The organism is Sphingomonas adhaesiva (genome assembly GCF_036946305.1).
Taxonomy (GTDB): Bacteria; Pseudomonadota; Alphaproteobacteria; order Sphingomonadales; family Sphingomonadaceae; genus Sphingomonas; species Sphingomonas adhaesiva_B.
In genome coordinates, this window is record NZ_JAQIJJ010000004.1 from 347,672 (window position 1) to 404,096 (window position 56,425).

Here is a 56,425-nt window from a genome sequence, read left to right on the forward strand (position 1 = left end):
AACTGTCGCGCGTCGCCTGGCTCGCATCCTTGCCGACCAGCGCATCGAGCAGCCGGTCCATTGCCGCGGCCTCCGCCTTGTCCTTCACCGCGGCGCGACGGCGCTCCTTCTCCAGCCGCACCGCTTCCTCGACCAGATCGCGCGCGATCTGCTCCACGTCGCGTCCGACATAGCCGACCTCGGTGAACTTGGTCGCCTCCACCTTCACGAAGGGCGCATCGGCCAGCTTGGCGAGGCGGCGGCTGATCTCGGTCTTGCCGCACCCGGTCGGGCCGATCATCAGGATGTTCTTGGGCGTCACCTCGTCACGCAGGTCGCCCGACAGCTGCTGCCGCCGCCAGCGGTTGCGCAGCGCCACCGCCACCGCCCGCTTCGCGTCCCGCTGCCCGATGATATGCGCGTCCAGCGCCGCCACGATCGCCTTGGGGGTAAGATTGTCGTTCATTCTTCTCTACTTCTTGGAAAAGCCCCTCCCCTTCAGGGGAGGGGTTGGGGTGGCGCAGTCACACGTCACAGAAGCTGGTCTCGGTGAGACCTCCCCCACCCCCTACCCCTCCCCTGAAGGGGAGGGGCTAGTTGCTCTCCAGCGTCTCCACGGTCAGCCGATCGTTGGTATAGACGCACACCTCCGCCGCGATCCCCATCGCCTTGCGGCAGATCGTCTCGGCATCCTGCTCATAGTCCACCAGCGCGCGCGCCGCGGCGAGCGCGTAATTGCCGCCCGATCCGATCGCCGCGACGCCGGCCTCCGGCTCCAGCACGTCGCCGTTGCCGGTCAGGATCAGCGTCGTCTCGCGGTCGGCGACGATCATCATCGCCTCCAGGTTGCGCAGATATTTGTCGGTGCGCCAGTCCTTGGCCAGCTCCACCGCGGCGCGCATCAGGTGCCCGCCATGCCGCTCCAGCTTCGCTTCCAGCCGCTCGAACAGCGTGAAGGCGTCCGCGGTCGCGCCCGCAAAACCGCCGATCACCTTGCCGTCGGCACCCAGCCGACGGACCTTCCTCGCATTGGGCTTCATCACGATCTGGCCCATGGAAACCTGGCCGTCGCCCGCGACGACCACCTTGCCGCCGCGTCGTACCGAAAGGATGGTGGTGCCATGCCAGACCGGCATGGAATGTGGATCGTTCCCGCTCATGCCGCGCGATATGGGGCGTGCCCCCTCGGTCCGGCAAGCCCATCGCATGCTGCGCCGCACCTGACGCAAACTTATGACGCAGACGATGGAACTCTTAACGCTCCCGCGTCATAGGGGCGTTGGAGAGTGAGTGGCGTAGATGATTACCGACAAGGACCGTCTGTATTTCCAGTTTCGCGCCGAAGCGGAACTGAAGCTGGCCGCCGAGGCGGAGGACCCCGCGGTCTGCCGCGCGCATTACGAGATGGCGACGCAATATCTGGACGCCGCACATGGCGCCCATATGCGCGTGCCGCCCGATCCCCAGCGGCTGACGCGACACGGCTAAACGGGCTCCCTCTCCCCTCCGGGGAGAGGGCTGGGGTGAGGGGCAGGTGTCTCACCGAGACGAACCTCTCTGCGAGACCCCAACCCCTCACCCAACCCTCTCCCCAAAGGGGAGAGGGCCAGAAGCCTAGCGTCCCTTCGCCTTCCCCCACTCCCTCGCCACCGTGTACCCCAGATACCCCGTCCCAAAGAGCGCGTAGAGCGGCTCCGGTATCCCCGCCAGGTACGCGTTCATTCCCCGCCCGATCGCCAGCGCCATCTCCGGCTGCACCGCGGCGATCAGCCCCATCGGGATGCTCCACAGCAGCAGCGCGTACATGACATAGAGGAAGCTCGGCCGCGCCCGGCTGGTCCACGGATCGGTCGACCCCGCCTCCGCCAGCACCGCCGCCATCTGCGTGCGCACGCGCTCCATCTCCTGCGTCCCCTCCAGTCGCAGCAGTTCCAGCTTCGCCGCCTCGCGCGCCTTGGGGTCGGGGATGATCTTGTCGAGCAGCCCCGCGATCGGCCCGACGATCCCGTCGATCAATGCCATCGTCCGCCCTCCCCTCAGCCGACCCGGCCGGCGAGCCAGCCGTACAGGAACGCCTCGTTGGCGGGCCGCTGTTCGGCGAGCGTCAGATAGCGTTCGCCCTGCAACGCCTCGACCGCCTTCAGCAGCACCTCCTCCCCCGCTTCACCGCGCGTCGCCAGGAAGCGGTCGAGCGCGGCCAGCGTCTGCATGCCGATGCGCCCGTCGAGCACCACGTCGGCGTAATCCCGCGCGCCGCGGTTCAGCGCGTTGAGCGCACGTTGCAGGAACCCCGCCGCCACCGCCGGCCCCATGTTCACCCCGGTATCGAACAATTCGGCGGCGAGTCGCGGCGCGCGCTCCGCCACCCGGTCCCATCCCGGCCGCACCCAATAGACGCGGCGATAGATCGCCACCGCCGCCGGCCGTGCGAACAGCCGCATGTCGCCGTGATAGCCGTTGGCGCGCGCCACCGCCTCGGTGATGCCGAACCGCGTCGCGCCCCCGCGGTCGGCGGGATGGTGGACATAGCCGCCCTCGCGGTCGATCACCGCATCGATCAGATCGTCGATCATGTTCCCTCCATTGGATTGGAGCGGAACATAGGCAGAACATCAACGTGTAGGACAGCGCTCCCGAACGATTTCGCACCCGACGGCGGCATCCGGGAAGATGTCCGGCTTGGCCGAGCGCACCCGTACCCGGGCGACTCGCGCATCCGCGAGGCACAAGGCGGCAATCGCCTCCACCAGCGTCTCCTGCAATGCGAAACCCTCGGCGGCCAGTGCCAGGATGCCGTCGCGCACCCCGTCGTAATCCAGCACTTCGTCGATCGAATCGGCCGCGGGCGGCCGCGCATAATCGACCGTCATCCAGACGGACACCAGCACCCGCTGCGGCACCGCCTCATGCGGGTGGATGCCCAGCCGCATCGACACCGACAGATCTTTCAGGATGATCGTGAATTCAGCCATCGTCGCGCCCGTCGAACATCACGTCGCGGTCGCTCTTCACGAAGCGCTGCCCGCAATCGACGAACAGATTCTGCCCCGTCACGCTGCGCGCCTCCAGCAGATAGACGACCGCCTGCGCCACCGCCGCCGCGCCGACCGGTCGCTCCAGCAAATTCATACGGCCCGTCCGCGCGAACTCGTCGTCGCTCTGGTCCCCGCTCGGCAGCGTCAGCCCCGGCGACACCGCGTTGACGCGCACCCGCGGCGCGAACGCCTGCGCCATCAGCACCGTCGCCGTCTCCAGCGCCGCCTTGCTGAGCGTATAGGAGAAGAAGTCGGGATTGGGGTTCGCCAGCTTCTGGTCGAGCAGGTTGACCACCGCCCCCTCGCCGCCCTGCGCCGCCAGCGCCGCGGTCAGCAGCGCGGGCGCCACCGTATTCACCGCATGCAGCCGCGCCGCCAGCGCCGGGTCGATCGCGCCGGGACGGTCGAACGCGAACAGCGACGCGCTGTTGACCAGCCCCTCCACCGCCCCGTCCGCCCGCGCCGCCGCGAACAGAGCGCGCACCGCCTCCGCATCGGACAGGTCGCCCTGTACCACCGACCCGCCGACCTCGCGCGCCAGCGCCTCCGCTTCCGCGCGCGAGCGACCGCAATGGATCACCGGCATGTGTCCCGCCGCGGCGACCGCGCGCACGATCGCCGCGCCCAGCCGCTTCGCGCCTCCCGTCACCAGCACGCGCATCACGGCTACCCCTTGTTGCCCAGCCCCATCAGCGACAGCACTTCCTTGCGGCTGCGATCGTCGTCGCGGAACACGCCCATCATGCGGCTGGTCACCATGCCGACGCCGGGTGTGCGCACGCCGCGCGCGGTCATGCACGCGTGGCTCGCCTCGATCACCACTGCGACGCCCTGCGGCTTCAACCCGTGCCAGATGCAATCGGCCACCTCCGCGGTCAGCCGCTCCTGCACCTGCAACCGCCGCGCATAGGCGTGGAGCACGCGCGCCAGCTTGGAGATGCCGACGACATGGTCCTTGGGCAGATAGGCGATGTGCGCCTTGCCGATGATCGGCGCCATGTGATGTTCGCAATGCGACTGGAACGGAATGTCCTTCAGCAGCACGATCTCGTCATAGCCGCCGACCTCCTCGAACACGCGCGACAGATGATGCGACGGATCGTCGGCATAGCCCACGCAATATTCCCGCCACGCCCGCGCCACGCGCTTGGGCGTGTCGAGCAGCCCCTCGCGCGTCGGATCGTCGCCGGCCCAGCGGATCAGCGTGCGGACGGCGTCGGCCACCTCGTCGGGCACCGCGACCTTGCCCTGCTCCGCCACCAGATCGCCGTCCTCCGGCGTGTGTCCCGTCAATTCCGTCATCGTGTCCCCACCTTGCGATCCTGCCGCAGCGCAGCATGACCGATGTTCGATTCCGAATATGGTGCAATTGTGCCACTAACCGCACCCACCGCACAAAAGCTGCGCAAAATCGTTTGACGAACGAAATTTTCGGTCGCTACCTTCCATACCGCATCATCAAACGCCGACAGACCGACGACAGATCGGATGCGGCTTGCGGAGGGGATGTCCATGAAGAAGTTCGACCTGTTGTGCGCGTCCGCCATCAGCCTGCTGGCGGCCGCGCCCGCCGCCGCCCAGACCCGGGCCACCACCAGCGCGCCGGCGAGTGCCCCGGCGCAGGGCGTATCGAGCAATGACACGTCTGGCTACGCCCCGGATATCGTCATCACCGCCCAGCGCCAGTCCCAGACGCTGCAGGAGGTGCCGATCGCGGTCAGCGCCTTCTCGGCCGCGGCGCTGGAAAGCCAGCAGATCGACAACGCTTCGGACCTTCAGCTCACCCTTCCTAACATCACGTTTTCGAAGGGGAATTTCACGGGGGCCAGCTTTACGATCCGCGGCATCGGCGACCTGTGCGTCGGCATCTCGTGCGATGCCGCCACCGCGATCCACACCAACGGCTCGCCGCTGGTTGCGACCCGCATCTTCGAAACGGAATATTTCGATCTGGAGCGCGTCGAGGTGCTGCGCGGTCCGCAGGGCACGCTGTTCGGCCGCAGTGCGACCTCGGGCGTCATCAACGTCATCACCGCCAAGGCACAGACTGACGCGATCCATGCATCCGGCGAGGCCGAATACGGCAATTACGACTCGATCCGCCTGAAGGGCATGCTCAACCTGCCGATCACGGAAACGCTCGCGGTTCGCGTCGCCGGCTTCTACCTCAACCGCGACGGCTATACGAAGAACGTTTACAACAACACGCGCATCGACGGGCGCAACATGTATGCCATTCGCGGCTCGCTGCGGTGGGAGCCGTCGCTCGACACCACCGTCGACATCATGGGCTATTACTTCAAGGAGGACGACGATCGCCTCCGCATCCAGAAGCAACAGTGCCAGACCGACTCGACCGGCGTCCTGGGCTGCTTGAACCAGCGTCGCGACAATGGCCGCACGAACACCAATTCCACCTTCTCCAGCACGCTGAGCAGCCGCGAGTTCCTCGCGATCAACACGAAGAGCGCCGCCGTGGGTGGCCTGCTCGGGCTCGGCAGCCTGTATGGGCCGGACGTCTATGCGGGATCGCCGATCCTGAACGATCCGCGCGAGGTCAGCACCGCCTTCACCCCGACCTACAAGACCGACGAATTGCAGATACAGGGGCGCATCGAGCACAATTTCGGCTCGATCAAGGCGCAGCTGACCGGCATCTATCAGGAGAATTCGGTCGATTCGTCGCAGGACTATAACCTGGGCGTCCAGAATCGCGCGATCATCCAGCCCGGCCTGAACGGCCTCGCCGCGGCCGCCGCGGGCCTCGTCCCCGGCCTGCCGGCCTCCTATTTCGCACCGATCGCCGCGGCGGTGATCCCCAACGGCCCGACCGGCGACATCTGCACCTCGTTGCCCGAGCAGAGTGGCCTGGGCTCCTATGGCGGCTTCAAGCGGTGCGGTCCGGTCCCGGCCGCGTTCGACCGATCGGTGCAGAAGGTGAAGTCGTGGTCGGCCGAGGCGATCGTATCGTCCGACTTCGACGGTCCGTTCAACTTCCTGCTCGGCGGCATCTATCTCGACGCCCGCGTGCGAGACGGCGATTATTACGTCAACGCATCGTCGATCGACTATCTCGTCGGGGTGCTGGGAAGCTTCACCGCACTGGGCAACCCCGCGTCCCAAGGCGGGCCGCTGCCCCCCTCCTTCCTGGGAACGCCGTTCTTCCGGAATGCGACGCCCTATTTCGGCCTGAAATCCTACGGCATCTTCGGCGAGACGTATTTCGACTTCAACGACAAGCTCAAGCTGACGCTTGGTCTGCGCTACAACAATGACAAGAAGTCGTTGCAGGCACGCTCCACCCTTGCCAGCTTCCTGGTGCCCTATACCCAGACGGGCAGTGCCTTCTCGTCGCCCTATGTCGGAAGCTACGATGCCGATCCGGCCACGGCAGGCGTGCAGAGCTTCGCCTTCCGCAATCGGACGTTCGACGCGCTGACCGGGCGTGCGGTACTCGACTTCAAGATCGACGATGACCACCTGCTCTACGCGTCCTATTCGCGCGGCTACAAGTCCGGCGGCTTCAATCCGCCGCTCCAGGTGCCGGGGCTGACCGTTCCCGATTCCTTCGTTCCCGAGAAGATCGACGCGTTCGAGATCGGATCGAAGAACACCTTCGACAATGGTCGCTTCACGCTGAACCTCACGGGCTTCTATTATAAGTACAAGGGGCTTCAGCTCAGCCGCATCGTGGCGCGCACGTCGATCAACGACAATATCGATGCCGATATCTGGGGTGTCGAAGCGGAATCGGTCTTCCGGCCGGGCCAGGGCGTCGCCGTCAACATGGGCGCCAGCTATCTGCACACGAAGGTGACGTCCAACACGCTGTTCATCAATCAGCGCGATCCGTCGGGCGGCAACCCCAATACCGTCATCATCAAGGACATCACCAACGCCTCCAACTGCGTCGTTCGCGCCAACGCTGGCGGCGCTGCGGTCGCGCAGGCATTCGTCTCGGCGGTGAACAACGGCATCAACGCATCGGCCGGGCTGGATGCCACCAACGGCCTGCGCGGCCCGACCGCCTTCTCCAGCGATGCCAATCTCGGCGCCTCGTCCGGCGCGTTCAGCATCTGCTCGGCGCTCACCGCCGCCGCCGCGAACACCGCCCTCGTTCCCGCTGGGGCGATCTCGGTCGTGGAAGGCATTGGCGTCAGCCTGGCCGGCAACCAGCTGCCGCAGGCACCGGTTGTCAAATTCTCCGCCGGCATCCAGAAGACGATCGACTTCTCGAACGGCATGTCGCTCGTCCCGCGCTTCGACGTGACCTACACCGGCGAAAGCTACGGCAACATCTTCAACGGACCGATCAACAAGGTTCAGGGGTATGAAGTCGTCAACGCGCAGCTCCAGTTCAATGGAGCGCAGGATCGCTGGTTCGTGCGCGGCTTCGTCCAGAATTTGTTCGACAACAACGCCACCACCGGCCTGTACCTGACCGATCAGTCGTCGGGCCTGTTCACCAACATCTTCACGCTGGAACCCCGCCGCTACGGCATCGCCGCCGGGTTCAAGTTCTGACGCGCTGAGGCAACCATTCGCCGCTCCCGCCGATTGATCGGGCTCGATCTTTCGCAAAGGAGCGGCGACATGGCAGGCGATCTGAAGAAGGGTGACGAGGTGACGTGGAAGTCGCATGGCGGCACTGCCCACGGCACCGTGGAGAAGAAGCTGACCGGCGACACCACGATCAAGGGGCACAAGGTGCGGGCGTCGAAGGACGATCCGCAATTTCTGGTAGAGAGTGACAACGGCGGAAAGGCGGCGCACAAGCGCACTGCGCTCAAGAAGGCGTGATTCCGTGAGGAGCCGGCCCGTCGGTCGGCGCAACAGGAAGGAATGCAATGGCTACCAAGACCAAGGCCGACGCGGCTGCCCCCAAGACCGGTGGCATCCACGCCCCCGTTCAGCCCTCGGCTGAGCTGGGTGCGGTCGTCGGCAACGAGAAGCTGCCGCGCAGCCAGGTCATCAGCAAGGTGTGGGACTATATCAAGTCGAACAACCTGCAGAACCCGGAGAACAAGCGCGAGATCCTCGCCGACGACAAGCTGAAGAAGGTCTTCGGCAAGGACAAGGTCACGATGTTCGAGATGAACAAGTACATTTCGCAGCACGTCAAGGCCTGACGATATTCGCCGATCCGCCTGCGACCGTCACCGGGCGCGGCGGATCGGCCGCCGGGCGGTGCGCGACATCTCGCGCACCGCTCCGCGTCGCCGATGCCACCGGCGGCCGACGACGACCGGCCTTGCCGATTGATTCGCGCCGGCGCACCCTCTACGCACCGCTCGCGTGCCCCCGTAGCTCAGCAGGATAGAGCGACGGTTTCCTAAACCGCAGGTCGTGAGTTCGAATCTCGCCGGGGGCACCAGCTTCCCCGCGGTTTACACGCCGTCGTCGCGCGGGTCATTCGCCGACCGCGATAATCGATCAGAATGCGGTCTGCCCCACCACATTGCCGGGCGGCAGATAGCGGCACACCAGGAAGTCGTCCTCGCGCCCGCTCGCGGTCGCGCAGCCGACCCGCTTCGTGTCGCGCCATACAATCTGGACATAATGCGCCACGCCGCCCCAATCGCGCGACCGCGACGATCCGGGCACCGCGCGGTTCACGAAATCGCGCTGCTCGTCGACCCACAATTGCACCATCTCGTCATAGCGATAGGCGCCGCGCGTGCCGGTGAAGAGATTCTCTCCCTCGCGTCCCGGTCCCTGCGGTTGTTCGGCATGCGCGAACCGCCCGGTTTGCGCCATTTCGCGCGCATACTCCTGTGCCGAGGCCGCCAGCGCATCGTCCCATACCAGCGGCGGCACGCCCACCGCCGCCCGCGCGCGGTTGTGGCCATCCAGCATCGCAGCGCGCAGCAGCGCCTCGCCGCGCGCCGCCGGTGCGGCGTCGACCCGCGGCTCCACCACCCGCGGCGGGCCGGCATCGACGGAACATGCCCCGAGGAGGAGCGCGAGGGCGGCGGCGACGGCATGGCGTTTCGGGCGCATCGCCGCCATATCGGCGCGGCGATGCCCGCCGACAATATCCCCCCCGCCCCGTCCGACGAACCGCTGGCACTCTACGTCCACTGGCCGTTCTGCGTGTCCAAATGCCCCTATTGCGACTTCAACAGCCATGTTCGCGAGCAGGTCGACCAGCAGCGCTGGCGCGACGCGCTCCTTGCCGATCTCGCGCATGAAGCCGCCTTGCTGCCCGGGCGCCGGCTGGGGTCGATCTTCTTCGGCGGCGGCACGCCCTCGCTGATGCCGCCCGCCACCGTCGCCGCGATCATCGACGCGGCGACCGCCGCCTGGACCCCCGACGGCGATGTCGAGATCACGCTGGAGGCCAATCCGTCCTCGGTCGAGGCGGCGCGCTTCGCCGACATCGCCGCCGCCGGGGTCAATCGCGTGTCGCTCGGGTTGCAGGCGCTGGACGACGCCGCGCTCCATTTCCTCGGCCGCGCGCATGACGTGCGCGAAGGGCTCGGCGCGCTCGACGTTGCGCAAGGCGCGTTCGCGCGCGTCAGCATTGACCTGATCTACGCACGCCCCGGCCAGTCGCCGGCGGCGTGGCAGGCCGAACTGGCGCGCGCGCTCGCCCTCGGCACCGAGCATCTGTCGCTGTACCAGCTGACGATCGAGCCGGGCACGCGCTTCGCGACCGAGGCGGCGGCGGGGCGGCTGACGATCCCGGACGGCGATGCCGCCGCCGACCTGTTCGACCTCACCCGCACGATGACCGCGGCGGCGGATCGCCCGGCCTATGAAATTTCCAACCACGCCCGCCCCGGCGCGGAGAGCCGCCACAATCTCGCTTACTGGCGCTACCGCGACTATGCCGGGATCGGTCCGGGCGCGCACGGCCGCCGCCACGCACTCGCCAGCGTCCGCCGCCGCAAGCCGGAGAACTGGCTCGCCGCGGTCGACCGCAACGCGCACGGCATCGAGAGCGAGGAACCGCTCGCGCCGCAGACGCGCGCCGCGGAGGCGTTGCTGATGGGGCTGCGGCTGGCGGAGGGCGTCGACCTGACGCGCATCGCCGCGCGTACCGGCCTGCCGGTCGACGAACTGGTGGATGAGCGGGCGATCGCCGCGCTGCCCGGGCTGATCGCACGCGACGGCGACCGGCTGTGCGTCAGCGAGGCGGGGATGATCCTGCTCGACGCGATCCTGCCGCGTGTGGTGAAGGTGGGGTGACGATTGACAAAGCCCCCTCCCCTCCGGGGAAAGGGTTTGGGGGAGGGGTGCGTGCTCGTCATACGGGTACGGCTCGCGCAACCGCAGCCGTACACCCGGACGCTGCCCCTCCCCCCACCCCCTCCCCGATGGGGAGGGGGCTTCGCCAATGATCTACCGCCGGAACTCGCTCGGCGCGGGCGACACCGTCACCGTCGTGTTGCCGCGCACCTCCTGCACTTCCAGCATCCGCTCCGCGACGCCGTCACGGCCGAAGCGGAACGCGCCGTCGATGCCGGCGAACCCGTCCGCATCGCGCAGCTTGCTCTCCGGGAAGGCGCTTCCCGGCCGCCAGTCGCGCGCGATCCGCACCACCAGCAGCACCGAATCGTACCCCAGGCTCGACAGCCGATAGGGCGACGCGCCGAAACGCGTGCGGTAATTGCGCGCATATTGGCGGTACAGGTTGTTGGGCACGCTCGCGAACCACGCGCCGTTCAGCGCCGCGGCGCCCGCGACATTGTTGTCGGAGTTCCACAATTCGGTGCCCAGCACCTGCGTCGAGGGCGACGCACGACGCAGCAGCGGCACCGCCGCATTGGCGGGCGTCGCGCCGTCCGCGATCAGCACCGCGCCGAACGGCGCATCCTTCGCCATCCGCTGCACCGCGCCCGCGATCGCCCCGCTGCCACGGTCGTAGGTCTGGAGCGAGACGACGCGCCCGCCCGTCTGCTCGACCGCGCGCAGGAAGGCGGTCGACGCGCGGCTGCCGTACAGCGCATTGGGCACCAGCCCGCCGAAATTGCTGATCCCCTTGCCCGCGGCATAGCTCACCACGCGCTCGATCGCCTGCGCGGGCGCATAGCCCAGCACATAGGCGCCGTTCCCCGCCACGCTGACGTCGTTGGAGAAGGACAGCACCGGCACGTTCGCGGCGCGCGCAATCGGCGCCACCGCGCGCACGTCGTCCGCCAGCAGCGGTCCCAGGATCAGTTGCGCCCCCTCCGCCAGCGCCTTGCGCGCCGCCGCCGCGGCGCCCGTGGCGGTATCGTAATTGGTGACGCGCACCTGCTGGTTCTTCGTATCCAGCAGCGCCAGCTGCGTCGCATTGGCCAGGCTGCGCCCGACACCCGCGTTGCTGCCCGACAGCGGCACCAGCAGCGCGACGCGGTTGCGTGCGACGTCGCGCGGCAGCCCCTGCGCCACGTCGGGCGTCGTCACCCGCGGCGGCGGCGGTGCCCGGTCGACGCTCTGCTGCACCGGCCCGCGCGGGACCACCGTCGAACACGCCGCCAGCAACATCGCCCCCGCCAGCGTGACCAGCCGGGAAATGACCCGTTGCGGCCGTGCGTTCGCCTCTGCCATGACACCTCCCGTGAACTCTCTTGCCCCCGGCCTCTATATCGTCGCCACCCCGATCGGCAATCTCGGCGACCTGTCGCCGCGTGCCGCCGAGATATTGGCGCAAGCCGATGTTATCGCGGTGGAAGATACCCGCGTTACCGCCGGCCTGCTACGCCATATCGGCGTCAAGCGCCCGATGACGCCGTATCACGACCACAATGCCGCGCACGTCCGCCCGCAATTGATCGCGCGCATGGCGGGCGAGGCGGTGGCGCTGGTCAGCGACGCCGGCACGCCGCTGATCTCCGACCCGGGCTTCAAGCTGGTGCGCGAGGCGCGCGCGGCGGGCCATGCGGTGGTGACGATCCCCGGCCCGTGCGCGGCGGGTGGCGGCGCTGACGCTCGCCGGGCTGCCGACCGATCGCTTCCTGTTCATGGGCTTCCTGCCGTCGAAGGAACACGCCCGGGCCGAGGTGATCGCGGAGGTCGCCGCGGTGCGCGCCACGCTGGTCTTCTACGAATCCGGTCCCCGCCTCGCCGCCTGCCTGTCCGCCCTCGCCACCGGCCTGGGCGATCGCGAGGCGGCGGTCACGCGCGAGATCACCAAGAAGTTCGAGGAAGCGGTGACCGGCACCCTCTCCTCGCTCGCAGCCCGCTATGCCGAGGCACCGCCCAAGGGCGAGATCGTCGTGGTGGTCGCACCCCCTGATCCCCCCGCCCCCGCGAGCGAGGCGGATGCCGACACCGCGCTGCGCGAGGCGCTGACCCGCCTCCCCGCGTCCAAGGCGGCCGGCGAGGTGGCCAGGGCGCTCGGCCTCGACCGCAAGGCGCTCTATGCGCGGGCGCTGGAGATGAAGGGCTGAACGGCCCCACAACACCAAACGGCAACAAAACCTCCGCCGCGCTGACACGAAACACCGCCATGGCGACCGCGACTTCGTTGGGAAGGGGACCCGATGTTTCGCCGCTCGCTTCGCCCGGTGCTGATCGCGCTGCTGTTCCTGCTGCCGGACTTCTCGACCGCCGCCTCCTCCGCGCGCCCGGACGGGATCGAGGCGGCGCGCCTGCTCGACACGCTGCACCTCGATGGCGAGCTGTTCCATGTCCAGGGGCTGGCGATGACCGCCACGCGCATCTGGGTGACCTCGGTCGATCGCGGTAGTAGGCGCGGCTATCTGCATGAATTCGAGCGATCGACCGGACGCTTCCTGCGCCGGCTGGAGCTGACCGATGGCGCGCGATACCACCCCGGCGGGATCTCCGTTGCCGGCGGATCGATCTGGATCCCGGTCGCGGAGATGCGGCCGGACAGTTCCGCCGATCTGGTCCAGATCGATGCCGACACGTTCCGCATCCGCCGCCGCGTGTCCTTCCCCGATCACCTCGGCTGCGTCGCGATCGCGGGCGATCGGCTGATCGCGGGAAACTGGGACAGCCGGCTGTTCTACGTCTTCGACCTGACGGGGCAACAACGCACCCGCGTCGTCCGCAACCCGTCGGCCACCCATTATCAGGACATGAAGTTCGTCGACGGCGTGCTGGTCGCCGGGGGCGATCGCGGCCTGTTCAGCGGCACCGTCGACTGGATCGACTGGCCGTCGATGACGGTCGCGCGCACGCTGCGCGCCGGTGCGATCGGGCCGGTGCGCCCCTTCGGCCGCGGCGGCCCCTATACCGGAGAGGGCATGACGATCGAGGGACGCGACCTGTACGTCGTGCCCGAAGACGGGCCGAGCCGCGTGTTCCGCTTCCGACTGGATGCGTGACGCGGCCTTGCCCCGCGCTGCGGGTGCCGCCATCCTCGCGGCGATGCGTCCCCCCGCTCCCCGCCCCGCCGCCGCCCGCGTCGCCGCCGAAGCCGCCGGCCGTCGCGGCGAGCGGATCGCCGCCTGGTGGCTGCGCCTCAAGGGCTGGCGCATCCTCGACCGCCGCGTCCGCACGCCTGCGGGCGAGGTGGACCTGATCGCGAAGCGCGGCGACCTCATCGCCTTCGTCGAGGTGAAGGCGCGGCGCACCGCGGCCGAGCTGGACCATGCCATCGACCAGCGCCGGCTGGCGCGCGTCGCGGCCGCGGCGGAGGTGCTGATGCCGCGCTACGCCACGAACGGAGAGGATATCCGCGTCGACGTCCTGCTGCTGGCACCCGGCACGCGCCCGCGGCATATCGAGAATGCGTGGATCGGCTACTGACACGCGGCCACCCGCCGCCTACATCCCCGCGCATGACCCAGCCGCTGACCGTCGCCGTCCAGATGGACCCGCTCGCCTCGATCAACATCGCGGGCGATTCCACCTTCGCGCTGATGCTGTCGGCGCAGGCGCGCGGCCATCGCCTGTTCCATTACGCGGCGGAGGATCTCAACTGGTCCGACGGGCGCCTGTGGACGAAGGCGCATCCGGTCACCGTCCAGCGCGTCGTCGGCGATCATTTCGCGTTCGGCGATCCCGTCGCGCTCGATCTCGGCGCGGAGGCGGATGTCGTGCTGATGCGGCAGGACCCGCCCTTCGACCTCGGCTATATCACCGCCACGCACCTGCTGGAGCGCATCGCCGACCGCACGTTGGTGGTCAACGATCCCGCCAGCGTCCGCAACGCACCGGAGAAGGTGTTCGTCCTCGATTACGCCCGCTTCATGCCGCCGACTTTGGTCACGCGCTCGCTGGACGAGGCGCGCGCGTTCCTGAAGCAGCATGGCGCGATCGTGGTGAAGCCGCTCCACGGCAACGGCGGCAAGGCGATCTTCCGCGTCGGTCCGGAGGGAGAAAATCTCTCTGCGTTGATCGAGGTGTTCAACCAGACGTGGCGCGAGCCGCACATGGTGCAGGCGTTCCTTCCCGGCGTGGCGAAGGGCGACAAGCGCATCGTGCTGGTCGATGGCGAGGTGGCGGGCGCGATCAACCGCCTGCCGGGAGAGGGCGAGATCCGCAGCAACCTGGCGGTCGGCGGCTCCGCGCAGAAGACCGAACTCACCGACCGCGAGCGCGAGATATGCGCCGAACTCGGCCCCGAGCTGAAGCGTCGCGGGCTGATCTTCGTCGGCATCGACGTGATCGGCGGCGAATGGCTGACCGAGATCAACGTCACCTCCCCCACCGGGATCGTCGCGATCGAGCGGTTCGACGGCACCGACGTCGCCGGGCTGATCTGGGATGCGATCGACCGCAGGCTGGCGGAACGCGCCGCCTGACGGATGGGTTGAGGGGCGACATGACCGTCGCGCGCCCTTCTTCCACCTCGGTTCGTGCCGAGGAGGCATCAAGCGACGTCGAGAGGCATTCTCAAAGCATAGGCGTGACATGCCGTTCCCACCCCACCCCCGTTCGTGCTGAGGAGGCATTGAGCTTGTCGAAATGCCGTCTCGAAGCACAAGCGCGGCGCGTACCCTTCGAGACGGGTCCTCGACAGGCTCGGCCCCTCCTCAGGGCGAACGGGGGGGTGGTGATCCCGAGCATGACATGACCGACTTCATCGTCAACTGGATCGTCTGGGGAGGCTATGTCGGCATCTTCCTGCTGATGGCGCTGGAGAATGTCGTGCCGCCCATCCCGTCGGAGGTCATCATGGGCCTGGGCGGGATCGCGGTCGCGCGCGGGCAGATGGACATGACCCCGCTGCTGCTGTGGGGCACCGCGGGCACCACCGCGGGCAACGTCTTCTGGTACGAGATCGGCCGCCGCCTCGGCTACGCCCGCTTCCGCCCTTTCGTCGAGCGCCACGGCCGCTGGCTGACGATGGAATGGGAGGATGTCGAGCATCTGCGCACCTTCTTCCACCGCCATGGCGGCTGGGTCATCTTCGTCTTCCGCTTCATGCCGACGTTCCGCACGCTCATCTCGCTGCCCGCCGGCATGGCGCGGATGCCGGTGTGGCGCTTCCTGCTGATGACCTTCCTGGGCAGCATCATCTGGAACGGCGTGCTGGCGGGGGCGGGCTTCTATCTCGGCACGCGCTACGCCGACCTCGACCGCTATGTCGGCCCGGCCGGGATCGCGCTGACCGTGCTGGCGATCGGCTATTACCTCTATCGCGTCGTCACCTGGACCCCGCGCGACTGACTCACCCGCGCGGATGCGCGGCGCGATAGACGTCGAGCAGATGCGCCGCATCCACCGCGGTATAGACCTGCGTCGAACTCAGGCTGGCGTGCCCCAGCAGCTCCTGCAACGCGCGCAGGTCCGCCCCGCGCCCCAGCAGGTGCGTCGCGAAACTGTGCCGCAGCGCGTGCGGTGTGGTGCGTTCCGACAGCCCCAGCCGGGAACGCGCCGCGCGCACCTTCACCCGCACCACCCCGGCGGACAGCGCACCGCCCTTCACCCCGCGGAACAGCGCCGCGTCGCGCGCGATCGGCCACGGCACCGATCGCGCATAATCCTCCACCGCCGCGCGCACCGCGGGCAGCAGCGGCACGACGCGCGTTTTGTCGCGCTTGCCCGTGACGCTCATCGTCTCGCCCAGCGGCAGCACCGCCCCCGTCAGCCCCAGCGCCTCGCCGATGCGCAGCCCCGCGCCGTACAGCAGCAGCAGCACCGCCCAGTCGCGCGCCGCGACCCAAGGCTCGTCGCTGTCCTCCGCCACCTCGCTCGCCAGTGCCACCGCGTCCGCGGGCAATACCGGGCGCGGCACCCCCGCCTTGACCCGCGGCCCCTTCAGCCGCGGCGCGGCGCCGGCGCCGTTCGCCCAGTCCAGGAACCCGCGCACCGCCGACAGCTCGCGCGCCGCGGACGCATTGGTCAGCCCGCCGCCCCGCCGCTGCGCCAGATAGGCGCGCAGGTCCGCCGCCTCGACGCCCGCCAGCACCGCGCGGTCGACGGGTCGCCCGAAATGCACCGTCAGGAACGCGACCAGCCGCTCCGCCGTCGTCCGATAGGCGCGTACCGTATGCGCCGATCGCCGCCGGTCGCGCGCCAGATGGACCGACCATTGCACGGCGATGGGAAGCGGCTCGACGGAATCCATCCCGTCTTTTCAATCAACTCGCCGCTTCGGCAAAGCAAAATTAAGCAACCTGCGGCTATATCGGACGGATGGAACAAGCGTCGCTTAACGACCGATTTGAGGATGAGGCTGAACGGCTCGCCGCGCTACGCGTGCTTGCCCTGCTGGATGCCGAACCGCAGCAGGAATTCAACGCCCTGGTCGCGCTCGCGTCGCGCGTTATCGGCTGCCCCACCGCGCTCATCAACATGGTCGACCGTGATCGTATCTGGATCACCGCCACCACCGCGGACGGCCCGCGCGAGATCCGGCGCGACGTCGCCTTTTGCGATCGCACCGTCCGCACCGACACGACGATCGTAATCGACGACCTGACGCAGGACGCCGAATATGCCGGCAACCCGCTGGTCACGGAGCAGGGCGCGCGCTTCTACGCGGGTGCGCCGCTCCACGTCGACGGCGACGACGGCCACCGCCACGCGGTCGGCACGCTGTGCGTGATCGACGACACGCCGCGCACCCTGGACGCCGCCGGGCGCGACACATTGCTCCACCTCGCCACGCTGGCGGAGACGCTGCTCGCCTCGCGCCGCGCGACGGTGCGCGCGGTCGCCATCGCCACCCAGTCGGAGGAGCTGCTGGCCGAGCTGGCACGCCGCGACAGCATCTCGCGCCAGACCGAACAGATCGCGATGATCGGCTCGTGGCGGCTGTCGATGACGGATCATTCGCTGACCTGGTCGGACAACGTCTTCCGCATCCACGGCCTGCCGCACGGCCAGTTGCCGCCGCTCCACAAGGCGATCGACTTCTACCCGGTGGGGACGCGCCCGCAGGTCAAGCGGATCCTCGACGACGCGCTGCGCCGCGCCCAGCCGTTCGACTTCGAGAGCGATTTCCACGCCGCCGACGGCAGCGTCCGCCGCGTCCGTTCGATCGGCGAGCCGGAGCTGGTCGACGGCCGCGTCGTGGCGATCGTCGGCGTGTTCATGGACATGACCGATCGCTACGCGCTGGAACAGCAGCTGCGCCGCTCGGCGGACACCGATGCGCTTACCGGACTCGCCAATCGCGCCGCCTTCGACCGCACGCTGGAAGGCGCGATGGATCGTGCGCGCCATGACGGTGGCACGCTGCTGCTGGCGCTGGTCGACCTCGACGGGTTCAAGGCGATCAACGACACGCTGGGGCATGACGCCGGGGACGAGGTGCTGCGCCTGACCGGCGCCGCGCTGGCCGAGCCGTGGCTGGCCGGTGTCTTCGCCGCGCGGATCGGCGGCGACGAGTTCGCGCTGGTGATCGAGGACGAGGCGCTCGCCGCCGATATCGACGGCTTGCGGGAGCGGATCGAATCCGCGCTGCGCGTCTCGGTGGAGTCGGAAGGCGTGACGATGGCGAGCGGCGGTTCGGTCGGCATCGCGCGCTTCGACGCCGGCTGCACCTCGCTGCGCGAATTCGCGCGCCGGGCGGATACGATGCTGTACGCGATGAAGCGTACCCGCGTCGGCCATCGCGCCCCGGACCGCCGCGCCGCCTGACCGCGCCGCGGATCGCGTCTTCCCGCCGACTCGCACAGGCCCCATATGGGCCGCGATGTCGTCCCGCGCCCGTGTCCTCGTCCTCAATGCCGCGCTCGGCCCGCTCGACTATCGCGTGCCGCACGGCATGGCGGTGGAGCCGGGATCGATCGTCGTCGCGCCGCTCGGCCCGCGCCAGTTGACCGGCGTGGTGTGGGAGGCGGAGCGGATGCCGTCCGATGCGGAGGTCGGCGACAACCGGCTGCGCAACCTGATGGCGGTCGCCGACGCACCGCCGCTGCGCGCGCCCTTGCGCCGACTGGTGGAATGGACCGCGGATTATTATCTCGCGCCCCCCGCCGCCGTCGTCCGCATGGCGTTGTCCTCCAGCGCCGCGCTGGAGGGGTCACGCACCGCGATCGAATATCGCGCCACCGGCCACGTCCCCGACCGTCTCACCCCGCAACGCGCGCAGGCATTGGAGCGGATCGGCGACCGGCAGGGGCTGATCCGCGAACTGGCCACGATCGCCGACGTCAGCGACGCGGTGATCCGCGGACTGGTGAAGGCCGGCGCGATCGAGGCGGTCGAGGTGGCGATCGACACACCCTATCCGCTTCCCGACCCCGCTTATGCCCCGCCGGTGCTGTCCGACGACCAGCGCGCCGCCGCCACGACCCTGTCCGACGCGGTGGAGGCCGCCGCGTTCCGCACCATCCTGCTCGACGGCGTCACCGGATCGGGCAAGACCGAGGTCTATTTCGAGGCGGTGGCGGCCGCGATCCGTGCCGGGCGGCAGATATTGGTCCTCCTTCCCGAGATCGCGCTGACCGAACCGTTCCTGAAGCGCTTCCACGATCGCTTCGGCTGCGAGCCGGTCGCCTGGCACTCCGGCCTGCGCGCCACCCAGCGCCGCCGCGCGTGGCGCGCGATCGCGAGCGGGGAGGCGCGCGTGACGGTCGGCGCGCGCTCCGCGCTGTTCCTCCCCTATGCGAACCTCGGCCTGATCGTCGTCGACGAGGCGCACGAGACCAGCTTCAAGCAGGAGGACGGCGTCCATTATCACGCCCGCGACGTGGCGGTGATGCGCGCGCTGTTCGAGGGTTGCCCGACGATCCTCGCGTCCGCCACCCCCGCGATCGAGACGCGGCATCAGGTAGCACTCGGCAATTACGCCGAGGTGCGCCTGCCCGGCCGCTTCGGCGCCGCCGAGATGCCGACGATCGAGGCGATCGACCTGATCGCCGAACCGCCCGAGCGCGGCCGCTGGCTCAGCCCGCGGCTCGTCGCCGCGCTTGGCGAGACGCTGGAGCGTGGCGAGCAGTCGCTGCTGTTCCTCAACCGCCGCGGCTATGCCCCGCTCACCTTGTGCCGCACCTGCGGACATCGTTTCCAATGCCCCCATTGCACGGCGTGGATGGTCGAGCATCGCCTGACGCGCCGCCTCGCCTGCCACCATTGCGGGCATGTCGAGCCGGTGCCGCGGCTGTGCCCGGAATGCCGGAACGAGGATACGCTGGTCGCCTGCGGCCCCGGCGTGGAGCGGATCGCCGACGAGGTCGCGGCGCTGTTCCCGGAGGCGCGCACCGCCGTCGTCACCTCCGACACCATCTGGTCCCCCGCCAGGGCGGCGGAGTTCGTGGCGCGGATGGAGGCGGGCGCGATCGACATCGTCGTCGGCACGCAATTGGTGACCAAGGGCTATCACTTCCCCAACCTGACGCTGGTCGGCGTGGTCGACGCCGACCTGGGCCTCGACGGCGGCGATCTGCGCGCGGCGGAACGCACCTTCCAGCAGATCCGCCAGGTATCGGGTCGCGCCGGTCGCGGCGAGAAGCCGGGTCATGTCTTCATCCAGACCCACAGCCCCCGTGCGCAGGTGATGCAGGCACTGGTCACGGGCGACGCGGAGGCGTTCTACGCCGCGGAGACGGAGGCTCGGCAGGACGCCGGCGCGCCGCCGTTCGGCCGCTATGCCGCGATCATCGTCTCCTCGGAGGAGCAGCCCGCCGCGCTGGAAACCGCGCGCCTCATCGGCCGCGCCGTGCCGCGCGTCGACGGCATGGAGGTCTATGGCCCCGCTCCCGCCCCGCTGGCGATGCTGCGCGGGCGCCACCGCTATCGCCTGCTGGTCCATGCGCGCCGCGCGCTCGATGTGCAGGACGTGATCCGCGACTGGCTCGGCGCGCTCGACTGGCCGGCCAAGGTGCGCGTGGCGGTCGACGTGGATCCGTACAGCTTCCTGTAACGGCGCCGCGTCAGATCATCTGACGGTAGACGATGAAGCCGGACTTTTCGGCCAGCCGATCGTACAGCCGCATCGCGGTGGCGTTGGTTTCGTGCGTCAGCCAATAGACGCCAGGGATGCCGGCGCCGCGCGCATGGTCGTATATCGCTTCGATCAGCGCGCGACCGACGCCCTGCCCGCGCGCCTTGGCGCTGGTGAACAGATCCTGGAGATACAGGCTGGGCGCGATCGATGTCGTGCTCCGATGAAGCAGACAATGTACCAGGCCGACCAGGCGACCCTCGTGCTCCGCGACGAACGCCCGCATCGGTTCATAGGGGTCGAAGAACCGCGCCCATGTCGTCGCGGTGATCTCGGGTGCGAGCGCCGTCTCGCCGGCACGGCCGTAGAAGGCGTTATAGCCATCCCATAGTGGCAGCCATTGATCATGATCGCCGGGACGCGCTTCACGAACGATCGTCCCCGTCATGACGGCAGCCCCCCTGACGTGCGGAATATCCGTTGCGATCAGCCCGCGTGCTCGGCCAGCACCGTCAGCCCGTTGGCGTTCACCTCGGCGAAGCCGCCGCGGATCGCGATCGTCTCGGGCGCGGCATTCTCCGACTTCTGCACCAGCACGTTGCCGTCGCGGATCGTCGACATGAAAGGCGCATGCCCCTCCAGCACCGCGAAATCGCCGTCGGTGCCGGGGACGGTGACCATGAAGACCTCGTCGCTGCGGACCAGGCGTTCGGGCGTGACGAGTTCGAAGTGCAGCATGATATTACCGTTTTCTCCCTCTCCCCTCCGGGGAGAGGGTCGGGGTGAGGGGTGGGTGTCTCACCGAGCAAGGCGCTTGTGGCAGCCCCTCACCCAACCCTCTCCCCAACGGGGAGAGGGCTAAGAACGGACGCTTACGCCTCCTGCGCCAGCTTCTCGGCCTTGGCGACCGCTTCGTCGATCCCGCCGACCATGTAGAAGGCGGCTTCCGGCAGGTGGTCGTACTCGCCGTTCACCACCGCCTTGAAGCTGCGGATGGTGTCGTCGAGCTGGACGAACTTGCCCGGGATGTTGGTGAACACCTCGGCGACGTGGAACGGCTGCGACAGGAAGCGCTGGATCTTGCGCGCGCGGCTGACGGTCAGCTTGTCCTCTTCGGACAGCTCGTCCATCCCCAGGATGGCGATGATGTCCTGCAGCGACTTGTACTTCTGCAACGTCGCCTGCACCGCACGTGCCGTCTCGTAATGGTCCTGACCCACCGTGCGCGGCTCCAGCACGCGGCTGGTCGAGTCGAGCGGATCGACCGCCGGGTAGATGCCCAGCTCGGAGATCGCGCGGTTCAGCACGGTCGTCGCGTCAAGGTGCGCGAACGACGTCGCCGGCGCCGGATCGGTGAGGTCGTCCGCGGGGACGTACACCGCCTGCACCGAGGTGATCGACCCCTTGTTGGTCGAGGTGATGCGCTCCTGCAACGCGCCCATGTCGGTCGACAGCGTCGGCTGATAGCCCACCGCCGACGGGATACGCCCCAGCAGCGCCGACACTTCCGCGCCCGCCTGCGTGAAGCGGAAGATGTTGTCGACGAAGAACAGCACGTCCTGCCCTTCCTGGTCGCGGAAATATTCCGCAATGGCGAGGCCCGACAGCGCCACACGCGCACGCGCGCCCGGCGGCTCGTTCATCTGGCCATAGACCAGCGCGACCTTCGACCCCTCGCTGATGGCATGGCCATCGGCGTCCTTGGCGATGACGCCCGCGTCGAGGAACTCATGGTACAGATCGTTGCCCTCACGGGTCCGCTCGCCCACGCCCGCAAACACCGAGGTGCCGCCATGGCCCTTGGCGATGTTGTTGATCAGCTCCTGGATCAGCACCGTCTTGCCGACGCCCGCGCCGCCGAACAGGCCGATCTTGCCGCCCTTCGCATAGGGTGCCAGCAGGTCGATGACCTTGATGCCCGTCACCAGGATCGCGCTCTCGGTCGACTGGTCGATGAAGTCCGGCGCCTTGGCGTGGATCGGACCGCGCAGGTCGGTCGCGATCGGACCGCGCTCGTCGATCGGCTCGCCGATGACGTTCATGATGCGCCCCAGCGTCGCCGGACCGACCGGCATCTGGATTTGCGCGCCGGTGTCGGTCACGTTCTGCCCACGGGTCAGACCCTCGGTCGAGTCCATCGCGATCGTGCGGACGGTGTTCTCGCCCAGATGCTGCGCGACCTCCAGCACCAGCCGCTGGCCGTTGTTGTCGGTCTCCAGCGCGGAGAGGATCGCGGGCAGGTGGTTGTCGAACTGCACGTCGACGACCGCGCCGATCACCTGGCTGATGCGGCCCACATTGTTGCTGCCCGAAACGGTCGGGCGGATGTCTTCAGCGGCGGTGGCCATTTCTTCTTCCTTCTTGTTCCCCGGCGAAGGCCGGGGTCCAGCATCGGGACCTGCGTAACTGGGCCCCGGCCTTCGCCGGGGAACTTCCTTCTTACAGCGCCTCCGCGCCCGAGATGATCTCGACCAGCTCGGTCGTGATCGCCGCTTGGCGCGCGCGGTTGTACTGGATGCTCAACCGCTTGATCATGTCGCCCGCGTTGCGCGTCGCATTGTCCATCGCGGTCATGCGGCTGCCCTGCTCCGACGCGGCATTCTCCAGCATCGCACGGAAGATCTGGATCGCGACGTTGCGCGGCAGCAGATCGTTCAGGATCGCTTCCTCGCTCGGCTCATATTCCACCGTCGCATCGCCGCTATTGGCCAGCTTCGGCTCGCTGCTCGCGGGAATCGCGACCGGGATGATCTGCGGCCCGACCGGCTCCTGCACCAGCGCCGACTGGAAGCGGGCGTAGAACAGGTGCGCGACGTCGAACTCGCCCGCCTCGTAGCGGCGGATCAGGTCGTCCGCGATCTCCTTGGCGGCGTCGAACGACGCGGTCTTGAGCGTCGACAGATCGTGATCGGCCATGACGCCGGTCGGATAGAAGCGGCGCAGCACGCGCCCCTTCTTGCCCGCCAGATAGAAACGCACGGTCTTGCCCTGCGCCTCCAGCTCCTCCGCCTTGCGGCGCGCGGCACGGACGATGTTGGTGTTGAACGCACCCGCCAGGCCACGCTCCGAGGTGGCGACCACCAACAGGTGGACCTGGTCCTTGCCGGTCCCCGCCATCAGCGGCGACGCGCCGACACCGACGTTCTTCGCCAGGCTGGCGACCACCGCCTCCAGCCGCTCGGCATAGGGACGCCCGGCGACCGCCGCCTCCTGCGCGCGGCGCAGCTTCGCGGCGGCGACCATCTTCATCGCCTTGGTGATCTTCTGCGTCGACTTCACCGAGCCGATGCGGATCTTGAGGGCCTTGAGACTTGCCATTTGGATCCTTCTTCTCCCTCTCCCCGCCGGGGAGAGGGCCGGGGTGAGGGGCCGGTGCCTCGCAGAGAGGTAGCTCTCGGTGAGACACCCTCCCCCTCACCCAACCCTCTCCCCACGGGGGAGAGGGCTATATGCCCCTTACGCGAACGTCTTCGCGAACTCGTCCAGCGCCGCCTTCAGCTTCGCCTCGGTGTCCTTGCCCAGCTCGCGCGTGTCGCGGATCGCCGCCAGCACGCCAGCGTGCTTGTCGCGCAGGAACGCCAGCATCGCCGCTTCGTAGCGGTTGACGTCGGCGACCGGCACGCTGTCGATATAGCCGTTGGTGCCGGCATAGATCGACGCGGTCTGCTCCTCGAACGGCATGGGCGAGAACTGCGGCTGCTTCAGCAGCTCGGTCAGGCGCGCACCGCGGTTCAGCAGGCGCTGCGTCGAGGCGTCGAGGTCGGAGCCGAACTGCGCAAACGCCGCCATCTCGCGATATTGCGCCAGCTCCAGCTTGATCGAGCCGGACACCTTCTTCATCGCCTTGGTCTGTGCAGCACCGCCGACGCGGCTGACCGACAGGCCGACGTTGATCGCCGGGCGGATGCCCGCGAAGAACAGATCGGTTTCGAGGAAGATCTGGCCGTCGGTGATCGAGATCACGTTGGTCGGAATATACGCCGACACGTCGCCCGCCTGCGTCTCGATGATCGGCAGCGCGGTCAGCGAGCCGGAGCCATTGTCCTCGTTCATCTTCGCCGCGCGCTCCAGCAGGCGCGAGTGGAGATAGAACACGTCGCCCGGATACGCCTCGCGGCCCGGCGGACGGCGCAGCAGCAGCGACATCTGGCGATAGGCGACCGCCTGCTTCGACAGATCGTCATAGACGATGACCGCATGCATGCCGTTGTCGCGGAAATACTCGCCCATCGCGCAGCCGGTATAGGGCGCGAGGAACTGCAGCGGCGCCGGCTCCGACGCGGTCGCGGCGACGACGATGGAATATTCCATCGCGCCATTCTCTTCCAGCTGGCGCACGATCTGCGCCACGGTCGAGCGCTTCTGGCCGACCGCAACATAGATGCAGTACAGCTTCTTGCCCTCGTCGTCGCCCGCGTTGACCTGCTTCTGGTTGATGAAGGTGTCGAGCGCGACCGCGGTCTTGCCGGTCTGGCGGTCGCCGATGATCAGCTCGCGCTGGCCACGGCCGACCGGCACCAGCGCGTCGATCGCCTTCAGGCCCGTCTGCACCGGCTCATGCACCGACTTGCGCGGGATGATGCCGGGCGCCTTCACCTCGACGCGGCTGCGCTTCTCGGCGACGATCGGACCCTTGCCGTCGATCGGGTTGCCCAGACCATCGACCACGCGGCCCAGCAGGCCACGGCCGACCGGCACGTCCACGATCGTGCCGGTGCGCTTGACGGTGTCTCCTTCCTTGATCTCCGCGTCGGAGCCGAAGATCACGACGCCGACATTGTCGGCCTCCAGGTTCAGCGCCATGCCCTGCACGCCATTGGCGAACTCGACCATCTCGCCGGCCTGGACGTTGTCGAGGCCATAGATGCGGGCGATGCCGTCGCCGACCGACAGCACCTGACCGGTTTCGGAAACCTGGGCCTCGGTGCCGAAATTGGCGATCTGGTCCTTGATGACCTTCGAGATTTCTGCGGCGCGAATGTCCATTGTCTTCAGCCCTTCATCGCGCTGGCAAGCGCATTCAAACGGGTACGGATCGACGAATCGATCATCTGGGAACCGATGCGGACGACCAGCCCGCCCAGGATCTCGGGATCGACCGACAGGTCGACCGACACCTCGCGCCCGACGCGGCGACGCAGCTGCTGCTTCAGCTCGTCGACCTGCTCGGGCGACAGCGGATGCGCGCTGGTGACCTCGGCCGTCGTCTCGCCGCGATGGCGCGCGGCCAGCTGGCGAAACGCGCGGATCACCGCGGGCAGCTGCGCCAGCCGGCGGTTTTCCGCCAGTACGCCCAGGAAGCTCTTCGTCGTCGCGTCGACGCCCAGCTGGTCGGCGGTGGCCAGCACCGCCTTCACCGCCGCACCGCGTGCGATCACCGGCGAGGTGGTCACCTCGCGGAAGTCGCTCGATTCGGCCAGCGCATCGCGCACCGCCGCCAGGCTCTGCTCGACGCGGTCGACCGCCTTCGCCTCGACCGCCAGGTCGAACAGCGCGCTGGCATAGCGACCGCCCAGGCTCGCCTGGATGCTGCTGCCTTGATTACCGCTGGAACTCTCCACGCGATTCACTTTCCTCGCATCATACCCAAGGGGTGTCGGCCCATGCGAAAGGATGGCGCATGGGACACGCGCCTCGCTTGGGATGGCGGGCGCGTAGCAAAGGCCATCCGGGGATGCAACCGCAGCGCTGATTCCATTCGGATGCCGTTCATTGAGCACGCCCCCGCGCCTGCACCGCCGCACGGCGCGCCTCGACCGATTCGGGCGTCACCTGCCGGTTGGCCTGCGACGAGCGGCGATGCTCCAGCGCCATCCCCTCGCCGAACGGCAGCGCATAACCGTCGTCGATCAGTCTTTTGTAGCCCGCGATGAAGGCCGCATCGGCCGAGGCGATGTCCGCCGCCAGCTTTCGCGCCACACTCAGCAATTCGCCGGGTTCGACCACGCGATTGACCAATCCCCAGCGTTCCGCGGTCGCGGCATCCAGGAAGTTGCCCGACAGCGACAGCTCCTTCGCGCGCGAGGGACCGATCATCCGCGACAGCTTCTGGCTCAAGCCCCAGCCCGGCATCACCCCGACGCGCGCATGCGTATCGGCGAAGCGCGCGTTGCTCGACGCGATCAATATGTCGCACGCCAGCGCCACCTCGAACCCGCCGGTGATCGCGACGCCGTTGATCGCGCCGATCACCGGCTTGCGACAGGTTTCGATCGCCTTGACCGGATTCTCGTCCGCGCCCTCCGCATTGGCGGCGCCCAGCGCGCCCGGTCGCGATCCCAGCTCCTTCAGGTCCAACCCGGCGGTGAAGGCGCGCTCCCCCGCCCCGGTTAGCACGACGCAGCGCACGTCGTCGTCGCCGTCCAGCGCGGTCATCACCCGGTATAATTGCGCGCGCAGCGCGATCGACAGCGCGTTCATCGCCTGCGGCCGGTTCAGCGTCACCACCGCCACGCCGTCGTCATGGCGCTCCACCAATACCGGATCGTCCGTCATTCGCCTCTCCCGTCCGTTTTGAGCGCAAGCCGCGGGATGCCGGCGCCATACGGAGCGCTTACATGAGCGTCATGCCCGATACCATCGCCGACACCGCTGACATCGATCCGGATCAGGCGTGGCGCGCCTTCGAGCGCCGCGACCGCGCCTATGACGGCCGCTTCGTCGTCGCGGTGCGCACCACCGGCATCTATTGCAAGCCGAGTTGCGCCGCGCGTCGCCCCGCACGCGCGAGCGTGGAGATGCTGCGCGATCCCGCCGCCGCCCGTGCGCGCGGCTATCGCGCCTGCCGCCGCTGCCTGCCCGATGCCGCCGCGCGCGACCGTGCCGCGGTGATCGCAGCGGCGGAGGCGATCATGGCCAGCGACACCGCGCTGCCGCTCGCCACGCTGGCGGCGCACGCCGGCTACGCCCCGCACCATTTCCATCGCCTGTTCGTCCGCGCCACCGGCGCCACACCGCCGCCTTCGCGCGCCACCTGCGCGCCGTGCGCGCCGCCGACGCGCTCGCGCGCGAACCCAGCGTCACCGACGCGATCTACGCCGCCGGCTATGCCGCCCCCAGCCGCTTCTATGCCGAGGCGGAGCGCGTCGCACTGTCCCCCGCGGCCCGCGCGCGCGGCGGGGCGGGCGCGACGATACGCTGGACGATCGCGCCGACCGCGCTCGGCCCGCTGCTCCTCGCCGCCACCGATGCCGGCCCGGTCCACGCCGCCTTCGACGAGGACGCGCGCGATTTGGCACGCCGCTTCCCCGCCGCCACGATCGTCCCGGGCGCGGTGTCGCGCGACGTGGTCGCCGCGGCCGAGGCGGTGCCGCGCGACGCCACCCTGCCCCGCATCATCCTGCGCATCGCCTTCCTCGCCTTCCTGGACGGACAATGATCGGGGATGGTTAGACAAATGGTAATCCTTCTCGCTTAGCCCGTCGCCCGAACCCATGAAGGGACGGGACAGTCGATGAGCGCGTTCGGGCGTCGCAACAACGGGATGGCGGGCGGCAGCGGCAGCGCGCGGGGCGGCGGCTTTGGCGTGGCGCGCCCGATGCAGGGCGGCGGCTTTCAGGGCGGCGGCTTCCAGCGCAACGACGGCGGCGCGATGCCGGGCGAGCAATTCCCCCCGCTCGACACGCTGACCGTGGCGGATGCCGACGCGATCGACATCGGCAACACCACGCCCCAGTCGCAGATCGACGCGATGCAGCGCCTGTCGGACCGTCAGAACGCCAGCGGCGAGGCCGGCAACAGCCGCGTCGAGGGGTTCGAGGCGTCGATCCACAAGATCAAGGAGCAGGTACTCCCCCGCCTGCTGGAGCGCGTCGATCCCGAGGCCGCGGCGACGCTGGGCAAGGACGAGCTGGCGGAGGAATTCCGCCCGATCATCGGCGAGGTGCTCGCCGAGCTGAAGCTGACGCTGAACCGCCGCGAGCAGTTCGCGCTGGAAAAGGTGCTGGTCGACGAGCTGCTCGGCCTCGGCCCGCTCGAGGAGTTGCTGGCGGACGCCGACATCTCCGACATCATGGTCAACGGCCCCGACCAGACCTTCGTCGAGCGCAAGGGCAAGCTGGAGCTGGCGCAGATCGCGTTCCGCGACGAGGAGCATCTGTTCCAGATCGCGCAGCGCATCTGCAACTCGGTCGGCCGCCGCGTCGACCAGACCACGCCGCTCGCCGACGCGCGGCTGAAGGACGGCAGCCGCGTCAACGTCATCGTGCCGCCGCTCTCCTTGCGCGGCACCGCCATCTCGATCCGCAAATTCTCCGCCAAGCCGATCACGCTCGACATGATGGCCGGCTTCGGCAGCATGTCGCAGAAGATGGCGACCGCGCTGAAGATCGCGGGCGCGTGCCGCTTCAACGTCGTCATCTCGGGCGGCACCGGCTCGGGCAAGACGACGATGCTCAACGCCTTGTCGAAGATGATCGACCCCGGCGAGCGCGTGCTGACGATCGAGGACGCGGCGGAACTGCGTTTGCAACAGCCGCACTGGCTGCCGCTGGAAACGCGCCCCGCCAATCTGGAGGGTCAGGGCGAGATCAGCATCCGCGACCTCGTGAAGAACGCGCTGCGTATGCGCCCGGACCGCATCATCCTGGGCGAAATCCGCGGCAGCGAGTGTTTCGACATGCTCGCCGCGATGAACACCGGCCACGACGGCTCGATGTGTACGCTCCACTCCAACTCTCCGCGCGAGGCGCTGGCGCGCATGGAGAACATGGTGATGATGTCGGACATCAAGGTGCCCAAGGAAGCGATCAGCCGCCAGATCGCCGATTCGGTCGACATGATCATCCAGGTGAAGCGCCTGCGCGACGGCAGCCGCCGCGTGACCAACATCACCGAGGTGATCGGGATGGAAGGCCCGGTGATCGTGACGCAGGAATTGTTCAAGTTCGAATATCTGGACGAGAGCGCCGACGGCAAGATCATCGGCGAATACCGCTCGATGGGCCTGCGCCCCTACACGCTCGACAAGGCCAAGCAGTTCGGCTTCGACCAGGCGTATCTGGAGGCGTGCCTGTAGGCGGGGCGTCCCTTCGTCACCCACCGTCTCGTCACCCCGGGCTCGACCCGGGGTCCATCGTTCCGCACACGCCTCGGCACCAGCACGCGCGGAACCCTGGATGCCGGACCAACTCCGGCACGACACCCTTCACCCCCGGTCATCAAACCCGCTACACCCGCCCGCGTGATCCTCGCCCTCCTCCTCGCCGCCGCCGTCCCCGCGACCGCGCATCGCGCCGCGCCGGTGGCGACGCTCGCCCTCGACAGCGAGGAGCGCTGGGTTCCCTTCGAGCTCACCCCCGGCAACCAGATCCGCTTCGCGATGACGTTGGACGACCGCCCCGTCATCGCGATCCTCGACACCGGAGTCAGCGTCTCGGTGCTGTCGCGCGACTATGCGACGCGCAACCGCGTCCCCGTCCGTCAGGAAGGGCGCGCCGACGTCATCGGCGGCTCGCTCGACGTCGGGCGCGCCGATACCCGCTCGCTGGTCATCGGCGGGCTCACCCGGCGGGGCGGCGGGCTGGTGGTGGCGGACCTGCCTGCCTCCGCCACGCGCGCGGGCAGCGGCGACCGCACCGGCGTCGACCTGCTCGTCGGGCGCGACCTGACCGCCGCCTGGGCGCTCGACATCGACTATCAGGCGCGACGCTTCCGCCTGCTGCGCAGCGGCCGCCTGCCGTTCACCGGCGCCAGTGCCCCGCTGACCATCGCCCCCGACCGCCAGCTGTACATGAGCGCGCTGACGATCGGCGGAAGGCACATCGCGCCCGTCGTGGTCGATACCGGCGACGGCGCCGCGGTGACGCTGTCCGCCCCGGCCTGGCGCGATGCGCGGCTGGGGCCGCCCGCGACCACCGCCATCTCCTATGGCCTCGCCGGCGCGGTCGAGAGCGACCTGTCGGTGGTCCCGCAACTCGCACTGGGCGGCGCGACCACGCGCGATATCGAGGTGCGGATGGAACCGGCCGGCGGCTTTTCCGACACGATCGGCGTTGCCGGGCGGATCGGGTCGGGGCTGTTGCAGCGCTTTCGCGTCCTGCTCGATCCGGGTGCCGGGCACCTGCTGCTGCGCGCGCTGCCCCCCGTGCCGCCGGAACGCTCGACCAGCGGGCTGCTCCTGGCCTTCACCGGCGACCGGCTGTCGGTGCTCCATGTCATGCGTGGCGGCCCGGCCGCCGCCGCGGGCTGGCGCGTCGACGAGGCGATCTGCGCGGTAGACGGCGCGCCCGTCACGCGCGCGTGGCTCGCGACGCCCGCCGCGCGCTGGACGACGGCGGCGCCGGGCACGACGGTGTCGCTGCGGATGTGCGACGGTGCCGACCGAACGCTGACGCTACGTCGCTTCTACTGACCCCGCATCACCCCTTCACCGCCAGCCACGCCAGCACCGCGAGCGCGATCAGCGCCGCCATCTGCACCGTCGTCCAGTCGACCCAGCCGACCGCATCGGCATCGGCCCGTCGCCGCCGCCGCGAGTCGCGCCATCCGGCCAGCACCGCGACCACCGCCGCCAGCACCGCGCCCGATGCCAGCAGGACTTGCGCGTCGCTCATCGCTGCTCCAGCCTCATGCCATCACCCCCCTGGAGTTCCGCGCCCATGTCGCTTTCCCGTCCGCTGCCCGCCGCCGCCATCGCCGCGGCGCTCATCGGCACCGCCGCGCTGGTCCACGCCGCACCCAAATCCCACTCGGCCGCCGATCCCGCCGTCGCCCGCGCCATCGCCGCGCCCGACCGCAGCGCGGCCGAACGGGCGCGCGACCGCTATCGCCACCCGGCCGAGACGCTCGCCTTCTTCGGCGTCACCCCGGCGTCGAAGGTGGTGGAATTCTCCCCCGGCGGCGGCTGGTACAGCATCATCCTGGCGCGCGTGCCCGCGGGCACGGGCAGCTATACCGCGCTCGTCACGCCCAAGGGCGCGGATGCGGCGCGCACGATGCTCGCCGACAGGAAGCTGACCGGCACCGTCGCCACGATCGACCCCGCCACCGGCACCACCGACGTGCCCGCCAACAGCCAGGACGTGGTCCTCACCTTCCGCAACATCCACAATCTGACGATGGGCGGCGGCGACACCGCGGCCCATGCGTTCAAGGCATGGTACGCCATGCTGCGCCCGGGCGGTACGTTGGGCATCGTCGAGCATCGCCTGCCCGAGGCGAGCGACGTCGCGAAGGAGCGGGACAGCGGCTATCTGAAGGTCTCCACCGTCCGCCGCCTCGCCGAAGCGGCCGGGTTCAAGCTCGCCGGCAGCAGCGACGTCAACGCCAATCCGAAGGACACGCACGATCATCCCAAGGGCGTGTGGACCCTGCCCCCCACCTATTCGCTGGGCGATCAGGACCGCGCGAAATACGCCGCGATCGGCGAAAGCGACCGCATGACGCTGCGCTTCGTCAAGCCACGGTAGGCTCGTCGCCGTGCCGGCGTCACCGCGGACGTGATCGCGGGGTTGTCCCCCCTTGTTCCCCGGCGCAGGCCGGGGTCCAGTAACGGTCGGCTCGTAAGATACGGAAACCGCTCGCGACTGGACCTCGGCCTGCGCCGGGGGACAAGCGAGGTTTCGCAACGGTGTCGACTGGCCCGCGGCAACGCGCGCGGCCAGCGTCACTCGCCCAGCTTGTCGACCTTGTCGCGCAACCGGGCGAGTTCCGCCTTCAGCGATGCGATTTCGCTGTCCTTGCTGCCGCCCGACGCCGTCGGCGTCGACGGTGCGGCATTGCCCGGCGCGGCCGCCTTGAACGCAGTCGCCGCAGCCTCGAACATCGCCATATTGTGCTTCGCCAGCTCGGCGAACGGCGAGCCGGCGAACGCGCCCTCCACCGCCGTCTTGAACTGAGCCTGGTTGTGGCGGAAGCTGTTCATCGACGCATCCAGATAGTCCGGCACCATCGCCTGCATCGAATCGCCGTACAGCGCGATCAGCTGGCGCAGGAAATTCACCGGCAGCATCGTCTGCCCGCGGCTTTCCTCCTCCATGATGATCTGCGTCAAAACGTTGTGCGTGATATCCTCGTCGGTCTTGGCATCGACGACCCGGAACTCGCGCCCCTCGCGCGTCATCGCCGCCAGATGCTCCAGCGTGATGTAGGAGGAGCTTTCGGTGTTATAGAGCCGGCGATTGGCGTATTTCTTGATGACCACCGCACCGTCGCCGTTCGGCTGTTTCTTCATCGCGCGAGTTCCCCATGACCGATCATCCATGCGGTATCGCACAAAATTCCGCGTCGCAACACGGCCCCCGTCCGCTACCGCTGTTCCTCGATATGCTGCGCAGCGAAACCGCAGCATCGCCCGACCGCGCCGCCGCCGCGCTGGCCGGGCTGCGCCGCTATCAGGAGGCACCGCGCACCCGCCGCCGTCCCAAACCGGCACGCATCCGCAAGGGTGCGGCGCGATTGCGCGACCATGGCGGCACCGGACCCACGCTGGTGTTCGTGCCCTCGCTCATCAACCCGCCGTTCGTGCTGGATCTGGCGCCCGGCCGGTCGCTGGTCGAGCATGCGGCGCAGGCCGGCTTCCACGCCTGGCTGGTCGACTGGGGCACGCCGCGTCCGCAGGATGCCGGGCTCGACCTCGCCGGCCATGTCGCGGAACGGCTGGTGCCGATGCTGCGAAAGCTCGACGGGCCGGTGCTGCTGGTCGGCTATTGCCTCGGCGGCACGCTCGCGCTCGCCGCCGCGGCGTTGCTGGAGGATCGGGTCGCCGGCGTCGCCACGATCGCCGCGCCGTGGCGCTTCGCCGGCTATGGCGACGCCGCGCGCGCGGCGATGGCCTCGCTGTGGGCGCAGGTGGAGCCGGCCTGCCGCGCGATGGGGGTGCTGCCAATGGAGGTGCTCCAGACCGCCTTCTGGCGCCTCGACCCCGCACGCACGGTCGCCAAGTACGAGGCGTTCGCCATCGCCGACGATGACGCCGCGCGCCTGTTCGTCGCGCTGGAGGACTGGGCCAATGCCGGCGCGCCCCTCACCTATGCCGCCGGCGCGGAGATGTTCGACGCGCTGCTGGCAGAGGACCGCCCCGGCACCGGCACCTGGCAGGTCGCGGGCCGCACGATCGATCCGCTGGCGCTGCGCTGTCCGACGGTCGAGTTCGTCTCGCTCAGCGACCGCATCGTGCCCGCCGCAACCGCAATCGAGCTGCCCGATCGCCGCGACCTGGGGGCGGGCCATGTCGGCATGATCGTCGGCGGGCGGGCGCGCGAACAGCTGTGGAATCCGCTGTTGGACTGGCTGGCAGCGGCAAAATAGCAACGGAAATATCTAAATATTTCAAATCATTTCTATTTTCGTTACCGGATTGCAACACTCTTTCCGGAAATTGTCACATTCGCTGCCGACGCTCTTGCCAAGCGGGGCGCGAAACCTGTCTTTCCGATGAACGGCATCCCGCCATTCATCGAGGGTCTGATGAAATTGAACATCCTTTTGGCGCTTCGGCGCTCATGGGCACGCTCGTGCTCGCTCCCCACGCATCGGCGCAGTCGCAGGACGACACCGCATTGCCCGCCGCACAGGCCGGCACGCCAGACGATATCGTCGTCACTGGTTCGCGCATCGCGCGTCCTGATCTCACGGGATCGGTTCCGGTGGCGGTCGTGGGCGCCGCGGATATCCAGGCGGACGCCGCACTGAACATCCAGGACACGCTGAACCAGCTGCCGCAATTCGGCGTGGGTACCAGCCGCACCAACTCCAACTTCAACACCTCGGGCAACGGCACCGCGACGCTCAACCTCCGGTCGCTCGGCAACAACCGGACGCTCACGCTGGTCAACGGGCGCCGCTACGTCGCGGGCTTTGCAGGCCAGTCGACGGTCGACGTCAACAACATCCCGACCGACTTCATCCAGCGTATCGACGTCGTCACCGGCGGCGCCTCCTCGGTCTATGGGTCCGACGCGATCGCGGGCGTCGTCAACTTCATCATGCGCGACAGCTTCGACGGCGTGCAGCTGCGCGCCCAGTCCGGCGTGACGGAACAGGGCGACAACGGCCGCTATCTCGTGACGCTGACGGGCGGCAGCACGCTTGCCGATGGTCGCTGGAAGATGATCGGCAACCTCACCTACGATCGCGATCAGGGGCTGCGCTCCAACGCGCGCGCGCGCTCGGCGGAGGATTGCGGCACGCCGCTCGGCAATGCGGCCGGCATCATCTGCGGCCCGGCATCGTACAGCGTCTTCGGTCCGCAGGGGCAGTTCTATTACGACGTCCGCGGCACCGGCGCGACGCCGACGACCAACATCAATACGTCGAGCTTCAGTTTCGACGGTACGAACAACCTGATCTTCGGCACCGGACCGGGGTTCAACCGCAACGCGGAGCGCTTCATCAGCGTGCCGGTCGAGCGCTACATGGCCGCGTTCAACACCACGTTCGAGATCAGCCCGGCAGCGACGCTGTTCCTTGAAACGAATTACAACAAGGTGAAGTCGCGCTCCTCGCTCGAACCCTCGGCGATCAGCATCGGTTCGGCGCTGCCCAGCACCGACGTTACCTCGTCGATCGCGATCACCAACCCGTTCATTCCGGCACCGGTGCAGGCGATCATCGCGGCACGGAACAGCGATGCCGATCCGACGAACGACATCGTCGGCATCACCGCACGTCGCCGCTTCAACGAAGTGTTCGATCGCAGCAACGTCAACGACCGCGACACGCTGCGCTTCGCCGGCGGGATCCGGGGCGATGTCGGCGGTGGGTGGCGCTATGACGCCAGCTACGTCTTTGGCCGGTTCCAAGACTACACGGCCAGCGAAACGGCGATCAAGAGCCGCATCGCGGAGGCGCTCGACGTCGTTTCCGTGAACGGCCAGTTCGTGTGCCGCAGCGAGGCGGCGCGTGCGGCCGGCTGCCGCCCGCTGAACATCTTCGGCGCCAATTCGGCCAGCCCGGAGGCGTCGGCCTATGTCGTCTCTCCGATCCCGCGCAGCCTGCGCGTCGTCAACCAGCAGCATGTCGCCACGGTCAACCTGTCCGGCTCGCCCTTCTCGCTGTGGGCGGGCGACGTCGGCATCGCGGTCGGCGCCGAATATCGCAAGGAGAAGGCGTCGAGCGATAATGATGCACTGACCAACGCCGGCCTCAACATCGGCAACCTGACGCAGGATCTGGCCGGCGAGTTCGACGTCTGGGAAGCTTATGGCGAGGTCAACCTGCCGCTGATCCGCGACAGCTTCGTGAAATATCTGGGGTTGATCGGCGCAGTCCGCTACTCCGATTACTCGACGGTCGGCAGCGTCGTCAGCTGGAACGCCGGCGCCGAGTTCGAGCCGGTCGACGGGCTCAAGTTCCGCGGCGTCTATGCACGCGCCAATCGCGCGCCGAACGTCTCGGAGCTGTTCCAGGCCGCCAACGAAACGTTCGCGACGATCACCGACCCATGCAACGGCGTCACCGCGACGAACAATCCTGGCGTCAGTGCGACGTTCCCGGGTGGGTTCGGCGATGCCTGCCGTCGCCTTCCCGCGGTTCAGGCGGCGGTAGCCAACGGCGGAACGTTCAACTATTCGCTGGCGCAGCAGCAGGCGATCAACGGCTTCGTCGGCGGCAACCCCGGCCTGGCCGAGGAAACCGCGAACACCCTGACGCTGGGTGGCGTGCTCACGCCGCGCTTCCTGCCCGGGTTCAGCCTGACGGTCGACTATTACAACATCAAGCTGGACGGCGCGATCGCGACCCTGGGTCGCCAGTTCACCGTGCAGCAGTGCCTCCAGTCGAACGACCCGGTGTTCTGTTCGCAGGTCATCCGCGGCGCCGACGGCCGCATCGCGACGGTGAACGGGACGCTCATCAACGTCGCGCAGACGAAGACGGACGGTATCGACTTCCAGGCACGCTACGGCGCCGGCGTCTTCAACGGCGACCGCATCGACCTGTCGGTCTATTATACGATGCTGCTGCGCTACAAGACGCAGGCCAATCCCGCCGCTGCGGTGGTCGAGAACCGCGGCACGGCTGGGTCGGGTCTCCACAAGCATCGCGTGTTCGGCCGCCTGACCTATACGGTGGACGGCGGGTTCTCCGCCACCTGGCAGGCGAACTATCTGAGCCCGGCGGTGTCCAGCGTGACCTTCACGAACAGCAATGCGGCGATCGAGGCGCTGAACCGCATCCCGGCCTATTCGTACCATGATCTGCAGCTGCGCTGGGACGGCGGCACCGACAAGAAGTTCGGCTTCTACGTCGGCGTCGACAATATCTTCGACAAGCAGCCGCCGTACCTGCCGAACCCGCCGTTCTCCAACTCGATCACCGGCACGGAAACGCAGGCCGATGTCTATGACGTGTTCGGCCGCCGCTTCTACGCGGGCATCCGCGCGAAGTTCTGATCCAGCCGCCAGTCAGACAAGTCTCGGGGCCGCTTCCTTCGGAAGCGGCCCCTTTTCGTCATTCCCACACCCGCGCGAAGCGTTGGCCCAGGCCGGTCAGCAGTTCGTACTGGCTCATCCCGCTCGCCGCCGCGGCGCGGGGCAGGTCGGGGTCGAACGCCACCTCGTCGCCCTCCGCCACGTCCGCGCCGGTGACGTCCAGTGCCACCAGATCCATCGACACGCGCCCGATCACCGGCAGCAGCGCGTCGCCGGCCATCGCGCGCCCGCGATCGGAAAAGCCGCGCCAATAACCATCGGCATAGCCCAGGTTGACGATCGCCACCGCTGTGTCGCGGGGCGCGCGCCACGTCGCATTATACCCCACCGTCTCGCCGGCGCGCACCGTGCGGCGTTGCAGCACGTCCGCTGCGATCGTCGCGACCGGGCGGACGCGATCGGCCAGCGCGGCCACCGGCAACCCGCCGTACAGCGCCAGCCCCGGCCGCGTCAGATCGAAGGCATAATCGTGCCCCAGCGCGATCCCGGCCGAGTTGGCGAGGCTCATCCGCGCCGCCCGTGTCCGCCCGGCGAGCGCGGCGAACCGCATGCGCTGGCGATCGTTCAACGCGTGCCCGGGTTCGTCGGCACAGGCGAGATGGCTCAGCAGCGTATCGACCGCGACGCCGTCGAGCAGCCCCGCGGCGATGTCCTCCGCCGCGATGCCCAAGCGGTTCATCCCCGTGTCGACCATCACGTCGCACGCTCGCCCGCCGCCCGCCTCGCGCCAGCGCGCCACCTGCTGCGGGGTGTTGAGCACCGGGCGAACGTCGTCGGCACCGACCAGCGGCAGGTCGTCCGCGCGCACCCCGTGGAGCACCGACACGCGCGCGCCCAGCCCGGCGACCCCGGCCGCCTCGGCCCAGGTCGCGACGAACAGGTCGCGGCACCCCCGCCGCCACCAGCCGCGTCGCCACCGCCCGCGCGCCCAGTCCGTATCCATCCGCCTTCACCGCCGCACCACACGCCGCCGTGCCGCTCATCGCCGCCAGCGCGCGCCAGTTGGCGGTCAGCGTGTCGGAGGACAGGCGCAGGCGATGAGGGGAGCGATGAGGGGGGCGGTGGGGCGTATCGGACATGCCCCGCCGGTTAGCGCGTCATGCCGCCTCACGCCACCGCGGCACCCTCTCGATGCTCGCGCAGCCCTATAACCGTGACGACCAGCGCCAGCACCACCACCCACCAGGTGTACCACAGCCCGGCATAGGGATCGCCGGTCTTGGCGACGATATACTGGCTGATGAAGGGCAGGAATCCGCCGAAATAGCCGGTCCCGAGATGATAGGGGATCGACAGCGAGGAATAGCGGATCGCAGGCGGGAACATCTCGCTCAGCAGCGCCGCCACCGGGCCATAGGTGATCCCCGACAGCAGCGACATGGCGACGATCGCGACCAGGATCAGCGCGATGTTCGCCGCCGACGGCACCACCGGCGTCAGGTCGTAGCCCGCGCGCGTCAATGCCGCGTCCAGCCGCTCCGGGGTCGTCACCCGCTCGCCGCCCGACCCGATCGCGACATAGGTGTCGGGTGCCGCCGCGACCGAATAGGGCACGCCCTTCTTCGACAGATGGTCGAGCAGCTTGCCGCACGGCGTCGCCTGCGTCTTCTCGAACGGGCTGTAGGTGCACGCGGTGCCATAGACGACGACCGGCTGCGTCTCCGCCGCGCGCGCCAGCGCCGGATTGGCCGCGCTCCCCATCAGCCAGAAGATCGGGAACAGGAACACCAACGTCAGCACATAGCCGATCACGATCGGCTTCTTGCGCCCCACCTTGTCGGACAGATGCCCGAACAGCAGGAACCAGCCGACCCCCGCCGCCACGCCCACCCCGGTGATGACCTGCGCCAGCGTCTCCTGAACCCGCATCGTGGTTTGCAGGAACGACAGCACCGTGAACATCGCGGTGTACCAGATCACCGTCAGCCCCGCGGCGATGCCGAACAGCGCGACCACCATCCGCTTCAGATTGCCGGGATAGGTGAAGCTGGCCTTGATCGGGTTCGCCACCCGCTCGCCCGCGGCGCGCATCTTCTGGAACACGGGGCTTTCGGACAGCTTCAGGCGCATCCACAACGAGATCGCGAGCAGCACGATCGAGAAGACGAACGGCACGCGCCAGCCCCATGCCGACCACGCCTCCGCCGACATCATTGCTTTCACCAGCAGGATGACGGCGAGGCTCAGCAGGAAGCCGCCGACCACGCCCGCCTGGATGAAACTGGTGTAGAAGCCGGCGCGCTTCTTCGGCGAATGCTCCGCGACATAGATCGCCGCCCCGCCATATTCGCCGCCCAGCGCCAGCCCCTGCGCGACCCGCAGCAGCAGCACGATCGCGGGCGCAGCGAAGCCGATCGTCGCCGCCGCCGGGGTCAGTCCCACGCCCGCGGTGGCGATCCCCATCAGCGTGATCGTGACCAGGAAGGTGTATTTCCGTCCCAGCCGGTCGCCCAGATAGCCGAACAGCACCGCACCCAGCGGCCGAAACCCGAACCCCACCGCAAAGCCGGCCCAGGCGAGCAGCGTCTGCACCGTCTCGTTCCCCGCCGGGAAGAAGGCGCGCCCGATGATCCCGGACGCCGCCAGCGTGCCGTAGATAAAGAAATCGTACCATTCGAACACGGTGCCCAGCGCGGAGGCGGAGATCACCAGCTTGATGTCGGCGCCGCTCGGCTCGTCCAAATGCGTATCGCTGGCGGTCGCCATCTCTCTCCCCCGTGGCGCAGGTTCGCGCCGCGATCGGTTTACCGGGGCCGTGGCGTGCGGCAAGAGGCGGCGATGCGCATCCTCATCCTCTATGGCTCGTACCGGGCCGATCGCATGGGCATCCGCCTCGCCCGCTTCCTGACCGACCGCTTCGCCGCGCTGGGGCACGAGGCCGCGCTGATCGATGCCAAGGCGATCGGGCTGCCGATGCTGGATCGCATGTACAAGGAGCATGACAAAGGCGCCGCGCCGCCGGCGATGGAGGCGCTGGCCGAACAGATCCGCACCGCCGACGCCTTCGTCTTCGTCACCGGCGAATATAATTGGGGGCCGCAGCCGGGGTTGAAGAACCTGACCGACCATTTCCTGGAGGAATGGTTCTGGCGCCCCGCGGCGATCGCCAGCTATTCCGCCGGGCGGCTGTCGGGCGCGCGCGCCAATTCGATCTGGCATGCGATCCTGCCGGAAATGCGGATGCCGGTGATCTCCAGCTCGCTGACGGTCGGCCCGATCGCGGCGACGCTGGATGCCGAGGCGCAACCGACCGGCGAGGCGGGCGCCGCGCTGGAACGCGCCTTCCCCCGCTTCGCGAAGGACCTGCTGTGGTGGGCACAGGCCGCCGCGGCGCAGCGCGCAACCGACGCACCCCCCTATTGAAGACGAAGCGCGGCTGGTGCATCGCCCGCGCACGAGGGGGAACGAGCGGATGCAGCAATTCGACGTAGTGATCGTGGGGGCAGGCCATGCCGGCGCACAGGCCGCGATCGGCCTGCGCCAGCGCAAGTTCGAGGGGACGATCGCACTGATCGGCGACGAACCCGAACTGCCCTATGAGCGCCCCCCGCTCTCCAAGGAATATCTCGCGCGCGACAAGCCGTTCGAGCGCATCCTGCTGCGCCCCGCCGCCTTCTGGACCGACAAGCAGGTGACGATGCTGCCCGGCACCCGCATCGATGCGGTCGACGCCGCCGCGCATCGGGTGACGACCGCGTCGGGCGAGGCGATCGAGTACGGCACGCTGATCTGGGCCACCGGCGGCAGCCCGCGGCGGCTGACCTGTACCGGGCACGACCTGACCGGGGTGCATGGCGTGCGCACCCGCGCCGATGTCGACCGGCTGATGGACGAACTGCCGGCGACGACCCGCGTCGTCGTCATCGGCGGCGGCTATATCGGACTGGAGGCGGCTGCGGTCCTCACCAAGCTGGGCAAGCACGTCACGCTGCTGGAGGCGCTGCCGCGCGTGCTGGCCCGCGTCGCGGGCGAGCCGCTGTCGCGCTTCTACGAGGCGGAGCATCGCACGCATGGCGTCGACGTCCGGCTGGGCGCCGCGGTCGACTGCATCCTGGAGACGGACGGACGCGCCACCGGCGTGCGGCTGGCGGATGGCGAGGTGCTGGACTGCCAGATGGTGATCGTCGGCATCGGCATCGTGCCTGCGGTCGCGCCGCTGCTGGCGGCCGGGGCGGCGGGCGGCAATGGCGTGGCGGTCGACGCGATGTGCCGCACCTCGCTGCCGGACGTCTTTGCGATCGGCGACTGCGCACTCCACGCCAACGGCTTTGCCGATGGTGCCGAGATCCGGCTGGAATCGGTGCAGAACGCCAACGACCAGGCCAATATCGTCGCCAAGGCGCTGACCGGCGCGGAAGAGGCGTATGATGCGGTGCCGTGGTTCTGGTCCAACCAGTACGACCTGAAGCTCCAGACGGTCGGCCTGTCGACCGGCCATGACGCGGCGGTGCTGCGCGGCGATCCCGCGACGCGCAGTTTCTCGCTGGTGTATCTGAAGGCGGGCACGGTGATCGCGCTCGATTGCGTCAATGCGACCAAGGATTACGTGCAGGGCCGGGCACTGGTGGTGAACCGCGCGCAGGTCGCGGCGGAGAGACTGGCGGATGCAAGCGTGCCGCTGAAGGAAATGGTCTGATCTGAACTCCCCCTCCCCTTCAGGGGAGGGGTTAGGGGTGGAGCAGTCCGCCGGAGGCAGTCACGAGCGAAAGTCTCGATGAGACCTCCCCCACCCCAACCCCTCCCCTGAAGGGGAGGGGCTTAACTATCTTCACCCCCACACCCCCCTCAATAATCCCGCGACACGCGCACGTTCCCGCTCTGCCGCCCCAGCGTCGAGATCGACGACAGCAGCGACAGCCAGCGCGTCACCTGGAACTCCACCCGCGTCGCCGAATAACCCTGACCATCGGTGATGATCTCCGCATAGACCCGTCGCGTCACATATTTGCCCGCCGCGATCGACGTCCCCTGACCGGTCTGCGCATCGGCGGGCAGGATGCGGAGCCGATCCAGCCCTGCCGCGCGCCGCACCGCGTTGATCGGGCTCAACCCGTTGCCTCCGTTCTGCAACGCCGCCACCGCGGAGGCGAGCTGCAATGCCTCCGGCGCCGACAGATTGGTGATCGAAGTGCCGAACAGCAGCCGCGACAGCAATTCGTCCTGCGGCAGCGCGGGCACGCTGGTGAAGGCGATCTCCGGTTTCGCCGCCACCCCCGTCACCCGGATCGTCGCGTTGACGCCATTGGCGTTCGCATTCGCCTCGATATCCAGCGCCGGATTGGCCGGCACCTCGCCCGCGAAGCGGATCACGCCGCGCGACAGCTCGAACTCGCGGCCCGCGAACTCGTAATCGCCGCGCACCAGGTCGGCGCGGCCGGTGATTGCCGGGTTGGTCGGCGTGCCCGCGATCGCGACATCGGTCGACCATTCGCTCGACAGCCCCAGCCCGGTGACCATCAGGCCGTTGCGCGCGCGGGCATGGATCGCCAGCTTCCACGGCGCGTCGACGTCATCGTCCTCCACCCCGCCGCCGTCGGGCAGGTTGATTTCGCGGATATTGAGCTGCGGCACCGCGCTCGCCACCGTCGCCTGCCCCAGCCGATAGCGGCTGGCGTCCAGCGTCACATCGCCGGAGATGGTGCCCCCCACCCCCATCGGAGCGGAACGCGATCGGCCCGCTGACGGTCGCGGCGATATCGTCGCGCTCGATCATCGCGGCGCGATCGGCGTTCAGCCGCAAGTCCAGCGCCACGCCGCGCCCGCCCGCAAAGTCGAACGCGCCGGTGCCGGTCACCTTCCCGCGCCCCGCATCGGCGGTGAACGACTGCACCTGCAAGCGCGAGCCGGCGAACCGTCCCTCCGCCCGCACATTGGTCAGCACCGTGCCGGTGACCGCGCTGGTGATACGTCCGCCGGTCGCGCGCACCACGCCGCGCAATTGCGGGTTGGCGACCGTCCCGCTCACGTCCGCCGCGATCGCCACCGGGCCGGACAGGTCGAACAGCTCGACCCGCGTCAGCCGCCACAAGGTGTCCGCCGGCCCGCTGTAGCGCAGCTGCGCGAACAGCCCCGCGCGCGTCAGCCGCTCCACCGCATCGCCCGGCCCGAGCGGCTTCAGCAGCGCCTGCGCGCGCCCCACCACGCGCCCGCCCGACGCCATCACCAGCCGCACGCCCGCCTGCTGCGGGGTCAGCACGCCGGCCACCCCCAGGTCGATCGGCGTCGAGGAGGTCAGCAGCCCGGACCGCGTCAGCCCGCGGATGGTCAGGTTCGTCCGCCCGGTCGGCGCCGCACCGTCGCGCACGTCGAGCGCGATCTCGCCCGAGGCGGTCCCGCCCAGCCCCAGCCCGGCATAGCCGATGTCCAGCACCGCCAGCGGCAGGTTGGACAGCGTGCCGCGCAGCGACGTCGCATCGTCGCCGAACCTCCCGGACACCTCCGCGCCGCCGCCAGCGAACACCAGCCGCGTCGGCGCCAGCACCCATGCCGCCTCGTCGCGCCGCAGCACCGCGGGCGTTTCCAGCCGGATCGGCCGCTGCCCCACCTGCCCCTGCCCGCGCACGGTATAGGTGCCGCCCGCCAGCGTCGCGATCGTCTGGATCGCGAACCCCGCGCCGCGTGATCCGGCGATCGAGGCGCGGATCTCGCCATCCTCGCCGTTCAGCCGCACATGGCCCGCGAAACGCGCCAGCGACAGCGCCCCGCGCCGTAGCCCGGTGCCGGTCACCGTCGCCTCGGTCCGCGCACCTGCGGGGTCGAGCAGCACCGACAGGTCGACGCGCGCCTGCCGTACCGTGCCCAGCGTGCCGACCCGCGCATCGCGTGCCTCGATCCGCCCTGCGATCCGCTGCATGTCGTTTTCCGGGGCGAGGTCGAGCGCCCCCGACAGGCCGCCGCCAGCGATGTTCAACCGCCCGCGGAACCCGCCGTCGACGATGTCCAGCGCCCCCGATGCGCGCGTCCCGCTGACGTCCAGTTGCGCCACGACGACGCGCGCCTGCCCGCCGCCGGGCGGCAGCAGGATGTTCCCCGCGGCGGCGAACGGCCCCAGCCGCGATTGCCCCGCCGCGGTGAAGGCGAACCCCTGCGGGTCGGGATCGAGATGCGCGGTCACGTCGCGCAGCCCCATCGCCTGATTGGGCCGGTCGAACACCAGGTCGATCGTCGGCCGCTCGATCCGCCCGTCCAGCTTCAGCCGCAAGTTGCCATAGGTCGCCTGCCGCCCCGCGCCCTCGAAATGGAACGTCCCGTCGCGCCGTCGATAGCCGGTACCCGCCAGCCGGATCTCGGGCGCGGTCAGCCGCAAATCGGTGAAGTGCAGGATGCCGTCCGGCGTCCGCTCCAGCAGCGTCTCGACCCGCGGCAGCCCGCCCGCCAGCGAGCGGAAGAAGGCATTGTCCAGCCGCAGCATCTGCGCCGTCCCGCCCCCCACCACGCGCGTGCCCTTGCCGTTCGGCCCCGGCACCACGCGCAGCCGCGACTGGACGTCGACCACACCCAGCCCGGGAATCAGATAGCGCCCCAGCCCGCCGTTGAGCGCGACGTCGAACCGCCCGGTGCGCAGGTCGACCTGCAACCCGACGCGCCCGGTCAGCTTGTCGGAGCGCAGCCGCAGGTCGTCGCCCGTCACCATCCGCGCCGTCACGCGCAGCACGCCCGTCACCGACAGGTTGCGCAGGATGCCCCCCGCCACGTCGCCCACGCCCGTCACGCGATCGGCGGTGAACGCCACCGGCACGCTGACCGGCGAACGCGACCACCGCCCGCGCCCCGCCGCCCGTGCGCCCTCGAACCCCGTCTGGTCGAACGAGAAGCGCGGCGCGCTCAGCCGATAGTCGAAGCGGAAATTACGAAAATTGCCGTCCAGGATCGCGCGCAGCCGCAGGTCGCGCGCGCGCATGTTGCGGAACAGCGCCTCCGGCCGCAGCAGCCGCGCGGTGACGCGCACGTTCCCGAACCGGCTCTGCGCCAGATCGACCACGCCGCGCGCCTCCGCCGCCAGCGACGGGGAGCGCAGCGCCACCTGCCCCTCCAGCCGGCGGTTGGCGAAGGTCGCCGCTCCGTTCACCGTCACGCGACGCGCGGTCAGGCTCTGCAGCTTGCCGCGCGTCACGCGATGCGGCTCGATCGTGCCGATCAGCGTATAGTCGCCGCTGCGCTGCGACAGCGCCAGATCGGCAAGCGGCGCGCCGCCCGCCTCCGCCACCGCGCGGCCCTGCCACGACCGCCAGTCGCCATCGCCGCCGATGTCGAGCGAGATCGCACGGTTCAGCCCGGTCAGCCTTGCCAGCACGCCCCCCGCGGCACCACGCAGCCGCGCGTCAAGGTCGAACCGCCCTGCATCGGGCCGCGCGTCGAGCCGGATCGCCACCCGGTCGCTGCCGCGCACCGCCGCGATCAGGTCGACCATCGCATGACCGTCGCGGATGTCGGCGCGCGCGCGCACGCGACCGTCGCGCACCACCCCGGTCACCTTCGGCCCCACCACCAGCCGATCGATCGCCAGCCGCCCAATGGCGATGTCGAACGACGGCAGGATCGGCCCGCTGCGCCCGGTGTCGCGCGGCTGCGGCAGCTTCGCCAGCGTGGCGACGGGGATGTCGAGCGAGGTGATGTCCAGCCGGTTGTTCCACCACGCCAGCGGCGCCCAGTCGAGCGCGGCGCGCGGCACCGACAGCACCAGCCCGTGCGGATCGTACACCCTGACATCGGTCAGCATTGCGCGCCCGTACAGCGATCCGTCGATCCGCCCGATGCGGAAGCGCAGGCCGTTGGCGGGGCGCAGCGCACCGATGCGATCGGCGACGATACGATGGCCGACGTCGGTATCCACCACCACGCCCGCCACGATCACCAGCGCGACCAGCGCCGCCACGGCGATCCCCAGCCAGCGCAGCACCCGCATCAGAACGCCTGCCCCAGCGAGACATAGACCGCGATGCGCGAATCGCCGGTTTGCGGGTTCAGCGGCGTGCCGACGTCGACGCGGATCGGCCCGAAGCTGGAATAATAGCGCACCCCCAGCCCCGCGCCGTAGCGGAAGCCGCCGAAGTCGGGGACGCCGTCGGTGTAGATATTGCCGCCATCGAGGAACGGCACGATCCCGAAATTGCCGAACGCCTTGATGCGCGCCTCCAGCCCGAACTCCGCCAGGCTGCGTCCGCCGATCGGATCGTTGTTGGGATCGCGCGGCCCGATCGACTGGAAGCCATAGCCGCGCACCGACGCGCCGCCCCCGGCATAGAAGCGCCGCGACGGCGCCACTTGGTCGCGCGGCGCCCCCAGGATCGTGCCCAGCCGGATGCGCCCCGCGACCACCGCCGTGTCCGTCAGCGGCTGGTACGCGCTCGCGTCCAGCTGGATCCGGGTATAGCCGAACACCGCCCCCTGTAGCGACAGCTCGGGGCTGGCGCGCCCGGCCAGCCGGAACCCGCGCGTGGGGTTCAGCAGATCGTCCGACCCGTCATAGCCCAGGCTGGCAGGCAGCGCGCCGATCAGGAAGGTGCGCCGCCGCGGTTCGCCGGTGGAGGCGATCACGTCACGCTCGTCGCTCGCCACCAGCTCGGCGCCCAGCGACCAGATCCACTTTTTCTGGAAGAAGATGTTGGTCTGCCGCTCCAGCGTGGTCGACAGCGTCAGCGTATTGGCCTCGAACGCGTCGCGGACGAGGTGAGCGACCGCGAATTGCCCGGTCAGGACGCGGTCGCGCCCGCGGAAATTGTTGCGCCGGACGGTCACCTGACCCAGCTGTTCGCGCGTGCCCAGCACCCCGCGCAGCGTCAGCGCGCCTTCGGGCGGGAACAGGTTGCGGTGCGTCCAGCTCAGTTCCGCGCGCGCGCCCTCGCCCGTGCCATAGCCCAGTTCGCCCGCGACCGTCCGCGGCGGCGCCGGGGCGAGGCGCACCGCGATATCCACCGTGTCGGGCGTCGCGCCGGGCACCGGCTTCACCTCCGCGGTGGACACCAGCCCGGTCTGGATCAGCGCACGGCGCAGGTCGTCCACCTGCGACGCGGCATAGGGATCGCCGGGCCTGAACCGTGCGATCTCCTGCACATGGGCGGCATCGAACACGCGATTGTTCGCATTCGCGGTGATCGTGCCGAAGCGCCGCGCAGTGCCCGGCGCCACCTCCATCTGCAACGTCGCGGTGCGCGCCGCGCGATCGACCACGATCTCCGGCGCCCCGATCGTCGCGAACGGAAAGCCGATCTCCCCCGCGCGCGTCCGCAGCTGCGCATCCGCCGCCGCGACCGCATCGGCATCGACCGCATCCCCGGTCTTCACCGCAAAGGCCTCGCGCAGCGGCGCGGCCTTGTCCCCCGCCTGCTCCACCCCCGCGACGGTCACCCCGGCGAAGCGGTACAGCGCGCCCGGTGCCGCGGTCAGCACCACCGTCGGGCGCTTCCCCGCGGCCTGCTCCACCCCCGTCGTCACCGCCGCGTCGTAATAGCCTTCCGCCTTCAGCAGCGTCAGCAGCAGGTCCGCATCCTGCCTGGCGCGCCGGTCGAGCTGCGCCGCATTGGCGTCCTTGCCGTCGTTGCCGGCCAGCACGGAAAGTTCGTCGAACCGCTGCCGCAGCAACGGCGAGCCGATTCCGTCCAGGCCGTCGATCCGCCAGCCGTAGCGCATCACCGCCGTCGCCGACGCCTGTGCCTGCGCCGCCGGGGGCGTGGCGGGCAGCGCCGACAGGTCGGGCCAGGCGACGCCGATATCGGGGAGTGGTGCGAGCGGAGAATCGGGGTCGAGGTCCGCGTCGGCAGGCGTGAGAAGAGGCGCAGGCGTTGCGACGCCCTGCCCCGCGGCGGGCGCGCTCACGATCATCATGCCGGCCGCGACGCCGAACAGCGTGCCGCGCCGCCCCGTATCCGGCTTCATGCCCCGGCTCTAGCGACTGGCACGCCGCGGCAGAAGGGGGCAAAACGTGCGAGAGGCGCACGGACGGCACGCTCCACCGCGCCCACTGGCGCGGGACGCTGTGCCATGCCAAAGGCGCGCGCATGGCTTCCCCCAAGAACCCCACCGCCGGCGGCTTCCCGATCGCGATCGGGGCGCTGGGCGGCACGATCGTCGGTCTGGTCGCGCGCCAGCCGACCATCGGCTTCCTCTCGGGCCTGGCACTCGGCTGCCTGATCGCCGCGCTGATCTGGTGGCGCGAACGCTGAGGGTTGGGGGGATCCGTCAGACCTCGCGCAGCAACAACCGCGCTCGCCCGACCACCTCGACGTCCCCGTTGGCGCAGACCTGCGCGGGATAGGCAGCATTGTCGCTGATCACCGCGACCTGTCTGCCCTGCGGCACCAGCCGCTTCACCGCGACGCCGTCATCGCGCCGGATCACGAACAGCGCGCCTGCTTGCGGCACCCGCCGATCCGAGCGGTCCACCAGCAGGCGGTCGCCGTCGAGCAGCGTCGGCACCATCGAATCTCCGGCCACCTGGATCATCGACGCCTGCGCCGCGGTGACGCCCAGCCGCCGCAGCATCGCCGCGGGCAGCGCCACGGTGCGGATCACCCGCTCCTCCTCAGCGGCCCGCCCGGTGCCGGCCGCCGCGCTCACCGCCAGCCACGGCACCTGAACGTCGTCCACGGGCGCCACCGGCGGGCCGCCCAGCGCGACCTCCTCCACCCCCAGGAAATCCGCCAGCATCCGCCGTTCGCGCTCGGGCAACACGCGCGGCGATCCGCGCCCGACATATTGCTGAAGATACGCGACGTTGCGCCCCAGCATCCGCGACAGCGCGGACAGGCTGACCCCGCGCTCCTGCGCGAGACGGGCCAGTGCCTGTCGGGGATCATCGACCATGCGCGCACCCTAGTCGCAGGAAATATCCTAGACAAGCGGAACGAAGTAGAACATTAACAGAACATGCCGAGTCGGAGGCGTGAATGGATCTGCTCATGGAAATCGAAACCTATCTGCATCGTACCGGCGTCTCGCCGACCGCGTTCGGGCGGCGCGCGGTGAACGATCCGCGGCTGGTGCTGGACATGCGGCGCGGCCGCCGGCCGAAACCGCACACGATCGAGCGCGTCAGCGCGATCATCCACCCCGCCGCGCGGGCGGAGTGGCACTCGTGACCGCGCGGCTGGAACGCGCGCTGGCGCGATCGGCGGCGGATGCGGGGACCATGCTGGCGGTCGAGCGCCACGACGTGGTGGAATGGCATAGCGCGACCTTCGCGGGCGACCGCCATCGCCTGTTCGCCAGCGCCACCTCTGGCGAGCGGCTCGATGCGTGGCTGGCGCGCGTCGACACGCTCGACCTGGCGATGCCGGGCCACGTCATCGCCGATCTGAAGGTGTCGGCGTGCGAACGCCTGGGCGACGTCACGCGCTTTCGTATCGACGGGCTGACCGTCGCCACCTGACCGCGCGGCGGGTGGCGCCGTCGTCGCGGAGCTATTCTGCCTTCGACGGCGTTACCGCATCGCGGCCGAAGCGCATGATCAGCTCGCCGATCTCGCGCGCCTGATCCATCGATCGCTTGCCCTGCGCACGCAGGAAATCGCCCTGGATCTGCATTACCTCGGACAGATCCTTGGCCTGCGCGGCGGCGCGCATCGCGGCGAACGCCTCCTGCGCATTGCTCTGCGCCTGATCGATGATCGCGACGCCGATCGTGGAGGAATTCTCCGCCATCTTGCGCCCGGATGCCTGCATCGTCTCGCCGGCGCGGCGCGCGGGATCCATCACATGCTCCTGAAACGCGCTGCGTGCGCGTTGCGCCGTTCCATCAGTGCCGTTCTGATCGTTTTCGGACATGTCGTGTTGCTCCCACGCGCGTGACGATGCCGGCATCGCCGCTCCGCATGGCGAAAACCGGCCAACGCGCGGTTGGTTGCCATCGTTGCTTGCCATCAAGGGTGGCAGCGATCCCGTGCCGCGCGTAAGAGGAACGCCATGCGCTTCCTCCTTCCGTTCCTGCCCCTGCTGCTGCTCCCCGCGACGCTGGCCGCAGCGCAGGATGCCGCGACCGATCCCCGCTGCGCCACCGTGCGCCCCGCGATCCCCGTCGAACTGGCGCGCTGGAGCCAGCGCACGGCGCTCGCCGCCGGCACCTCCACCCGCAGCGCACCGGTGCTGGTGATCGGGCAGGCGACCGACCTGCGGCTTGCGCCCGTCGAGCGCGTCACCGTCGCCGCGCAGCCGGGCCGCACCACCGATGCCGGCGGCACCGCGGGGCTGGCGCTGTTCCAGGTCGCGCGCGCGGGCACCTATCGCGTCGCGCTGGGCGAGGCGGCGTGGATCGACGTGATCCGCGCCGGTCGCGCGCTGCCGTCGCGTGCGCACGGCCATGGTCCGATGTGCAGCGGCATCCGCAAGATCGTCGACTTCCGCCTCGTCCCCGGGCGCTACGTGCTCCAGATCGCGGGGACGCAATCGGGCGCCGTCCCGGTGATGATCGCGCGAGGCGCGGCATGATCGCGCTGCTGCTCGCCACGGTCGCGCAGGTCGCCGCCGCTCCTGCGCCGCTCCCCACCCCGGTTGCGACGCCCGCGCCCCAGGTCGCGCTGACCCGCGTCCGCCTGACCACCGACGCTGGCCCGATCGTGATCGGCGTCGACGCCAAGGCGGCGCCGGTGACCGCCGCCAACTTCCTGAAATATGTCGATCAGAAGAAGCTCGACGGCATCGCCTTCTACCGCGCGGTGAAGGTCGGCGACGGCTATGGCCTGGTCCAGTTCGGCACCCGCAACGATCCCCGGCGCACCTTGCCCGCGATCCGGCACGAGCCGACGACGCAGACCGGGCTGAGCCACACCGACGGCGCGATCTCGATGGCGATGGCATCGCCCGGCACCGCGGCGGGCGACTTCTTCGTCGTGGTGGGCGACATCACCTCGATGGACGCCAAGGGCGCGGACGCGGGCTTCGCGGTGTTCGGCCGCGTGGTGGAGGGGATGGACGTCATCCGCCGCATCCTGGTCGCCCCCACCTCCCCCACTGCGGGCGAGGGCGTGATGAAGGGGCAGATGCTGGCGCCGACGATCACGATCACCAGCGCGCGGCGGCTCTGACATCCACCGTGCTCCTGCGCACGCAGGAGCCCAGGGTTCCGCGCGCCGACGCCCGTTGTGTCTTTGGCCCTGGGTTCCTGCCGTCGCAGGAACACTAGCCCCCACCTTGCCGCCTCCATGACACCGGCGTTACAATGCTCCGCGAAGGAGTTTCCCATGACCACCACGCTTGCCACCCGCACGGACTGGAGCGCGATCGGCGCCGAGCAGCTGGCCGATGTCATCGCGCTGCGCCGCGCCATCCATGCCGAGCCGGAGGTCGGCCTCCACTGTCCGCTCACCACGCAGAAGGCGAAGGCCGCTCTCGCCGGCCTGCCGCTGGAGATCCACGACAGCACCAGCACCACCGGCTTCATCGCCATCCTGCGCGGCGGGCGGACCGGGGGCGCCGGCTCCAACGGCCGCACCGTCTTGCTGCGCGGCGACATGGACGCGCTGCCGATGACCGAGGAGACCGGCCTCCCCTTCGCCTCCACCATCCGCGGCGCGATGCACGCCTGCGGCCATGACGCGCACACCGCGATGCTGGCGGGCGCGGCCAGGGCGCTGTGCGCGCGGCGCGAGGACCTGTCCGGCACCGTCGTCTTCATGTTCCAGCCCGGCGAGGAGGGTCATCACGGCGCGCGCCACATGATCGCCGATGGCCTGCTCGACATCGCGCGGCCGGAGGCGGCGTTCGCGCTCCACATCACCCCCAACGCCCCCGCCGGCACCTTCGTCGGGCGCGAAGGCGCGCTGCTCGCCTCGACCGATACTGTGCTCGCCACGATCCGCGGCAAGGGCGGCCATGCCGCGATGCCGCACGACGCGGTCGATCCGATCCCGGTCGCCTGCGCGATCGTCACCGCGCTGCAACAGCATGTCGCGCGCCGCGTGCCGGTCGCCGATCCCGCGGTGCTGACCATCACCCAGTTCCACGCCGGTTCCTCGCACAATATCATCCCGGGCGAGGTGAAGCTGATGGGCACGCTGCGCACGCTGTCGGAGGAGACGCGCACCGCGATGCGCGCCGCCTTCCACCAGATCGCGCAGGGCATCGCCGCCGCGCATGGCTGCGTCGCGGAAACCGACATCGACGAAGGCTATCCCGTCACGATGAACGATCCGCGCGCCACCCGGCTGATGCGCGATTTGTCCGCACAGGTCGGTTCGCAGCGTGGCTGGTCCACCATGCCCGCACCGATGATGGGGGGCGAGGATTTCAGCTATGTGCTGCGCGACGTGCCCGGCGCGATGGCGTTCATCGGCGTGGCGTCGCCGGGCAGCGACCCGCGCACCAACCCGCCGCTCCACAACACGCGGATGACGATTGACGAAGAGGTGATGGCGACCGGCGTCGCGATGCATTGCGCGCTGGCCGAGCATTTCCTGGAGCAGGGGCTGGACTGACGGCGATGTCCGCGGTGGCCGAACTCCGTCGCACGACCGCAGCGTCGCACGATGCGGTCGACGCCGCCTTCGGTGCGCACGACCTGTCGGATGCGGTCGCGTATCGCGCATTCCTGATCGCGCACGCCCGCGCGCTGCCCGCGGCGGAGGCGGCGATGGCGGGCCTGCCCTTCGCCCGGACGCTGGCGCCACGCACCCCGCTGCTGGCGGCGGATCTCGCCGAACTGGGCGAGGCGATGCCCGCGCCGCTGCCCTTCGTCATCGACAGCGACGCGGCGCGCTGGGGCGTGCTCTACGTGGTGGAAGGCTCCCGCCTGGGCGGCGCGATGCTGGCGAAACAGGTGTCCGCCGACCTACCCCACGCCTATCTCGCCGCGGTCCACCCCGGCGGCCAATGGCGCACCATCCGCGCCGCGATCGACAACGCCGCAGCGGGTCAGGACGCAGACTGGCATACGCAGATGATCGACGGTGCGCTGGCGACGTTCGCGCTCTATCGGGATTCTACTGTCTGACCCCTTCTCCGTCATTCCCGCGAAGGCCGGAATCCAGACGCGCAGGTCCTCGCAAGGATCGAGACAACAACGCCAATGAACTCCCGCCTGGATGGGAATGACGAGGCTTGGTGGGAAGCGGACTGACCGCTTTGCGGTGAGCGAGCGTGATTAGCGGAGGTCGCGTGGACTGGCCGCTAAAAGGCGAGCGCGGATCATCGGCCTGCCTTTAGCGCCATTTTGAATAACCTCGCCTGTTAGATGTACGACGACTTGTACGTTGCCGTACCCATCCTCACGCGCTGACTGCACGATGCGGTCGTAAGCTCGGTCGACGCCATCATTTCCCGTCGCGAACCCGACGCCGGGGCATCCGCGCCCGGACACCGAAGCTCCGCATTCGATGCAGCCGTCTTTGGCCTTGTGCGCAAAGAGGACGGCGGTCCCTTCAACCTTATCGCCAACAACTACAGTCCAGCACCTATCAGCAGCGAGTTCGACCGGCTTGGATGCGCAGGACGCCAGCGCAATGAAGAATAACAGCGAGGGACGGCAGGCCGGCATTTCGCGATGGTCACACAACTGCCCAATGTCCGCTAGTGGGCGTGAAGCGGCCTCCCCGCCGATCCGGATAAGTTAGCGCTGGCGCCGCGCTCGAACGCCTGCTCGACCGAACGCAACAGCACCCCAAATCAACTTCGCCGCCCTATTCCTCGATCGGCGCCGTCAGCACCGCGCGCAGCCCCGGCCCGTTGTCCAGATATTCGATCTCGCCGCCGATCCGCTGCACCACCGCGGCCATCATCCGGCTGCCGAAGCCGACGCGGTCGCCGCTCTTGCCCACGCCGCGGTCGGCCACCACCAGGCGCAGCCTGTTGCGGTGCTGTTCCAGCACCACGTCGATCGGGCCGGTGCCGCCGGGATAGGCGTATTTGGTCGCGTTGATGACCAGTTCCGCCGCCACCAGCCCGACATTGACCGCACGATCGGTCGGGATCAGCACGGGCGCCAGGTTCGCGCTCATCTGGCGCGCCCAGTCGTCGCCCAGCGACGTCTTCATGTCGTCCAGCAGCTCGCCCAGATAGCGGCTGAGGTGGATCGTCTCGATCTGGTCGTCGCGATACAGCCGGCGGTGGACCAGCGCGACCGCCGACAGGCGCGAGCGGGCCTCCAGCAGCTGGTCGGCGACCGCGCCCGGGCCGGCGTCGCGCGCATGGATCGCCAGGAACGACGATACCAGTTGCAGGCTGTTCTGCACGCGATGGTCGACCTCGCGCATCAGCAGGTCCTTCTGCGCCAGCGCGACGTCCTTTTCCGCGCCGGTGCGCTCCAGATCGCGATTCAGCCGGCGCAGCTCCGCCGCGGTACGCGCCTCGCGCAGCAGGCGGTGGAGCCGCCGTGCGGCCTCCACCTGCTCCAGCGTCCAGCGTCGCGAGCGTCCCCGCACCGTCTCGCTCCACGATTCGAACGAGGTGCGCGGGCGCAGCGGGGCGTCGGGATCGTGCGGCACCGCCTTGTGCGGATTGCCGGCCCATTCGACTTCCTCGACATGCTCGATCCGCGTCCAGATCAGCAGGTCGCCCTCGTCGGACTGGCGCAGCGCCAGCACGCCGGCATGTGCGCCGAAATGCGCCGCATCCGCCCATTCGGTCGCCAGCTCGCGCGTCGCGAAGGCGTCGGCATCGTTGCGCGCCGACAGCCAGCGCGCGAAATCGGCCAAGGCGTCGGGCGCCGGCAGCGTGCCCGATTCCACCAGCACCGCACCGCCGCGCACCACCGCGAAGCCATCGGCATCGAACATGCGGCGCATGTCGTCGGCGCGCGTCCGCAGCACCTGCACCAGCCCGCCGTCCGCCGACGCGCCCGGCGCCAGCAGCAGCGGGCGCAGCACGTCCTCCTCGCTGCGCAGCGCCAGCCGCTCGCGATAATCGTCCGCTTCCTCGCGCGCACGGATCTGCCGCGCCAGCGCGCTGGCGAGCGCGGCGGCGACCGCGCGCACGTCGCGCGGCATCAGCCGCGGCGTCGAATGGTGGCACGCCACCAGCCCCCACAGCAGCCCGTCCTTGACGATCGAGATCGACGCGGACGCCCCCACCCCCATGTTGCGCAGATACTGGAGGTGGATCGGCGAGACGCTGCGCACCGCCGCATCGCTGAGATCGGTCGCCTCGAACCCCGCCGGGCGCAGTGGCGCGGGAACATAGTCGACGTCGGGGATCACGCGGGTGCGGTTGCGCACGTACAGCGCGCGTGCCTGGCGCGGGATGTCGCTGGCCGGGAAATGGTGGTGCAGGAAGGTGTCGAGCGCGGGATCGCGATCCTCCGCCACGACGCATCCCGCATCGTCGTCGAGGAAGCGATAGATCATCACCCGGTCGAACCCGGTCAGCGCGCGAAACGCCGCCGCCGCGCGTTCGCACAGCGATGCCAGCGTGCCGGTCCGCTCCAGCCCCGCGGTGATCGCGTCGAGCCACGTCAGCGTCTCCGCCGCGCTGCGCCGTGCCGCGCCCGCCGGCTCCAGCTCGGCAAGCAGCCAGGCGCCCGCGCGGTGCAGCGCGACGTCGTAATGCCCCAGCGGCGCCGCCAGCGTCGTCCCGCCCGGCCCCGCCGACACCGCCGCCGCCAGGGCGGCGACATCCTGTTGCAGCAGCAGGTCGAGCGAGCAGCCGAGCCAGTCTGCGCCGAACAGCGCCTCCAGCTCGCCCGCGCCCGCCACCACCGTGCGGGTCTGCGGGTCGGCGACCAGCAGCAGGCCATGCGGCTGGACCGCACCGGGAATGTGGATCGGCTCGCGGTCGCACGCCGTCAGATCGAGCGCGGCAGCCTCGCGCATGTCGGCTGCGGTACGGGTCGCGGTGGGCCGGTCCATCCGCGACCTTATGACAGCAATTGGCGCGCGATCAACTGACCGGAAGCAAGTTCGCGCGCCGATGTCGCTGCAATCGAATGTTATTCCGCAGCGGCGGCGAGACGCGCGACCATCGATGCCAGCCGGCCGTCGATAATCTCCTCCGCTTCGGCGACGATACGATCGACCAGTTCCTTCACCGTCGGCACGTCGTGGATCAGCCCCTGCACCATGCCGGCGGACCAGATGCCGTCGTCGGTATCGCCGCGCTCCATCGCGGACACACCGCGCTTGCCCGCGACCAGATGCTGAACGTCCTCGAACTTCGCGCCACCGGCACGCTCGATCGCGACCACTTCCTCCGACACCTTGTTCTTCATCACGCGCGCGGTGTTGTGCAGCGTGCGGAAGATCAGGTCGGTCTGGCGCTCGTCATTGGCGACCATCCGCTCCTTGAAGCTGTCGGGGATCTGCGCTTCCTTCGTCACGCAGAAGCGGGTGCCCATGTTCACCCCGTCCGCGCCCAGCGCCAGTGCGGCGACCAGCCCGCGCCCGTCGGCGAACCCGCCCGACGCCAGCATCGGCACCTTCACCTTGTCCGCCGCGGCGGGGATCAGGATCAATCCGGGAATATCGTCCTCGCCCGGGTGTCCTGCGCATTCGAAGCCGTCGATGCTGATCGCATCCGCGCCCATCCGCTCCGCCGATAGCGCGTGGCGCACCGCGGTGCATTTGTGGATCACCTTGATGCCGTGCGCCTTGAAGTCGTCGATATGCTCCTGCGGCTTGTAGCCCGCGGTCTCGACGATCTTCACGCCCCCTTCGATGATCGCGCGGCGATATTCGGCATAGGGCGGCGGGTTGATCGTCGGCAGGATGGTCAGGTTCACGCCGAACGGCTTGTCGGTCAGGTCGCGGGTGCGCGCGATCTCCTTGGCCAGATCCTCAGGGCTGGGCTGGGTCAGCGCGGTGATGAACCCCAGCGCACCGGCATTGGCGACCGCGGCGACCAGCTGCGCCTTGCCCACCCACTGCATCCCGCCCTGTGCGATCGGAT

At 69.3% G+C, this 56,425-nt stretch carries 51 protein-coding genes, 1 tRNA gene and 4 pseudogenes (2 of these 56 cut by a window edge); 29 read left to right on the top strand and 27 right to left on the bottom strand.

Features of this window, described 5'->3' with window-relative positions; all coding sequences use genetic code 11:
- Positions 1-445 carry the start of an ATP-dependent protease ATPase subunit HslU gene (gene hslU, locus PGN14_RS07980; RefSeq protein ID WP_335298952.1) on the bottom strand. 854 nt of this gene lie to the left of the window's left edge, so 445 of the gene's 1,299 nt are visible here — the first part of the coding sequence; its start codon is at positions 443-445; its stop codon lies beyond the left edge, outside the window.
- Positions 446-572: 127 nt separating this feature from the next.
- Positions 573-1,115 (bottom strand): ATP-dependent protease subunit HslV, encoded by a 543-nt coding sequence (gene hslV / locus PGN14_RS07985; protein ID WP_443019480.1) that lies wholly within the window; start codon positions 1,113-1,115, stop codon positions 573-575.
- A 163-nt stretch (positions 1,116-1,278) separates the two neighbouring features.
- On the opposite strand from hslV, the gene PGN14_RS07990 reads away from it, so the two are divergent.
- Positions 1,279-1,467: a hypothetical protein gene (locus PGN14_RS07990; protein WP_335298954.1), complete on the top strand. Its 189-nt coding sequence runs from the start codon at positions 1,279-1,281 to the stop codon at positions 1,465-1,467.
- 126 nt (positions 1,468-1,593) lie between these two features.
- On the opposite strand, the gene PGN14_RS07995 is transcribed toward PGN14_RS07990, so the two are convergent.
- Genes PGN14_RS07995 through folE form a run of 5 tightly spaced genes read right to left on the bottom strand, consistent with a single transcriptional unit; the run spans position 1,594 to position 4,316 of the window.
- Positions 1,594-2,001: a holin family protein gene (locus PGN14_RS07995; protein WP_335298955.1), complete on the bottom strand. Its 408-nt coding sequence runs from the start codon at positions 1,999-2,001 to the stop codon at positions 1,594-1,596.
- A gap of 14 nt (positions 2,002-2,015) precedes the next feature.
- Positions 2,016-2,552 (bottom strand): glycoside hydrolase family 108 protein, encoded by a 537-nt coding sequence (locus PGN14_RS08000; RefSeq protein WP_335298956.1) that lies wholly within the window; start codon positions 2,550-2,552, stop codon positions 2,016-2,018.
- A 39-nt stretch (positions 2,553-2,591) separates the two neighbouring features.
- Positions 2,592-2,951, bottom strand: coding sequence for a dihydroneopterin aldolase (locus tag PGN14_RS08005; protein ID WP_335298958.1), 360 nt, complete (start codon positions 2,949-2,951; stop codon positions 2,592-2,594).
- Complete coding sequence (locus PGN14_RS08010; protein WP_335299194.1) at positions 2,944-3,675, bottom strand: SDR family oxidoreductase; 732 nt, start codon at positions 3,673-3,675, stop codon at positions 2,944-2,946. The genes PGN14_RS08005 and PGN14_RS08010 overlap by 8 nt, the downstream gene beginning before the upstream one ends.
- Before the next feature lie 5 nt (positions 3,676-3,680).
- Entirely contained in the window at positions 3,681-4,316 is a 636-nt protein-coding gene (gene folE / locus PGN14_RS08015; RefSeq protein WP_335298959.1) for a GTP cyclohydrolase I FolE, read from the bottom strand.
- A gap of 210 nt (positions 4,317-4,526) precedes the next feature.
- Between folE and PGN14_RS08020 the strand changes: the two genes are divergently transcribed.
- The 4 genes from PGN14_RS08020 to PGN14_RS08035 all read left to right on the top strand — a co-directional run bounded on the left by PGN14_RS08020 (position 4,527) and on the right by PGN14_RS08035 (position 8,388).
- Positions 4,527-7,538, top strand: coding sequence for a TonB-dependent receptor (locus tag PGN14_RS08020; protein WP_335298960.1), 3,012 nt, complete (start codon positions 4,527-4,529; stop codon positions 7,536-7,538).
- Between the two features lie 69 nt (positions 7,539-7,607).
- A complete protein-coding gene (locus PGN14_RS08025) occupies positions 7,608-7,814 on the top strand; it encodes a DUF2945 domain-containing protein (RefSeq protein ID WP_335298961.1) in 207 nt (68 codons plus the stop codon).
- 47 nt (positions 7,815-7,861) lie between these two features.
- Complete coding sequence (locus PGN14_RS08030; RefSeq protein WP_335298962.1) at positions 7,862-8,143, top strand: SWIB/MDM2 domain-containing protein; 282 nt, start codon at positions 7,862-7,864, stop codon at positions 8,141-8,143.
- Between the two features lie 168 nt (positions 8,144-8,311).
- Positions 8,312-8,388: transfer RNA gene (locus PGN14_RS08035), tRNA-Arg, on the top strand.
- A gap of 59 nt (positions 8,389-8,447) precedes the next feature.
- Here the strand turns inward: PGN14_RS08035 and PGN14_RS08040 are convergent.
- Entirely contained in the window at positions 8,448-9,014 is a 567-nt protein-coding gene (locus PGN14_RS08040; RefSeq protein ID WP_335298963.1) for a CAP domain-containing protein, read from the bottom strand.
- Between the two features lie 21 nt (positions 9,015-9,035).
- Here PGN14_RS08040 and hemW point away from each other — a divergent pair, with 21 nt between their 5' ends.
- Entirely contained in the window at positions 9,036-10,205 is a 1,170-nt protein-coding gene (hemW, locus tag PGN14_RS08045; RefSeq protein ID WP_335299195.1) for a radical SAM family heme chaperone HemW, read from the top strand.
- 153 nt (positions 10,206-10,358) lie between these two features.
- On the opposite strand, the gene PGN14_RS08050 is transcribed toward hemW, so the two are convergent.
- On the bottom strand, positions 10,359-11,549 hold the full coding sequence (locus tag PGN14_RS08050; RefSeq protein ID WP_335298965.1) for a penicillin-binding protein activator: 1,191 nt from the start codon (positions 11,547-11,549) through the stop codon (positions 10,359-10,361).
- Here PGN14_RS08050 and rsmI point away from each other — a divergent pair.
- From rsmI to PGN14_RS08075, 5 genes and pseudogenes are all read left to right on the top strand, one after another.
- Positions 11,548-12,391 (top strand): annotated as a pseudogene (rsmI, locus tag PGN14_RS08055) (16S rRNA (cytidine(1402)-2'-O)-methyltransferase). The gene PGN14_RS08050 and the pseudogene rsmI sit on opposite strands and share 2 nt — an antisense overlap.
- 93 nt (positions 12,392-12,484) lie before the next feature.
- Complete coding sequence (locus PGN14_RS08060) at positions 12,485-13,294, top strand: DUF6454 family protein (protein WP_335298966.1); 810 nt, start codon at positions 12,485-12,487, stop codon at positions 13,292-13,294.
- Between the two features lie 43 nt (positions 13,295-13,337).
- Entirely contained in the window at positions 13,338-13,718 is a 381-nt protein-coding gene (locus tag PGN14_RS08065) for a YraN family protein (protein ID WP_335299196.1), read from the top strand.
- A 32-nt stretch (positions 13,719-13,750) separates the two neighbouring features.
- On the top strand, positions 13,751-14,716 hold the full coding sequence (gene gshB, locus PGN14_RS08070) for a glutathione synthase (protein ID WP_335298967.1): 966 nt from the start codon (positions 13,751-13,753) through the stop codon (positions 14,714-14,716).
- A 268-nt stretch (positions 14,717-14,984) separates the two neighbouring features.
- Positions 14,985-15,584, top strand: a complete 600-nt coding sequence (locus PGN14_RS08075; protein WP_335298969.1) for a DedA family protein — start codon at positions 14,985-14,987, stop codon at positions 15,582-15,584.
- Between the two features lies 1 nt (position 15,585).
- Here PGN14_RS08075 and PGN14_RS08080 read toward each other — a convergent pair whose 3' ends face one another.
- The gene (locus PGN14_RS08080) at positions 15,586-16,485 is read right to left on the bottom strand and encodes a tyrosine recombinase XerC (RefSeq protein ID WP_335298970.1); all 900 of its coding nucleotides are present in this window, start codon (positions 16,483-16,485) and stop codon (positions 15,586-15,588) included.
- A gap of 131 nt (positions 16,486-16,616) precedes the next feature.
- Here PGN14_RS08080 and PGN14_RS08085 point away from each other — a divergent pair, with 131 nt between their 5' ends.
- Both PGN14_RS08085 and PGN14_RS08090 read left to right on the top strand, forming a co-directional pair.
- The gene (locus PGN14_RS08085) at positions 16,617-18,002 is read left to right on the top strand and encodes a diguanylate cyclase domain-containing protein (RefSeq protein WP_335298972.1); all 1,386 of its coding nucleotides are present in this window, start codon (positions 16,617-16,619) and stop codon (positions 18,000-18,002) included.
- A gap of 55 nt (positions 18,003-18,057) precedes the next feature.
- Positions 18,058-20,229 carry a primosomal protein N' gene (locus PGN14_RS08090; RefSeq protein ID WP_335298973.1) on the top strand — a complete coding sequence of 724 codons (2,172 nt, stop codon included), beginning with the start codon at positions 18,058-18,060 and terminating at the stop codon, positions 20,227-20,229.
- A gap of 10 nt (positions 20,230-20,239) precedes the next feature.
- Here the strand turns inward: PGN14_RS08090 and PGN14_RS08095 are convergent, their stop codons facing one another.
- The 7 genes from PGN14_RS08095 to PGN14_RS08125 form a co-directional block, all read right to left on the bottom strand.
- Complete coding sequence (locus PGN14_RS08095; RefSeq protein WP_335298974.1) at positions 20,240-20,698, bottom strand: GNAT family N-acetyltransferase; 459 nt, start codon at positions 20,696-20,698, stop codon at positions 20,240-20,242.
- Between the two features lie 38 nt (positions 20,699-20,736).
- Positions 20,737-20,991 (bottom strand): ATP synthase F1 subunit epsilon, encoded by a 255-nt coding sequence (locus tag PGN14_RS08100; protein ID WP_335299197.1) that lies wholly within the window; start codon positions 20,989-20,991, stop codon positions 20,737-20,739.
- A 131-nt stretch (positions 20,992-21,122) separates the two neighbouring features.
- The gene (gene atpD, locus PGN14_RS08105) at positions 21,123-22,598 is read right to left on the bottom strand and encodes a F0F1 ATP synthase subunit beta (protein ID WP_335298975.1); all 1,476 of its coding nucleotides are present in this window, start codon (positions 22,596-22,598) and stop codon (positions 21,123-21,125) included.
- A gap of 91 nt (positions 22,599-22,689) precedes the next feature.
- The gene (locus tag PGN14_RS08110) at positions 22,690-23,568 is read right to left on the bottom strand and encodes a F0F1 ATP synthase subunit gamma (RefSeq protein ID WP_335298976.1); all 879 of its coding nucleotides are present in this window, start codon (positions 23,566-23,568) and stop codon (positions 22,690-22,692) included.
- Between the two features lie 138 nt (positions 23,569-23,706).
- Positions 23,707-25,236: a F0F1 ATP synthase subunit alpha gene (gene atpA / locus PGN14_RS08115; protein WP_335298977.1), complete on the bottom strand. Its 1,530-nt coding sequence runs from the start codon at positions 25,234-25,236 to the stop codon at positions 23,707-23,709.
- A gap of 5 nt (positions 25,237-25,241) precedes the next feature.
- On the bottom strand, positions 25,242-25,811 hold the full coding sequence (locus PGN14_RS08120) for a F0F1 ATP synthase subunit delta (protein WP_335298979.1): 570 nt from the start codon (positions 25,809-25,811) through the stop codon (positions 25,242-25,244).
- 148 nt (positions 25,812-25,959) lie between these two features.
- Positions 25,960-26,745, bottom strand: a complete 786-nt coding sequence (locus PGN14_RS08125; RefSeq protein ID WP_335298981.1) for an enoyl-CoA hydratase — start codon at positions 26,743-26,745, stop codon at positions 25,960-25,962.
- Between the two features lie 71 nt (positions 26,746-26,816).
- Between PGN14_RS08125 and PGN14_RS08130 the strand changes: the two are divergent.
- The 4 genes and pseudogenes from PGN14_RS08130 to PGN14_RS08145 all read left to right on the top strand — a co-directional run.
- Positions 26,817-26,993 (top strand): annotated as a pseudogene (locus PGN14_RS08130) (Ada metal-binding domain-containing protein); the annotation flags it as partial.
- Positions 26,994-27,232: 239 nt separating this feature from the next.
- The gene (locus PGN14_RS08135; RefSeq protein WP_335299209.1) at positions 27,233-27,628 is read left to right on the top strand and encodes a hypothetical protein; all 396 of its coding nucleotides are present in this window, start codon (positions 27,233-27,235) and stop codon (positions 27,626-27,628) included.
- A 75-nt stretch (positions 27,629-27,703) separates the two neighbouring features.
- The gene (locus PGN14_RS08140; RefSeq protein WP_335298982.1) at positions 27,704-29,266 is read left to right on the top strand and encodes a CpaF family protein; all 1,563 of its coding nucleotides are present in this window, start codon (positions 27,704-27,706) and stop codon (positions 29,264-29,266) included.
- Positions 29,267-29,431: 165 nt separating this feature from the next.
- A complete protein-coding gene (locus PGN14_RS08145; protein ID WP_335298984.1) occupies positions 29,432-30,601 on the top strand; it encodes an aspartyl protease family protein in 1,170 nt (389 codons plus the stop codon).
- A 7-nt stretch (positions 30,602-30,608) separates the two neighbouring features.
- On the opposite strand, the gene PGN14_RS08150 is transcribed toward PGN14_RS08145, so the two are convergent.
- Positions 30,609-30,803 carry a hypothetical protein gene (locus PGN14_RS08150; RefSeq protein WP_335298986.1) on the bottom strand — a complete coding sequence of 65 codons (195 nt, stop codon included), beginning with the start codon at positions 30,801-30,803 and terminating at the stop codon, positions 30,609-30,611.
- A 45-nt stretch (positions 30,804-30,848) separates the two neighbouring features.
- Here PGN14_RS08150 and PGN14_RS08155 point away from each other — a divergent pair, with 45 nt between their 5' ends.
- Positions 30,849-31,658, top strand: coding sequence for a class I SAM-dependent methyltransferase (locus tag PGN14_RS08155; protein WP_335298988.1), 810 nt, complete (start codon positions 30,849-30,851; stop codon positions 31,656-31,658).
- A 197-nt stretch (positions 31,659-31,855) separates the two neighbouring features.
- Here PGN14_RS08155 and phaR read toward each other — a convergent pair whose 3' ends face one another.
- Positions 31,856-32,422 carry a polyhydroxyalkanoate synthesis repressor PhaR gene (gene phaR, locus PGN14_RS08160; protein WP_335298990.1) on the bottom strand — a complete coding sequence of 189 codons (567 nt, stop codon included), beginning with the start codon at positions 32,420-32,422 and terminating at the stop codon, positions 31,856-31,858.
- 92 nt (positions 32,423-32,514) lie between these two features.
- On the opposite strand from phaR, the gene PGN14_RS08165 reads away from it, so the two are divergent.
- Entirely contained in the window at positions 32,515-33,498 is a 984-nt protein-coding gene (locus PGN14_RS08165; protein ID WP_335298992.1) for an alpha/beta fold hydrolase, read from the top strand.
- A gap of 206 nt (positions 33,499-33,704) precedes the next feature.
- A complete protein-coding gene (locus PGN14_RS08170) occupies positions 33,705-36,581 on the top strand; it encodes a TonB-dependent receptor domain-containing protein (RefSeq protein ID WP_335298994.1) in 2,877 nt (958 codons plus the stop codon).
- Positions 36,582-36,639: 58 nt separating this feature from the next.
- Here the strand turns inward: PGN14_RS08170 and alr are convergent.
- Together alr and PGN14_RS08180 are read right to left on the bottom strand one after the other, a co-directional pair.
- Positions 36,640-37,699 (bottom strand): annotated as a pseudogene (alr, locus tag PGN14_RS08175) (alanine racemase).
- A gap of 28 nt (positions 37,700-37,727) precedes the next feature.
- Complete coding sequence (locus tag PGN14_RS08180) at positions 37,728-39,326, bottom strand: MFS transporter (protein ID WP_335298995.1); 1,599 nt, start codon at positions 39,324-39,326, stop codon at positions 37,728-37,730.
- 72 nt (positions 39,327-39,398) lie between these two features.
- Between PGN14_RS08180 and PGN14_RS08185 the strand changes: the two genes are divergently transcribed.
- Both PGN14_RS08185 and PGN14_RS08190 read left to right on the top strand, forming a co-directional pair.
- On the top strand, positions 39,399-39,983 hold the full coding sequence (locus PGN14_RS08185) for an NADPH-dependent FMN reductase (RefSeq protein WP_335298996.1): 585 nt from the start codon (positions 39,399-39,401) through the stop codon (positions 39,981-39,983).
- A 49-nt stretch (positions 39,984-40,032) separates the two neighbouring features.
- Positions 40,033-41,256, top strand: coding sequence for an NAD(P)/FAD-dependent oxidoreductase (locus PGN14_RS08190; protein ID WP_335298997.1), 1,224 nt, complete (start codon positions 40,033-40,035; stop codon positions 41,254-41,256).
- 149 nt (positions 41,257-41,405) lie between these two features.
- On the opposite strand, the pseudogene PGN14_RS08200 reads toward PGN14_RS08190, so the two are convergent.
- A pseudogene (locus PGN14_RS08200) lies at positions 41,406-45,525 on the bottom strand (translocation/assembly module TamB domain-containing protein).
- A complete protein-coding gene (locus PGN14_RS08205) occupies positions 45,525-47,495 on the bottom strand; it encodes an autotransporter assembly complex protein TamA (protein WP_335299000.1) in 1,971 nt (656 codons plus the stop codon). Before PGN14_RS08205 ends, PGN14_RS08200 begins: the two are co-directional and overlap by 1 nt.
- A gap of 122 nt (positions 47,496-47,617) precedes the next feature.
- On the opposite strand from PGN14_RS08205, the gene PGN14_RS08210 reads away from it, so the two are divergent.
- Complete coding sequence (locus PGN14_RS08210) at positions 47,618-47,782, top strand: hypothetical protein (RefSeq protein WP_335299001.1); 165 nt, start codon at positions 47,618-47,620, stop codon at positions 47,780-47,782.
- 16 nt (positions 47,783-47,798) lie between these two features.
- On the opposite strand, the gene PGN14_RS08215 is transcribed toward PGN14_RS08210, so the two are convergent.
- Positions 47,799-48,422 (bottom strand): S24 family peptidase, encoded by a 624-nt coding sequence (locus tag PGN14_RS08215; RefSeq protein ID WP_335299002.1) that lies wholly within the window; start codon positions 48,420-48,422, stop codon positions 47,799-47,801.
- An 83-nt stretch (positions 48,423-48,505) separates the two neighbouring features.
- Between PGN14_RS08215 and PGN14_RS08220 the strand changes: the two genes are divergently transcribed.
- Together PGN14_RS08220 and PGN14_RS08225 are read left to right on the top strand one after the other, a co-directional pair.
- Positions 48,506-48,697, top strand: coding sequence for a hypothetical protein (locus tag PGN14_RS08220; protein WP_335299003.1), 192 nt, complete (start codon positions 48,506-48,508; stop codon positions 48,695-48,697).
- Positions 48,685-48,987 (top strand): hypothetical protein, encoded by a 303-nt coding sequence (locus PGN14_RS08225; RefSeq protein ID WP_335299004.1) that lies wholly within the window; start codon positions 48,685-48,687, stop codon positions 48,985-48,987. Before PGN14_RS08220 ends, PGN14_RS08225 begins: the two co-directional genes overlap by 13 nt.
- Positions 48,988-49,018: 31 nt before the next feature.
- On the opposite strand, the gene PGN14_RS08230 is transcribed toward PGN14_RS08225, so the two are convergent.
- The gene (locus PGN14_RS08230) at positions 49,019-49,381 is read right to left on the bottom strand and encodes a phasin family protein (protein WP_335299005.1); all 363 of its coding nucleotides are present in this window, start codon (positions 49,379-49,381) and stop codon (positions 49,019-49,021) included.
- Between the two features lie 138 nt (positions 49,382-49,519).
- On the opposite strand from PGN14_RS08230, the gene PGN14_RS08235 reads away from it, so the two are divergent.
- From PGN14_RS08235 to PGN14_RS08250, 4 genes are all read left to right on the top strand, one after another.
- Positions 49,520-50,041 (top strand): hypothetical protein, encoded by a 522-nt coding sequence (locus tag PGN14_RS08235; RefSeq protein ID WP_335299006.1) that lies wholly within the window; start codon positions 49,520-49,522, stop codon positions 50,039-50,041.
- Entirely contained in the window at positions 50,038-50,637 is a 600-nt protein-coding gene (locus PGN14_RS08240; protein WP_335299007.1) for a peptidylprolyl isomerase, read from the top strand. The genes PGN14_RS08235 and PGN14_RS08240 overlap by 4 nt, the downstream gene beginning before the upstream one ends.
- Positions 50,638-50,793: 156 nt before the next feature.
- On the top strand, positions 50,794-52,026 hold the full coding sequence (locus tag PGN14_RS08245) for a M20 metallopeptidase family protein (protein ID WP_335299008.1): 1,233 nt from the start codon (positions 50,794-50,796) through the stop codon (positions 52,024-52,026).
- Positions 52,027-52,031: 5 nt separating this feature from the next.
- Positions 52,032-52,541 carry a biliverdin-producing heme oxygenase gene (locus tag PGN14_RS08250; RefSeq protein ID WP_335299009.1) on the top strand — a complete coding sequence of 170 codons (510 nt, stop codon included), beginning with the start codon at positions 52,032-52,034 and terminating at the stop codon, positions 52,539-52,541.
- 685 nt (positions 52,542-53,226) lie between these two features.
- Here PGN14_RS08250 and PGN14_RS08255 read toward each other — a convergent pair.
- Together PGN14_RS08255 and PGN14_RS08260 are read right to left on the bottom strand one after the other, a co-directional pair.
- Positions 53,227-55,389, bottom strand: a complete 2,163-nt coding sequence (locus PGN14_RS08255; protein WP_335299010.1) for a histidine kinase dimerization/phosphoacceptor domain -containing protein — start codon at positions 55,387-55,389, stop codon at positions 53,227-53,229.
- 80 nt (positions 55,390-55,469) lie between these two features.
- Positions 55,470-56,425 carry the 3' portion of an NAD(P)H-dependent flavin oxidoreductase gene (locus PGN14_RS08260; RefSeq protein ID WP_335299011.1) on the bottom strand. It continues 43 nt past the right edge of the window, so the window shows 956 of its 999 coding nt (coding positions 44-999); its start codon lies beyond the right edge, outside the window — the gene reads right to left on this strand; the stop codon is at positions 55,470-55,472.

Excerpts from the sequence above, each read along its gene's own strand:
- hslV (WP_443019480.1), bottom strand. The coding sequence starts at position 1,115 with ATGCCGGTCTGGCATGGCACCACCATCCTTTCGGTACGACGCGGCGGC.
- PGN14_RS07990 (WP_335298954.1), top strand. The coding sequence starts at position 1,279 with ATGATTACCGACAAGGACCGTCTGTATTTCCAGTTTCGCGCCGAAGCG.
- PGN14_RS07995 (WP_335298955.1), bottom strand. The coding sequence starts at position 2,001 with ATGGCATTGATCGACGGGATCGTCGGGCCGATCGCGGGGCTGCTCGAC.
- PGN14_RS08000 (WP_335298956.1), bottom strand. The coding sequence starts at position 2,552 with ATGATCGACGATCTGATCGATGCGGTGATCGACCGCGAGGGCGGCTAT.
- PGN14_RS08005 (WP_335298958.1), bottom strand. The coding sequence starts at position 2,951 with ATGGCTGAATTCACGATCATCCTGAAAGATCTGTCGGTGTCGATGCGG.
- PGN14_RS08010 (WP_335299194.1), bottom strand. The coding sequence starts at position 3,675 with ATGCGCGTGCTGGTGACGGGAGGCGCGAAGCGGCTGGGCGCGGCGATC.
- folE (WP_335298959.1), bottom strand. The coding sequence starts at position 4,316 with ATGACGGAATTGACGGGACACACGCCGGAGGACGGCGATCTGGTGGCG.
- PGN14_RS08020 (WP_335298960.1), top strand. The coding sequence starts at position 4,527 with ATGAAGAAGTTCGACCTGTTGTGCGCGTCCGCCATCAGCCTGCTGGCG.
- PGN14_RS08025 (WP_335298961.1), top strand. The coding sequence starts at position 7,608 with ATGGCAGGCGATCTGAAGAAGGGTGACGAGGTGACGTGGAAGTCGCAT.
- PGN14_RS08030 (WP_335298962.1), top strand. The coding sequence starts at position 7,862 with ATGGCTACCAAGACCAAGGCCGACGCGGCTGCCCCCAAGACCGGTGGC.
- PGN14_RS08040 (WP_335298963.1), bottom strand. The coding sequence starts at position 9,014 with ATGCGCCCGAAACGCCATGCCGTCGCCGCCGCCCTCGCGCTCCTCCTC.
- hemW (WP_335299195.1), top strand. The coding sequence starts at position 9,036 with ATGCCCGCCGACAATATCCCCCCCGCCCCGTCCGACGAACCGCTGGCA.
- PGN14_RS08050 (WP_335298965.1), bottom strand. The coding sequence starts at position 11,549 with ATGGCAGAGGCGAACGCACGGCCGCAACGGGTCATTTCCCGGCTGGTC.
- PGN14_RS08060 (WP_335298966.1), top strand. The coding sequence starts at position 12,485 with ATGTTTCGCCGCTCGCTTCGCCCGGTGCTGATCGCGCTGCTGTTCCTG.
- PGN14_RS08065 (WP_335299196.1), top strand. The coding sequence starts at position 13,338 with ATGCGTCCCCCCGCTCCCCGCCCCGCCGCCGCCCGCGTCGCCGCCGAA.
- gshB (WP_335298967.1), top strand. The coding sequence starts at position 13,751 with ATGACCCAGCCGCTGACCGTCGCCGTCCAGATGGACCCGCTCGCCTCG.
- PGN14_RS08075 (WP_335298969.1), top strand. The coding sequence starts at position 14,985 with ATGACCGACTTCATCGTCAACTGGATCGTCTGGGGAGGCTATGTCGGC.
- PGN14_RS08080 (WP_335298970.1), bottom strand. The coding sequence starts at position 16,485 with ATGGATTCCGTCGAGCCGCTTCCCATCGCCGTGCAATGGTCGGTCCAT.
- PGN14_RS08090 (WP_335298973.1), top strand. The coding sequence starts at position 18,058 with ATGTCGTCCCGCGCCCGTGTCCTCGTCCTCAATGCCGCGCTCGGCCCG.
- PGN14_RS08095 (WP_335298974.1), bottom strand. The coding sequence starts at position 20,698 with ATGACGGGGACGATCGTTCGTGAAGCGCGTCCCGGCGATCATGATCAA.
- atpD (WP_335298975.1), bottom strand. The coding sequence starts at position 22,598 with ATGGCCACCGCCGCTGAAGACATCCGCCCGACCGTTTCGGGCAGCAAC.
- PGN14_RS08110 (WP_335298976.1), bottom strand. The coding sequence starts at position 23,568 with ATGGCAAGTCTCAAGGCCCTCAAGATCCGCATCGGCTCGGTGAAGTCG.
- atpA (WP_335298977.1), bottom strand. The coding sequence starts at position 25,236 with ATGGACATTCGCGCCGCAGAAATCTCGAAGGTCATCAAGGACCAGATC.
- PGN14_RS08125 (WP_335298981.1), bottom strand. The coding sequence starts at position 26,745 with ATGACGGACGATCCGGTATTGGTGGAGCGCCATGACGACGGCGTGGCG.
- PGN14_RS08140 (WP_335298982.1), top strand. The coding sequence starts at position 27,704 with ATGAGCGCGTTCGGGCGTCGCAACAACGGGATGGCGGGCGGCAGCGGC.
- PGN14_RS08150 (WP_335298986.1), bottom strand. The coding sequence starts at position 30,803 with ATGAGCGACGCGCAAGTCCTGCTGGCATCGGGCGCGGTGCTGGCGGCG.
- PGN14_RS08155 (WP_335298988.1), top strand. The coding sequence starts at position 30,849 with ATGTCGCTTTCCCGTCCGCTGCCCGCCGCCGCCATCGCCGCGGCGCTC.
- phaR (WP_335298990.1), bottom strand. The coding sequence starts at position 32,422 with ATGAAGAAACAGCCGAACGGCGACGGTGCGGTGGTCATCAAGAAATAC.
- PGN14_RS08165 (WP_335298992.1), top strand. The coding sequence starts at position 32,515 with ATGCTGCGCAGCGAAACCGCAGCATCGCCCGACCGCGCCGCCGCCGCG.
- PGN14_RS08180 (WP_335298995.1), bottom strand. The coding sequence starts at position 39,326 with ATGGCGACCGCCAGCGATACGCATTTGGACGAGCCGAGCGGCGCCGAC.
- PGN14_RS08185 (WP_335298996.1), top strand. The coding sequence starts at position 39,399 with ATGCGCATCCTCATCCTCTATGGCTCGTACCGGGCCGATCGCATGGGC.
- PGN14_RS08190 (WP_335298997.1), top strand. The coding sequence starts at position 40,033 with ATGCAGCAATTCGACGTAGTGATCGTGGGGGCAGGCCATGCCGGCGCA.
- PGN14_RS08205 (WP_335299000.1), bottom strand. The coding sequence starts at position 47,495 with ATGAAGCCGGATACGGGGCGGCGCGGCACGCTGTTCGGCGTCGCGGCC.
- PGN14_RS08210 (WP_335299001.1), top strand. The coding sequence starts at position 47,618 with ATGGCTTCCCCCAAGAACCCCACCGCCGGCGGCTTCCCGATCGCGATC.
- PGN14_RS08215 (WP_335299002.1), bottom strand. The coding sequence starts at position 48,422 with ATGGTCGATGATCCCCGACAGGCACTGGCCCGTCTCGCGCAGGAGCGC.
- PGN14_RS08220 (WP_335299003.1), top strand. The coding sequence starts at position 48,506 with ATGGATCTGCTCATGGAAATCGAAACCTATCTGCATCGTACCGGCGTC.
- PGN14_RS08230 (WP_335299005.1), bottom strand. The coding sequence starts at position 49,381 with ATGTCCGAAAACGATCAGAACGGCACTGATGGAACGGCGCAACGCGCA.
- PGN14_RS08235 (WP_335299006.1), top strand. The coding sequence starts at position 49,520 with ATGCGCTTCCTCCTTCCGTTCCTGCCCCTGCTGCTGCTCCCCGCGACG.
- PGN14_RS08240 (WP_335299007.1), top strand. The coding sequence starts at position 50,038 with ATGATCGCGCTGCTGCTCGCCACGGTCGCGCAGGTCGCCGCCGCTCCT.
- PGN14_RS08245 (WP_335299008.1), top strand. The coding sequence starts at position 50,794 with ATGACCACCACGCTTGCCACCCGCACGGACTGGAGCGCGATCGGCGCC.
- PGN14_RS08250 (WP_335299009.1), top strand. The coding sequence starts at position 52,032 with ATGTCCGCGGTGGCCGAACTCCGTCGCACGACCGCAGCGTCGCACGAT.
- PGN14_RS08255 (WP_335299010.1), bottom strand. The coding sequence starts at position 55,389 with ATGGACCGGCCCACCGCGACCCGTACCGCAGCCGACATGCGCGAGGCT.